The sequence below is a fragment of the Shewanella subflava genome, assembly GCF_025971955.1.
GTDB lineage: Bacteria > Pseudomonadota > Gammaproteobacteria > Enterobacterales > Shewanellaceae > Shewanella > Shewanella subflava.
Genome location: NZ_JAPDMX010000026.1, coordinates 57,672 through 114,325 on the forward strand (window position 1 = coordinate 57,672; position 56,654 = coordinate 114,325).

The 56,654-nt window shown below is 41.2% G+C and carries 50 protein-coding genes (1 of these 50 only partly in view); 39 read left to right on the forward strand and 11 right to left on the reverse strand.

Annotated features, from left to right (window positions below):
* From OHT75_RS11435 to OHT75_RS11565, 28 genes are all read left to right on the forward strand, one after another.
* On the forward strand, positions 1–298 hold the final stretch of the coding sequence (locus OHT75_RS11435) for a ParB/RepB/Spo0J family partition protein (protein ID WP_264726707.1). It extends 581 nt beyond the left edge of the window; only the last 298 of its 879 coding nucleotides appear in the window; its start codon lies off the left edge, out of view; the stop codon is at positions 296–298.
* Positions 299–523: 225 nt separating this feature from the next.
* Positions 524–907, forward strand: a complete 384-nt coding sequence (locus OHT75_RS11440) for an ATP synthase subunit I (protein WP_264726709.1) — start codon at positions 524–526, stop codon at positions 905–907.
* Positions 908–919: 12 nt separating this feature from the next.
* On the forward strand, positions 920–1,741 hold the full coding sequence (gene atpB, locus OHT75_RS11445; protein WP_264726711.1) for a F0F1 ATP synthase subunit A: 822 nt from the start codon (positions 920–922) through the stop codon (positions 1,739–1,741).
* Positions 1,742–1,778: 37 nt separating this feature from the next.
* Positions 1,779–2,033 (forward strand): F0F1 ATP synthase subunit C, encoded by a 255-nt coding sequence (gene atpE, locus OHT75_RS11450; protein WP_264726713.1) that lies wholly within the window; start codon positions 1,779–1,781, stop codon positions 2,031–2,033.
* 27 nt (positions 2,034–2,060) lie between these two features.
* Positions 2,061–2,531, forward strand: a complete 471-nt coding sequence (gene atpF, locus OHT75_RS11455; protein WP_188843211.1) for a F0F1 ATP synthase subunit B — start codon at positions 2,061–2,063, stop codon at positions 2,529–2,531.
* 15 nt (positions 2,532–2,546) lie between these two features.
* The gene (atpH, locus tag OHT75_RS11460) at positions 2,547–3,080 is read left to right on the forward strand and encodes a F0F1 ATP synthase subunit delta (protein ID WP_264726718.1); all 534 of its coding nucleotides are present in this window, start codon (positions 2,547–2,549) and stop codon (positions 3,078–3,080) included.
* 14 nt (positions 3,081–3,094) lie between these two features.
* A complete protein-coding gene (atpA, locus tag OHT75_RS11465) occupies positions 3,095–4,636 on the forward strand; it encodes a F0F1 ATP synthase subunit alpha (RefSeq protein WP_264726720.1) in 1,542 nt (513 codons plus the stop codon).
* A gap of 51 nt (positions 4,637–4,687) precedes the next feature.
* On the forward strand, positions 4,688–5,548 hold the full coding sequence (gene atpG / locus OHT75_RS11470; protein ID WP_264726722.1) for a F0F1 ATP synthase subunit gamma: 861 nt from the start codon (positions 4,688–4,690) through the stop codon (positions 5,546–5,548).
* A 36-nt stretch (positions 5,549–5,584) separates the two neighbouring features.
* A complete protein-coding gene (gene atpD / locus OHT75_RS11475; protein WP_264726724.1) occupies positions 5,585–6,976 on the forward strand; it encodes a F0F1 ATP synthase subunit beta in 1,392 nt (463 codons plus the stop codon).
* A 36-nt stretch (positions 6,977–7,012) separates the two neighbouring features.
* Positions 7,013–7,441, forward strand: a complete 429-nt coding sequence (locus OHT75_RS11480; RefSeq protein ID WP_264726726.1) for a F0F1 ATP synthase subunit epsilon — start codon at positions 7,013–7,015, stop codon at positions 7,439–7,441.
* Between the two features lie 254 nt (positions 7,442–7,695).
* Entirely contained in the window at positions 7,696–9,060 is a 1,365-nt protein-coding gene (gene glmU / locus OHT75_RS11485) for a bifunctional UDP-N-acetylglucosamine diphosphorylase/glucosamine-1-phosphate N-acetyltransferase GlmU (protein WP_264726728.1), read from the forward strand.
* A 191-nt stretch (positions 9,061–9,251) separates the two neighbouring features.
* Positions 9,252–11,441 (forward strand): TonB-dependent receptor, encoded by a 2,190-nt coding sequence (locus OHT75_RS11490; RefSeq protein ID WP_264726731.1) that lies wholly within the window; start codon positions 9,252–9,254, stop codon positions 11,439–11,441.
* Positions 11,442–11,637: 196 nt separating this feature from the next.
* The gene (locus tag OHT75_RS11495; protein WP_264726733.1) at positions 11,638–12,408 is read left to right on the forward strand and encodes a DeoR/GlpR family DNA-binding transcription regulator; all 771 of its coding nucleotides are present in this window, start codon (positions 11,638–11,640) and stop codon (positions 12,406–12,408) included.
* A gap of 34 nt (positions 12,409–12,442) precedes the next feature.
* The gene (glmS, locus tag OHT75_RS11500; RefSeq protein ID WP_264726734.1) at positions 12,443–14,272 is read left to right on the forward strand and encodes a glutamine--fructose-6-phosphate transaminase (isomerizing); all 1,830 of its coding nucleotides are present in this window, start codon (positions 12,443–12,445) and stop codon (positions 14,270–14,272) included.
* Between the two features lie 135 nt (positions 14,273–14,407).
* Complete coding sequence (locus tag OHT75_RS11505) at positions 14,408–15,226, forward strand: TnsA endonuclease N-terminal domain-containing protein (protein ID WP_264726736.1); 819 nt, start codon at positions 14,408–14,410, stop codon at positions 15,224–15,226.
* Positions 15,216–17,282, forward strand: coding sequence for an ATP synthase subunit B family protein (locus OHT75_RS11510; protein ID WP_264726738.1), 2,067 nt, complete (start codon positions 15,216–15,218; stop codon positions 17,280–17,282). The genes OHT75_RS11505 and OHT75_RS11510 overlap by 11 nt, the downstream gene beginning before the upstream one ends.
* Positions 17,283–17,296: 14 nt before the next feature.
* Positions 17,297–18,886 (forward strand): ATP-binding protein, encoded by a 1,590-nt coding sequence (locus tag OHT75_RS11515; protein ID WP_264726740.1) that lies wholly within the window; start codon positions 17,297–17,299, stop codon positions 18,884–18,886.
* A 12-nt stretch (positions 18,887–18,898) separates the two neighbouring features.
* Positions 18,899–22,027, forward strand: coding sequence for a type I restriction endonuclease subunit R (locus OHT75_RS11520; protein ID WP_264726742.1), 3,129 nt, complete (start codon positions 18,899–18,901; stop codon positions 22,025–22,027).
* A gap of 60 nt (positions 22,028–22,087) precedes the next feature.
* Positions 22,088–23,734 (forward strand): HsdM family class I SAM-dependent methyltransferase, encoded by a 1,647-nt coding sequence (locus OHT75_RS11525; RefSeq protein WP_264726744.1) that lies wholly within the window; start codon positions 22,088–22,090, stop codon positions 23,732–23,734.
* Positions 23,727–24,908 (forward strand): restriction endonuclease subunit S, encoded by a 1,182-nt coding sequence (locus OHT75_RS11530; RefSeq protein WP_264726746.1) that lies wholly within the window; start codon positions 23,727–23,729, stop codon positions 24,906–24,908. Before OHT75_RS11525 ends, OHT75_RS11530 begins: the two co-directional genes overlap by 8 nt.
* 20 nt (positions 24,909–24,928) lie before the next feature.
* A complete protein-coding gene (locus OHT75_RS11535; protein WP_264726748.1) occupies positions 24,929–27,046 on the forward strand; it encodes an AAA family ATPase in 2,118 nt (705 codons plus the stop codon).
* A gap of 10 nt (positions 27,047–27,056) precedes the next feature.
* On the forward strand, positions 27,057–27,227 hold the full coding sequence (locus OHT75_RS11540; protein WP_264726750.1) for a hypothetical protein: 171 nt from the start codon (positions 27,057–27,059) through the stop codon (positions 27,225–27,227).
* Between the two features lie 42 nt (positions 27,228–27,269).
* Positions 27,270–29,987 carry a CHAT domain-containing protein gene (locus OHT75_RS11545; protein ID WP_264726752.1) on the forward strand — a complete coding sequence of 906 codons (2,718 nt, stop codon included), beginning with the start codon at positions 27,270–27,272 and terminating at the stop codon, positions 29,985–29,987.
* Positions 29,988–30,036: 49 nt separating this feature from the next.
* On the forward strand, positions 30,037–30,909 hold the full coding sequence (locus OHT75_RS11550; RefSeq protein ID WP_264726754.1) for a hypothetical protein: 873 nt from the start codon (positions 30,037–30,039) through the stop codon (positions 30,907–30,909).
* Positions 30,906–31,481, forward strand: coding sequence for a hypothetical protein (locus OHT75_RS11555; RefSeq protein ID WP_264726756.1), 576 nt, complete (start codon positions 30,906–30,908; stop codon positions 31,479–31,481). Before OHT75_RS11550 ends, OHT75_RS11555 begins: the two co-directional genes overlap by 4 nt.
* A gap of 192 nt (positions 31,482–31,673) precedes the next feature.
* Positions 31,674–31,892 carry a ParE family toxin-like protein gene (locus OHT75_RS18020; RefSeq protein ID WP_454877254.1) on the forward strand — a complete coding sequence of 73 codons (219 nt, stop codon included), beginning with the start codon at positions 31,674–31,676 and terminating at the stop codon, positions 31,890–31,892.
* An 11-nt stretch (positions 31,893–31,903) separates the two neighbouring features.
* Positions 31,904–32,824 (forward strand): viperin family antiviral radical SAM protein, encoded by a 921-nt coding sequence (locus OHT75_RS11560; protein WP_264726757.1) that lies wholly within the window; start codon positions 31,904–31,906, stop codon positions 32,822–32,824.
* Between the two features lie 9 nt (positions 32,825–32,833).
* On the forward strand, positions 32,834–33,187 hold the full coding sequence (locus tag OHT75_RS11565) for a hypothetical protein (protein WP_264726759.1): 354 nt from the start codon (positions 32,834–32,836) through the stop codon (positions 33,185–33,187).
* 21 nt (positions 33,188–33,208) lie between these two features.
* On the opposite strand, the gene OHT75_RS11570 is transcribed toward OHT75_RS11565, so the two are convergent.
* Positions 33,209–34,582 (reverse strand): DEAD/DEAH box helicase, encoded by a 1,374-nt coding sequence (locus OHT75_RS11570; protein WP_264726761.1) that lies wholly within the window; start codon positions 34,580–34,582, stop codon positions 33,209–33,211.
* Positions 34,576–35,103 carry a hypothetical protein gene (locus OHT75_RS11575; protein ID WP_264726762.1) on the reverse strand — a complete coding sequence of 176 codons (528 nt, stop codon included), beginning with the start codon at positions 35,101–35,103 and terminating at the stop codon, positions 34,576–34,578. Before OHT75_RS11575 ends, OHT75_RS11570 begins: the two co-directional genes overlap by 7 nt.
* A gap of 72 nt (positions 35,104–35,175) precedes the next feature.
* Here OHT75_RS11575 and OHT75_RS11580 point away from each other — a divergent pair, with 72 nt between their 5' ends.
* The 3 genes from OHT75_RS11580 to OHT75_RS11590 are packed head-to-tail and all read left to right on the forward strand — an operon-like array spanning position 35,176 to position 38,624.
* Positions 35,176–35,514 (forward strand): helix-turn-helix domain-containing protein, encoded by a 339-nt coding sequence (locus tag OHT75_RS11580; protein WP_319803633.1) that lies wholly within the window; start codon positions 35,176–35,178, stop codon positions 35,512–35,514.
* A 37-nt stretch (positions 35,515–35,551) separates the two neighbouring features.
* Positions 35,552–37,102, forward strand: a complete 1,551-nt coding sequence (locus OHT75_RS11585) for a TnsD family Tn7-like transposition protein (protein ID WP_264726764.1) — start codon at positions 35,552–35,554, stop codon at positions 37,100–37,102.
* Positions 36,999–38,624: a Tn7-like element transposition protein TnsE gene (locus OHT75_RS11590; RefSeq protein ID WP_264726766.1), complete on the forward strand. Its 1,626-nt coding sequence runs from the start codon at positions 36,999–37,001 to the stop codon at positions 38,622–38,624. The genes OHT75_RS11585 and OHT75_RS11590 overlap by 104 nt, the downstream gene beginning before the upstream one ends.
* A gap of 387 nt (positions 38,625–39,011) precedes the next feature.
* On the opposite strand, the gene OHT75_RS11595 is transcribed toward OHT75_RS11590, so the two are convergent.
* Together OHT75_RS11595 and OHT75_RS11600 are read right to left on the reverse strand one after the other, a co-directional pair.
* Positions 39,012–40,631, reverse strand: coding sequence for a PepSY-associated TM helix domain-containing protein (locus OHT75_RS11595; protein WP_264726768.1), 1,620 nt, complete (start codon positions 40,629–40,631; stop codon positions 39,012–39,014).
* Positions 40,628–40,927 carry a DUF2070 family protein gene (locus OHT75_RS11600; RefSeq protein WP_264726770.1) on the reverse strand — a complete coding sequence of 100 codons (300 nt, stop codon included), beginning with the start codon at positions 40,925–40,927 and terminating at the stop codon, positions 40,628–40,630. Before OHT75_RS11600 ends, OHT75_RS11595 begins: the two co-directional genes overlap by 4 nt.
* A gap of 419 nt (positions 40,928–41,346) precedes the next feature.
* Between OHT75_RS11600 and OHT75_RS11605 the strand changes: the two genes are divergently transcribed.
* Positions 41,347–43,398: a TonB-dependent receptor gene (locus OHT75_RS11605; RefSeq protein ID WP_264726772.1), complete on the forward strand. Its 2,052-nt coding sequence runs from the start codon at positions 41,347–41,349 to the stop codon at positions 43,396–43,398.
* Positions 43,399–43,521: 123 nt separating this feature from the next.
* Here the strand turns inward: OHT75_RS11605 and OHT75_RS11610 are convergent, their stop codons facing one another.
* Entirely contained in the window at positions 43,522–44,655 is a 1,134-nt protein-coding gene (locus OHT75_RS11610; protein ID WP_264726774.1) for a hypothetical protein, read from the reverse strand.
* A gap of 259 nt (positions 44,656–44,914) precedes the next feature.
* Entirely contained in the window at positions 44,915–46,108 is a 1,194-nt protein-coding gene (locus OHT75_RS11615; RefSeq protein WP_264726776.1) for a class I SAM-dependent rRNA methyltransferase, read from the reverse strand.
* Positions 46,109–46,445: 337 nt separating this feature from the next.
* On the opposite strand from OHT75_RS11615, the gene OHT75_RS11620 reads away from it, so the two are divergent.
* From OHT75_RS11620 to arsJ, 6 genes are all read left to right on the forward strand, one after another.
* A complete protein-coding gene (locus OHT75_RS11620) occupies positions 46,446–47,141 on the forward strand; it encodes an aspartate/glutamate racemase family protein (protein ID WP_264726778.1) in 696 nt (231 codons plus the stop codon).
* Between the two features lie 73 nt (positions 47,142–47,214).
* Entirely contained in the window at positions 47,215–48,009 is a 795-nt protein-coding gene (locus OHT75_RS11625; RefSeq protein ID WP_264726780.1) for a metalloregulator ArsR/SmtB family transcription factor, read from the forward strand.
* A 47-nt stretch (positions 48,010–48,056) separates the two neighbouring features.
* Positions 48,057–49,094, forward strand: a complete 1,038-nt coding sequence (gene arsB, locus OHT75_RS11630) for an ACR3 family arsenite efflux transporter (RefSeq protein WP_264726781.1) — start codon at positions 48,057–48,059, stop codon at positions 49,092–49,094.
* A 13-nt stretch (positions 49,095–49,107) separates the two neighbouring features.
* A complete protein-coding gene (locus OHT75_RS11635; RefSeq protein WP_319803634.1) occupies positions 49,108–49,605 on the forward strand; it encodes a phosphatase domain-containing protein in 498 nt (165 codons plus the stop codon).
* Positions 49,606–49,618: 13 nt separating this feature from the next.
* Complete coding sequence (locus tag OHT75_RS11640) at positions 49,619–50,641, forward strand: ArsJ-associated glyceraldehyde-3-phosphate dehydrogenase (RefSeq protein WP_264726782.1); 1,023 nt, start codon at positions 49,619–49,621, stop codon at positions 50,639–50,641.
* 16 nt (positions 50,642–50,657) lie between these two features.
* Positions 50,658–51,881: an organoarsenical effux MFS transporter ArsJ gene (arsJ, locus tag OHT75_RS11645; RefSeq protein ID WP_264726785.1), complete on the forward strand. Its 1,224-nt coding sequence runs from the start codon at positions 50,658–50,660 to the stop codon at positions 51,879–51,881.
* A gap of 181 nt (positions 51,882–52,062) precedes the next feature.
* On the opposite strand, the gene OHT75_RS11650 is transcribed toward arsJ, so the two are convergent.
* From OHT75_RS11650 to OHT75_RS11670, 5 genes are all read right to left on the reverse strand, one after another.
* On the reverse strand, positions 52,063–52,314 hold the full coding sequence (locus OHT75_RS11650; RefSeq protein WP_264726787.1) for a hypothetical protein: 252 nt from the start codon (positions 52,312–52,314) through the stop codon (positions 52,063–52,065).
* 305 nt (positions 52,315–52,619) lie between these two features.
* Positions 52,620–52,802: a DUF6435 family protein gene (locus OHT75_RS11655; protein ID WP_264726789.1), complete on the reverse strand. Its 183-nt coding sequence runs from the start codon at positions 52,800–52,802 to the stop codon at positions 52,620–52,622.
* 340 nt (positions 52,803–53,142) lie between these two features.
* Positions 53,143–53,358, reverse strand: a complete 216-nt coding sequence (locus OHT75_RS11660; RefSeq protein ID WP_264726791.1) for a DUF2061 domain-containing protein — start codon at positions 53,356–53,358, stop codon at positions 53,143–53,145.
* A 267-nt stretch (positions 53,359–53,625) separates the two neighbouring features.
* Entirely contained in the window at positions 53,626–54,528 is a 903-nt protein-coding gene (locus tag OHT75_RS11665) for a 1,4-dihydroxy-2-naphthoyl-CoA synthase (protein ID WP_264726793.1), read from the reverse strand.
* A gap of 84 nt (positions 54,529–54,612) precedes the next feature.
* The gene (locus OHT75_RS11670; protein ID WP_264726795.1) at positions 54,613–54,963 is read right to left on the reverse strand and encodes a hypothetical protein; all 351 of its coding nucleotides are present in this window, start codon (positions 54,961–54,963) and stop codon (positions 54,613–54,615) included.
* Positions 54,964–55,040: 77 nt separating this feature from the next.
* Here OHT75_RS11670 and ccoG point away from each other — a divergent pair, with 77 nt between their 5' ends.
* The gene (gene ccoG, locus OHT75_RS11675) at positions 55,041–56,468 is read left to right on the forward strand and encodes a cytochrome c oxidase accessory protein CcoG (RefSeq protein ID WP_264726797.1); all 1,428 of its coding nucleotides are present in this window, start codon (positions 55,041–55,043) and stop codon (positions 56,466–56,468) included.
* The last annotated feature ends 186 nt before the right edge of the window (positions 56,469–56,654 follow it).

A 56,654-nucleotide genomic window follows, 5' to 3' on the forward strand; every position in this document is an offset into this window, starting at 1 on the left:
ACATGCGCGTGCACTGCTTGCTATTGAGGGCGACGAGCAAACCAATCTGGCCAGATTAGTGGCTTCAAAAGAAATGACTGTTCGTGAAACAGAACGACTAGTCAATAAAGCGTTAAATCCGCTTAAAACCCCTGAAACTTCACCTAAAGATCACGATGTAAGCCGCTTGGAGCAACAGTTAATTGAGAAATTAGGCGCTAAAGTTGCTATCAATCATGGCGCTAAAGGCAAAGGAAAAATTGTAATTAATTACCAAAACCTCGCTGAATTAGATGGTATTCTCAATAAAATTCACTAAATTTTAACAAAATTTCATTTCATCAGTAAGTTTGTGACACAGCTATATTTTTTGTTTTCGCAGTTCTAGATGCAAATCACCTTTAAAATAGCTGTTTTACACTCATCAAAGTTGCAAACAAAGCGCGAAAAGGTATACTTTGCAGGCTTTTTGTAAGTTAAGGCTGGGTTAATAAAGTTAATCTAGACTTATGCCCGCAAAAAGCACGAATGCGGAGAGAGAAAATTGAGTAATGTTTTAGCGCGTCGTGGCCGAAAATCAGCTTATAAATTAGTGATCATTCAGGCGGCGATAGTTGGGGTAACTTCAATTTTACTTTTCGCTCTGTGGGGCTTTCAGTATGGGCTTTCTGCTTTTGCAGGAGGTGTTATTGCTGTATTGCCTAATTTTGTATTCGCAACCCTAGCCTTTTCCCATGCGGGGGCAAGTGCGTCAGGAAAAGTCGTTCAAGCGTTTTTTCTGGGGGAAGCGGTAAAGTTGCTGCTTACCATTGTATTGTTTGCTATTGCTTTTGGTCTGTTGGATGTGGTGTTTGCACCACTATTTGCAACCTACGCGTTAGGATTATTAGTACCTTGGGCAGTCCCTTTATACTTCAAGCAAAATTAAGTGAGATTAATCATGGCGACAACTGGTGAAGCACTAACTGCTTCCGGGTACATCCAGCATCACCTGACTAATGCGAAAATGTGTTCTGCCGATGGCGGAGTTGCTTTTAACTATGCATGTCAAGATGCCGGGTTTTGGACTTGGCACATTGACTCACTTTTGTTTTCAGTAGGCCTTGGGGTCTTGTTTTTGTGGTTATTCCGCAAAGCAGGAAAAAAAGCAACCACGGGTGTGCCAGGCAAATTTCAATGTTTTGTTGAAATGTGTGTGGAAGGTGTCGATAAAATTGCAAAAGACTCATTTAATGGTCGTAATGCCGTTATCGCACCATTAGGTTTAACTATTTTCGTCTGGATTTTCCTGATGAACTTAATGGATCTAGTCCCTATTGACTTTATACCTGAAGCCGCAAACAGATTATTAGGTGTTCCTTACCTTAAAATTGTTCCAACAACTGATCTAAACGTCACTTTAGGCTTGTCCTTAAGCGTGTTTGTGTTAATTGTTTTTTACAGTATCAAGGTTAAGGGTATTGGCGGTTTCACTAAGGAACTGACATTACAACCTTTCAATCATTGGTTATTGATTCCAGTTAATTTAGTCTTGGAAACAGTGACTTTGATTGCGAAGCCTATTTCATTGGCGCTTCGTCTGTTTGGTAACCTGTATGCAGGTGAGTTGATTTTTATTCTGATTGCACTTATGCCTTGGTGGGCTCAGTTCGCACTTTCAGTGCCTTGGGCGATATTCCATATTTTGGTCATTGTGCTACAGGCCTTTATTTTCATGATGCTGACGATTGTTTATCTAAGCATGGCTCATGAAGAACATTAATTTAGACATTGATAATTAGATATTTATCGGAGATAAAATGGAAACTGTAATTAGTTTTACGGCAATCGCTGTTGCTATCATGATTGGCCTAGCTGCATTAGGTACTGCTATCGGCTTCGCAATCTTAGGTGGTAAGTTCTTAGAAGCTTCTGCACGTCAACCTGAGCTAGCGCCAGCGTTACAAACTAAGATGTTCATCGTAGCGGGTCTACTAGATGCGATCTCTATGATTGCAGTTGGTGTTGCATTATTCTTCGTATTCGCGAACCCATTCTTAGCTCAACTTGGCTAATCTAGCACCCTGTAAGGAGTTGACGTTATGAGTATTAACGCTACCCTGCTAGGCCAAGCAATATCTTTTGCGCTCTTTGTGTGGTTCTGCATGAAGTTTGTATGGCCGCCGTTGATGAATGCAATCGAAGAGCGCCAAAAGAAGATTGCTGATGGTCTGGCTGATGCCGGCCGTGCTGCAAAAGATCTAGAGTTAGCTCAAGCGAAAGCTACTGAGCAACTTAAAGACGCTAAAGCAACTGCTAACGAAATTATTGAGCAAGCTAACAAGCGCAAAGCTCAAATCGTTGAAGAAGCAAAAGCTGAAGCCGATGCTGAGCGGGCTAAAATTGTCGCTCAGGGTAAAGCAGAAATTGAGAACGAACGTAATCGCGTAAAAGATGACTTGCGTAAGCAAGTTGCTGCTCTAGCCATTATTGGCGCTGAGAAGATTCTTGAACGTTCGATTGACCCAGCCGCCCACAGTGACATAGTTAATAAACTTGTTGCTGAAATTTGATAAGGGAGTTGAGTAATGGCTGAATTAAGCACCATCGCTCGCCCTTACGCAAAGGCAGCTTTTGATTTTGCAGTTGAACATAAAGCAGTAGAAAGTTGGACAGAAATGTTAACTTTCGCCTCATTGGTGACTGAAAACGAATCAATGAAACCATTGCTTGATGGCACTCTAGCAAGTGCAGAACTAGCTTCACTATTTATCAAAGTATGTGGTGAGCAAGTCAATGAGCAAGGTCAAAACCTGATAAAGGTAATGGCTGAAAACGGTCGTTTAGGGATACTGCCTACAGTGTCTCTACTTTTTGCTGAATACCGCAATGAGTGGGCCAAAGAAGTAGAAGCTGATGTGGTTTCTGCTACTGAGCTAAGCGCAGAGCAACAACAGCAAATTAGTGTTTCTTTAGAGAAACGTCTCGCACGCAAAGTTAAGCTGAATTGCAGCATTGATCCATCGCTAATCGGCGGTGTGATAATTAAATCAGGCGACCTAGTCATTGATGGCTCGGTAAGCGGTAAGTTATCGCGTTTGTCTGACAAGCTGCAGTCGTAATTGGGAGTTTGAGCATGCAACTGAATTCCACTGAAATCAGCGATCTGATTAAGCAGCGGATCGAGCAGTTCGACGTCGTTAGTGAAGCTCGCAACGAAGGTACTATCGTTGCAGTAAGTGACGGCATCATTCGCATTAACGGCCTAGCCGATGTAATGCAAGGTGAAATGATCGAACTGCCTGGTGGCCGTTTTGCAATCGCGTTGAACTTAGAACGTGATTCTGTCGGTGCCGTAGTAATGGGCCCTTATGCTAATTTAGCTGAAGGCGCAAAAGTAAGAACTACTGGTCGTATTCTTGAAGTACCAGTGGGTCGTGGTCTACTTGGCCGCGTTGTTAACACTCTAGGTGAGCCAATTGACGGAAAAGGACCAATCGACAACGATGGTTTCTCTCCTGTTGAAGTTATTGCTCCAGGTGTTATTGAACGTCAGTCAGTAGATCAACCAATCCAAACGGGTTATAAAGCCGTTGATGCCATGATCCCAATCGGTCGTGGACAACGTGAATTGATCATTGGTGACCGTCAAACTGGTAAAACAGCGATGGCTATCGATGCAATCATCAACCAGAAAGATTCTGGCATTAAGTGTGTATACGTAGCGGTAGGCCAAAAAGCTTCTACCATTGCTAACGTGGTTCGCAAGCTAGAAGAACATGGTGCATTAGCTAACACTGTTGTTGTGGTTGCATCAGCTTCTGAAGCTGCAGCATTACAATACTTAGCACCTTATTCAGGTTGTTCAATGGGTGAATACTTCCGTGACCGCGGTGAAGATTCTTTAATCGTATATGATGATTTGTCTAAGCAAGCTGTTGCTTACCGTCAAATTTCATTGCTATTGAAGCGTCCACCAGGACGTGAAGCATACCCAGGTGACGTATTCTATCTACACTCTCGTTTATTAGAGCGTGCTTCACGCGTAAACGAGCACTATGTAGAAAAGTTCACTAAAGGTGCAGTAACAGGTAAAACAGGTTCTTTAACCGCATTACCTATTATTGAAACCCAAGCTGGTGACGTATCAGCGTTCGTACCGACCAACGTAATTTCTATTACCGATGGTCAGATCTTCCTTGAGACTGACTTGTTTAACTCTGGCTTACGTCCAGCTGTTAACCCAGGTATTTCTGTTTCTCGTGTTGGTGGTGCAGCGCAGACTAAGATCATCAAGAAACTGTCTGGTGGTATTCGTACCGCACTTGCACAGTATCGAGAGCTTGCAGCGTTCTCACAGTTTGCATCTGATTTAGATGATGCAACTCGTGCTCAACTTGAGCATGGTGAGCGAGTAACCGAACTAATGAAGCAAAAGCAATATGCTCCTATGAGCGTTGCTGCCCAAGCTGTGTCAATTTTCTCAGCTGAAAAAGGCTACCTAAAAGGTGTTGCTTTAAATGAAGTCGGTCGCTTCGAAGCCGCTCTGCTTTCATACATGAACAGTCAACATGCTGACCTAATGAACAACATCAACGCTACTGGCGATTATAACGCTGCTATCGAAGAAGAGTTAAAGGCAGGCATGGACAAGTTCATTGAAACCCAAACCTGGTAACAATGAACGGGGTGCCCGTGGGCACCTCAGGTCCCAGATTGGAGAGTAGAGATGGCCGGCGCTAAAGATATTAAAACCCAGATCGCGAGTATTAAAAATACTCAGAAGATCACTTCTGCTATGGGAATGGTTGCGACAAGCAAAATGCGCAAAGCGCAGGAACGCATGAAAGCAAGCCGTCCATATGCTGAAAATATGCGTAAGGTGATCGGTCACGTCGCGCAAGGTAAGCTCGAGTTTAAACACCCTATTTTAGAGGTGCGAGATGCCAAGCGGGTTGGTTACATTGTTGTGTCAACCGACCGTGGCCTTTGTGGTGGTTTGAACGTCAACCTGTTCAAAAAGGTTGTGTCAGATCTGAAAAGCTGGAAAAAACAAGGCGCAGAAATTGAGTTTTGCCCAATTGGTGCCCGTAGTGTTCAGTTTTTCAAAAGCTTTGGTGGTGAAATATCTGCCCACGCATCAGGTTTAGGCGATGCGCCTAAATTAGCCGATTTAATCGGTACCGTTCGCGTGATGTTAAAAGCTTACAACGAAGGCAAATTGGATCGTCTGTTTATTGTATTCAACAAATTTGTGAATACCATGACTCAGACTCCTGTGATCGAGCAACTGCTACCTTTGCCTAAATCGGAAGAAGATGTTGCTAAGTATCCTTGGGATTACATTTACGAGCCTGATCCAAAAGAAATTTTGGAATTATTGTTAACTCGTTATATAGAATCACAAGTATATCAAGCCGTTGTTGAAAATATTGCCTCTGAACAAGCTGCCCGTATGGTAGCAATGAAGGCGGCAACCGACAACGCAGGCGAACTAATCAACGATTTGCAATTAGTCTACAACAAAGCCCGTCAGGCTGCGATTACGCAAGAACTGTCGGAAATTGTGTCAGGCGCTGCAGCGGTTTAGGTTTTAGGTAACGAAATCAAGTTTAGAGGATTAATCATGAGCACAGGTACTGTTGTCCAAGTAATTGGCGCGGTTGTGGACGTAGAGTTTCCACAAGATTCTGTACCCAAGGTATATGACGCTCTGAAGATCACAGGTGAAGGCGCCTGTAATGGTTTGGTGCTGGAAGTTCAGCAGCAACTAGGTGGTGGTGTAGTTCGTACCATCGCTATGGGTTCTTCTGATGGTCTGCGTCGTGGTCTAGAGGTAGCAAACTCAGGTTCACCAATTTCTGTTCCGGTAGGGGTTGCAACCCTTGGCCGTATTATGAACGTATTGGGTGAGCCAATTGATGAAGCGGGCGAAATTGGTGAAGAAGAGCGTTATGAAATTCACCGTGCAGCTCCTTCATATGAAGATCAATCAAACACGACTGAGCTTTTAGAGACAGGTATCAAGGTTATCGACCTTGTTTGTCCTTTCGCTAAAGGTGGTAAAGTAGGTCTGTTTGGTGGTGCTGGTGTTGGTAAAACAGTTAACATGATGGAACTGATTAACAACATCGCTAAAGCTCACTCTGGTCTTTCTGTATTCGCTGGTGTTGGTGAGCGTACTCGTGAGGGTAACGACTTCTACTACGAAATGAAAGATTCTGGTGTACTCGACAAAGTAGCCATGGTTTATGGTCAAATGAACGAGCCTCCAGGAAACCGTTTACGTGTAGCATTGTCTGGTTTGACAATGGCTGAGAAATTCCGTGACGAAGGTCGTGACGTACTGTTATTCGTAGATAACATTTACCGTTATACCTTAGCCGGTACTGAAGTATCAGCACTACTTGGTCGTATGCCATCTGCAGTAGGTTACCAGCCTACACTAGCTGAAGAAATGGGTGTTCTACAAGAACGTATTACTTCAACTAAGTCTGGTTCTATTACCTCTGTTCAAGCGGTATATGTACCTGCGGATGACTTAACGGATCCGTCACCAGCAACAACCTTCGCTCACTTAGATGCGACTGTTGTACTGTCTCGTAACATTGCTTCGCTAGGTATTTACCCAGCGGTTGACCCATTGGATTCGACTTCTCGTCAGTTAGATCCACAAGTTGTTGGTCAAGAGCATTATGATGTTGCTAGCGGCGTGAAAACGGTTTTACAAAGCTATAAAGAGCTGAAAGACATTATTGCTATTTTGGGTATGGATGAATTATCTGACGAAGATAAAACAACTGTATACCGCGCACGTAAGATTGAGCGTTTCTTATCTCAACCTTTCTTCGTAGCAGAAGTGTTCACTGGTTCTCCAGGTAAGTACGTTTCTCTTAAAGACACAATCCGTGGCTTCAAGGGCATCTTGGATGGTGAGTTCGATCACATCCCTGAGCAAGCGTTCTACATGGTTGGTTCAATCGACGAAGCTGTCGAGAAAGCTAACAAGAAGAAATAACTAGGCCGTAACGCTTAGTTCTTTAAGGAGAGCTCAATGGCAGCCATGACAGTCAAACTTGATATTGTTAGTGCAGAGGATAGCTTATACCACGGCGAAGTAACTTTTTTTGAAGTTATGGGTGCTGAAGGTGAATTAGGTATTATGCCTAATCATGCCCCTTTGTTAACAAAGATCAAACCTGGCATGGCGCGCATGATCAAGCAAGATGGCAGTGAAGAAGTATTGTATCTTTCAGGTGGTATCCTGGAAGTGCAGCCGGCTTCAATTTCTGTTCTTGCTGATGTTGCATTGCGTGCCGATGATATTGATGAGCAAGCTGCTTTAGAAGCTAAACGCCATGCAGAAGAGAAAATTGCTAATGCAGGTGTAGACTTCGACTATGAAGCGGCAACCATTGAATTGGCTAAATCTATAGCACAGTTGAAAGTGGTTGAAACCATCAAGAAAAACATCACCAGATAAGTTGATTATTTGCTGAATAAAAAGGCGACTCATTGATGAGTCGCCTTTTTTATTGCGACTGACCCATATAATACTCATCACGATAAGTAAGTGATAAAAAATAGCATAGGAACAACGCTGTTATCGAGTGTTTTAACAAGCTAGGGTGCTCAGTTATTTATTAAGATTGGTATAAATCAGCAATTTTCCTTTTGTTGTGTTAATCAGCTAAAATAGCTGCAATTTTATTATTTAGTATTTTGAAGGAATCAATCATGTCGTTAAATGTTGTGATCTTAGCTGCAGGCAAAGGAACGCGAATGCGCTCAGATCTTCCTAAAGTGTTACATCCTATCGCCCATAAAAGTATGGTGCAGCATGTTATTGATACGGCAAATTCTTTAGGCTCACAGGCTATTCAATTGGTCTATGGTTACGGTGCCGATAAACTGCAAGCTGCATTAGGTGAGCAACCTTTAAATTGGGTATTACAGGCAGAGCAGCTTGGTACAGGCCACGCTGTCGCACAAGCAAATCCCAATATTAACGACGATGATACCGTGTTGATTCTTTATGGTGATGTGCCACTTATTCAGCAAAGTACCCTAGAAGCGTTGTTAAAAGCACGCCCTGAAAATGGTTTAGCTATTCTTACCGTTACTTTGCCTAACCCGACAGGTTATGGCCGCATCGTACGGGAAGCTGGAAAAGTTGTCGGTATTGTTGAACAAAAAGATGCCAATCCAGAACAGCTTAATATTAAAGAAGTGAATACAGGCATTATGGCTGTGCCAGGCAAGCAGTTAAAAGCTTGGCTAAACCGCTTATCAAACAATAATGCTCAGGGCGAATATTATCTTACCGACATTATCGCCATGGCAAATGCCGATGGTGTTGCAATTACCACTGCGCAACCTCAGTCAGCTATTGAGGTGGAAGGTGCCAACAACCGCGTGCAACTTGCCCAACTTGAGCGTGCTTATCAGGCTCGCGCAGCTGAACAGCTCATGCTAGCAGGTGCCAACTTACGTGACCCAGCCAGAATTGATATTCGTGGTGACGTTAGCGTCGGTATGGATGTGATGATCGATGTAAACGTAATTATTCAGGGTAAAGTGACTTTAGGTAATAATGTCACTATTGGTGCTGGTGCCATTTTAATTGATTGTGACATTGCTGATAACGCTGAAATTAAACCTTACTCTATTATCGAAGGTGCTAAGTTAGGTAAATCAGCGAGTGCGGGACCATTTGCGCGTTTACGTACAGGTGCTGAGTTGAAAGAAGATGCCCATATCGGTAATTTTGTGGAAATGAAAAAGGCCGTATTAGGCGTTGGTTCAAAAGCCGGTCATCTAGCCTATTTAGGCGATGCGCAAATAGGTGCGGGCGTAAACATTGGTGCTGGTACCATCACGTGTAATTATGATGGTGCTAACAAGTTTTTGACCGTTATCGAAGACGGTGTATTTGTTGGCAGTGATACACAGCTTATTGCTCCGGTCACTATTGGTAAAAATGCGACCTTAGGTGCAGGGTCAACCATAGCTAAAGATGTTGGCGAAGGTGAGTTAGTTATCACCCGTGTCAAACAGCGTCATATCACTGGCTGGCAACGTCCTGTTAAACAGCCAAAGTAATGTAAATACGCCCTAGTTTTAGGTCTGCGATATACTCGACACTAAGCGATAAATATCACTATTTATCGCTTTTTTTATGCATTTAAAACATCATAAAATAGAGTAAATATACTGTAAATTAAGTTTAATGGTAATCATTCTCATTTAAGATGTCCTCACTAAATCGGTATAACATCTTAATAGAGGTATGAATGTTAACTAAACTATCGGCTGTCGCTATTGCTGTAACAACAGGATTATTATCGTATTCAGTGCACTTTACAGTGCAAGCTGAACAGTCTACGTCATTACAAGTCACACCAGATCACGCCGCAGCTAAAAACATTGAGCGAATAGAAGTCACCGGCAGGCAGTTTAATCACTATAAAGTCGGCACCGCCACAGGTGCGATGCGCGGTAATATAGACTTAATGGATACCCCTCAATCTGTTGCCATTATTCCCGACTTTGTCACCGACGAACAACTGGCTAAAAATTTATCCGAAGTATTAGTTAATGACTCAAGTGTGACAGCCGGTAGTGAAAAGTGGAATCGTCAGGTGTTTAGTTTGCGTGGTTTTGAGCTTGATTCGGGGGCCGGTTATCTCATCAATGGCCACCAGCAGTGGTCGCACTATGTGCAGCCAATAGAAACATTACAGCAAGTTGAAGTCTTAAAAGGCCCTTCAAGTATGCTGTATGGGCAATCTGGTCCTGGTGGTTTGATTAATATGGTCACCAAAAAACCAACATATGATACTGAGATTGAGCTGGGTTTTGATACCGACGAACATGGGTCTACACGCTTTCAAGCCGATGCGGGTGGCAGTATTAATGATGCACAAACCTTGCGTTACCGTGCCGTATTAGTGAAACAGGATTCACAATACTGGCGTAATTATGCTAACACCATGGGCGTAGATGAAACCCATCAAGAACGTGATCGCTGGTTAGGCTTCATCAACTTAGAATATGACATTACAGATGATTTATTGCTGTCGTTAAAATACGATCACACCCAAGATAAAACCGGTATTGATCGTGGCGGCTGGTTAAATAGTGCTGGCGAGTTAATCGGTGGCCGAGATTTAATATGGGATATGCCATGGGCATTTACAGACAACACTATCACCAATAAAGGTGGCGATTTAACCTACCATATTAACGATAATATCCAGCTTAAAACCGGTTATAACCACCAGCAATTTAATCGTCAGCGTCTAGACACTTCACCTAACTTGTGTGGCAAAGACAGTAACAAACAAAATGTGTGTTATGACGACCCATTAACCCAAGGTTACTTTATTAGCCCGTTTGACCGTTATGACGATTGGCAGCATGAAACGGCTTATATGGACTTTACTAGCCAATTCAGCACTGCAGGTATTGAGCATCAGTTGTTACTAGGTGGCAATTTATTAAAATACTACTATGGTCAGCTAAAAGATTCTGGCCCTAAAAATCAGCATGTCATGCCCGGTGTGCCAGTGGTTAACCCTGGTTTAGATTATCATCGAGACACCACAAAGTATGAATCTGATTACAAGCATTACGGCTTTTATCTACAAGATCTGATTAGCTTTAATGATTCATGGCAGGCGTTAGTGGGTACTCGCTATGATGAGCAGAAAAAAGACGGCGAGGGTAACAACAGCTACGCGATTTCACCCAAGTTTGGGCTGATTTACTCCCCAATACAAAACGCTAGTATTTACGTTAATTATTCGCAAAGTTTTAGCCCACAAGGGATGGTTAATAACGAAGATGACATTAATAATAAAATGGATCTTGAACCTGAGTACGGCACTCAATATGAGTTAGGTACAAAGTGGGAGTTATTCGATGGCAGTTTACTGTTAACTGGCGCCATATTTGATATCACGGTATCGAACGTTACAGTACAGCAAACATTAGTTACCCCAGTTAACGGTAAAACTTATATCACCACCCAGGAAGGCGAACAGCGCCATAAAGGGGCTGAAATTGGTGCACAAGGTCAAGTCGCCGACAAGTGGTTTGTTACAGGGTCAATGATGTATTTAAATGCAGAATATTCGCGCCCTGCATCAGATAGTTTAAATGGTAAAACCCCGATAGATGCCCCAGAGTTTTCAGCAAACCTTTGGACACGTTATGAAATGACCGAAAACTTTGCTCTTAACTTTGGTGCAACCTATGTGGGCGAGCGTTATGCCGACAGTCAAAATACCATCACCAAAGATGATTATATTACGGCTGATGTTGGAGCTGCTTACACTATGCCTATTATGGGCAGCGATGTGAGTTTACGTATGAACATCAGAAACCTATTCGATAAAGATTACCTTGGCGGCGGTGGTATAACCGATGTTACCGTGGGTCAGGGGCGCAATATTAATTTGGCGCTAGAAGCTCAGTTTTAATCCTTTGAATCGATAATTTACCTCGGTGAGTATCCTTTTGGGTGATGTGTCATAAAGAAAATTGCAGATTATTATCTAAAAAAGCAGCGTTTATCGCTGCTTTTTTGTTATTTATCTTTCAATAGCACTAGAAAATGTTTCATTTGCTGCTAAAATATCTTTCGTTTCGTAACTTAAGTGAAAGATAAGCGTCAATATGAATAAACGTAATACTCAACAACGTCGTCACAGCATTATTAATCTGCTAAACCAGCAAGGTGAAGTCAGTGTTGATGAGTTATCGTTACGTTTTGAAACGTCAGAAGTGACAATTCGAAAGGATCTAGCCACTTTAGAAAAAACCGGTTTATTGCTACGCCGCTATGGTGGTGCGATAGCCGTCCCCGACGAAGTCACCCAGCAATTTAGTGCTAAAATCGCACCCAATAAGTTAGCCATAGCCAAAACTGCTGCCGCACTGATTAAAGATCATAATCGCATCATCATAGACAGTGGTAGCACAACGACCGGTATCGTGCAGCAGCTTAATGGTCTACGCGGCTTAGTGGTGATGACAAATTCATTACAATTGGCTAATGCCATCCATGAGTTAGAAAACGAACCAACATTATTGATGACCGGAGGCACATGGGATCCACATTCAGAGTCTTTCCAAGGTCAGGTTGCCGAGCAAGTATTGCGTTCATATAACTTTGATCAGCTCTTTATTGGTGCCGATGGATTAGATTTAGAGCGTGGCACCACTACATTCAATGAGTTAACCGGACTGAGCAAAGTGATGGCCGAAATGTCGCGCGAAGTTATCGTCCTGCTTGAATCATCAAAAATCGGTCGTCGAATCCCAAATTTAGAACTGCCTTGGCGCGAGATTAATGTATTGGTCACCGATGACCATATCTCAGCCGAGGCATTACAAACTATTACAGACCAAGGCGTAAAAGTGTTACTTGCGCCTTACGTTGCATAAATTCAATTTAAAACCATTTAATAGGTAAATAATCATGTGTGGAATCGTTGGCGCAGTAGCGCAAAGAGATGTAGCAGAAATTTTAGTTGAGGGGTTACGCCGCTTAGAATATCGCGGTTATGACAGCGCTGGAGTTGCGGTTATCCAAAATGGCGAGCTAAGTCGCACCCGTCGTTTAGGTAAAGTGCAAGAGCTATCATCAGCACTTGATGAAGCGCCACTGGCTGGTGGCACAGGTATTGCGCATACCCGTTGGGCAACCCACGGTGAGCCAAGCGAGCGCAATGCTCATCCACATGTGTCTGAGGGTGATATTGCCGTGGTCCATAACGGCATTATCGAAAACCACAACAAGCTGCGTGAAAAACTCAAAGGCTTGGGCTATGTGTTTGCATCAGACACTGACACCGAAGTCATTTGTCATTTAGTACATCACGAACTTAAAACCGCTGATAATTTATTAACCGCAGTGCAAGCCACAGTAAAACAACTTGAAGGCGCTTATGGCACTGTAGTTATCGACCGCCGCGATAGCGAGCGTATGGTGGTGGCCCGCAGTGGTAGTCCATTGGTGATTGGTTTTGGTTTAGGCGAAAACTTTGTTGCCTCAGATCAACTGGCCTTATTACCCGTTACCCGTTCATTCGCCTTTTTAGAAGAAGGTGATGTCGCAGAAGTCACCCGTCGCGAAGTCAATATTTATGATGTTAACTGCAACCCAGTTAAGCGTGAAGTGAAAGAATCAGAAGTCACCCATGATGCGGGTGACAAAGGTGAATACCGTCACTACATGCTTAAAGAAATTTACGAGCAGCCAACTGCAATAGCACACACCTTAGAAGGCCGTATTGCTGGAGGTAAAGTATTAGATTCCGCCTTTGGTGAAAACGCTGCAGAGTTTTTAAAAGACATCAAGCACGTACAAATTATTGCCTGTGGTACCAGTTACCATGCGGGTATGGCGGCGCGCTACTGGTTAGAAGACTGGGCTGGCGTATCGTGTAACGTTGAAATTGCTTCAGAGTTCCGTTACCGCAAATCGCACTTATTCCCTAATAGCTTATTGGTGACGATTTCACAATCGGGTGAAACCGCAGACACCCTAGCGGCGCTGCGTTTAGCCAAAGACATGGGCTATAAAGCCACCTTAACTATTTGTAACTCAGCGGGCTCATCGTTGGTGCGTGAATCTGACATGGCGTACATGATGAAAGCGGGCGCTGAAATTGGCGTGGCATCAACTAAAGCCTTTACTGTGCAATTGGCTGGTTTATTAATGTTAACCACTGCAATTGGTCGTCACAACGGCATGAGCGAAGAAATGCAAGCCGCTATTACCCAGAGCTTACAATCTATGCCAGCTAAAGTTGAACAAGCTTTGGGTTTAGATGATGCTATTGCTGAACTGGCTGAAGACTTTGCCGACAAGCACCATGCATTATTCCTAGGCCGTGGCGATCAATACCCAATCGCAATGGAAGGCGCGCTAAAACTGAAAGAAATTTCATACATTCATGCAGAAGCCTATGCTTCAGGTGAGCTAAAACATGGCCCATTAGCACTGATTGATGCCGACATGCCGGTAATCGTTGTCGCACCCAACAACGAGTTACTCGAAAAGCTTAAATCAAACGTCGAAGAAGTCCGTGCCCGTGGCGGATTAATGTATGTGTTTGCTGACAAAGATGCTGAGTTTGAATCAGATGACACTATGAAAGTGATCCCAGTGCCACATTGTGATGAGTTTATGGCACCACTGATTTACACCATTCCACTGCAGTTATTGTCATATCATGTGGCATTAATTAAAGGTACCGATGTTGACCAACCACGTAACTTGGCAAAATCGGTTACTGTTGAGTAAGTAACATGATTGCTGGTGGTTGATTTGTGAGATTATATAATAGTTTGATAATTTATATAATAGTTTGATATTTTATAAAATAGTTTGATATTTTTTTGCCTCCTGCTAATATCCATTTAGACAGGAGGCTTATTTATGCGTGATTCAGAAAGACCGCTAGATCCAAGTGATGAAAAACGACTAAAAACTAGAGGTATTGGTTCTGGTCGTTCGTATGAGCCTTTTATCAAAGTTCACGAAATAAGCAGTAAAGGTGAGAGTTTTCGTATTTTAGGAAGAAACTCAACTCGCCCACACCATTTGCTTTCTCGTCTTGAACTCTCCGCTTTTCTTGTTTTTGACCGATACCAACCAACTACTGATATTAAAGAGCAGTACCCTTTACCTATCGTTGATAGCTTAAGTATTTGTGAGCGATTGGGTATAAAGCATCCTCAGATAGCAGGAAAACTTAAGGTTGTAACTACCGACCTAGTTGTTGAACTTAAAAATAAGTCTGGTATAGCGATAGCGGTAAAATATGCTGATGAGTTAGATGACCTAAGAGTGGTTGAAAAGCTTCAAATAGAAAAGGTCTTTTGGGAACAGCAAGGTTACAAATGGGAGATATTCACTGAACAAGAAATCACACCATCAATTAAAGAAAATCTTGAATGGCTACATGCAGCAAATCAAAATTTAGACGATCTTTATTCAGAATTATCCACATTAGATATTCAACTTATATTCCAACGATTAAAAGGTATTAACAAGCGTTTATCAACAACATGTGCGGCGTTAGATGATGAATACTTGTGTGAACCAGGATTTCATATAGGTCTTTTTCGTAAAGCTGTAGCTGCAAACTTAATTGATGCCCCACTAAATACAGTTTTTAGGCAATGGTCTTGCTCAGATCTTTCTCTAACTAAAAACTTTAGCTTGATAATTGGCGGACTTTTAGATGTATCTTAATCGAGTTTACCAAGACCCACATTCTGAAGTGTTAACTCAGCTTCGTGTTGTGTTCGAGCATGTCGATTTCTTGATGCTCATTGATATTAACGATATTAATGCTTGGCCATACAGTATTACCTTATCTGAGTTTGATTCATTAGGATTTAATCTAATAGATGATCCGGTTATTTTACTAACACCAGAGCCAAATTCTAAATCTCAAGAAACAAGAGATAGAGCCTATAATGCTATTTCACCATTGCTTGATAATTATTCTGAGTTATTCGATAAAAAATTACGCAATAAACACATCAAATCACTTCTTGATACTGTAGCTGAATCTAGACTTTATATTACTCGTCAATTAAGGCGTTATTGGCAACGAGGCATGACACCAGATGCTTTATCACCTGATTATATAAATTGTGGTGCACCTGGCGAAGCACGAAGAAACCTAAAAAATAAGGTAGGTAAAAAGCGAACCATTGCATCTGGTGATGGGTTGATTATCACTGAAGAAATAGCTGGTTTTTTTCGGTTAGCGATAGAAGGTTTTTACCTTCTCAGAGATGATGTTGATTTAACTAAAGCCAGAACAAAAGCAATAGGTTATATCAAGTCAAAATACCCTAAAATACATAAAAGTGATTTACCTACAGATATGCAATTTAGGTATTTCTTTGAGAAAAATTACAGTAAGAAAGATGTTATCAAGGCGAGAACCCCAAGTATTATATACGATAAAGATATCGCTCCTCTAAAGAGTACTGCTGCAACCAATAACTTTGGCCCTGGCGCCCGATATGAAATTGACGCCACTATCTCAGATGTTTACTTAATTTCGGAACTAGATCCAGATCGTATCATCGGTCGGCCAATTATTTATAAAGTTAAAGACGTATTTAGCCGTATGACAGTTGGGTTGTATGTTGGTCTAGAAAATCCATCCTGGGCAACAGCATCAATAGCATTAGCTAATGCTTTTTGTGACAAGGTTGAATACTGCCGACGTTATGGAATTGATATTTCTTATGCTGATTGGCCAAGTATAGGTACGCCAGCAACAATAACAGCCGATAGAGGCGAGTTACTTTTCAGGCATGGTGATATCCTAGTTAATCGATTTGGAATCACACTTTCTAACACTCGCGCTTATCACGGTAATGATAAAGGTATTGTAGAGCAGTCATTTCACACAACGCATACCGATATTTTACCCTATGTTGATGGGAAGGTTGAGCCTGTCAATGGCAAAAAGAAAGCGGGTAAGCGTAATGAGCTATCTGCAAATTTAACATTATCCGATTTTACAAAAATGGTTATCGTTTCTGAGATAAACCGTAATACAACTATGCCTCTTAAGCGTTATGATTTTGAATCTGATATGCCAACTGATCTTCCGCCAATTCCCGTTCGATTATGGCAATGGGGAATAGCTAACCGAACAGGTATTTTACGGAAAATCGATGAAAAGTTAACGGCTATTAATCTCTATCCTCATGATAAAGCGACTGTTTCAACGTTAGGGATTAGCTTTAAAGGGTTGCATTACACCTGCTCAGAAGCGGTAAGTTTAGGCTGGTTTCATAAAAATAAGGCAAACCCGAGACCCTCTAGCATTGAAATCGCTTATAACCCATTAAATACCAATATTATTTATGTAAGACCTGATAATCAGTTCGATAGTGTATGGATATGCTCATTGCAATCTCGCAGTCGTCGTTATCAAGATATGAGTTTCACCGAAGCGGTCAGCATTCAACATGAATCAAAAGAGACAATCGCTTCAGCTAAGCAAGATGCAGATTATAAAGCACCAGATGTGCAGGCGGAGCTTGAAAAAATTGTTAAACATGCAACTGAAAGGCAAAAAAACACAGTGTTATCCAACAAGTCTCGCAGGCTCGAGGGGATTAAAGATAATCGTAATAACGAGAAACAATTAGAACGTCAGAAAAAACGTGATTTGGAAATAAAACAGCCTAAAGATGGCCATAAAGCGACTGTTACACCAATTCATTCAGGAGAGGTACTAGGCAAGGGATATGACTATCCTGATTTGGACGACTTCTAAGGGGCGTATGTAATATGGATATGTTTAAAACTGCGACTTATATCGATGCTGAGATTGCCGAATATGAAGGTCACCCTTTAATTAATGCTTTACCGCGAATTAACTCACCTCAACAAACTGCAGAGTTAATCCGCCGTACACCAGTGGTTCGCCAAGAAGAGGTCATGTTACCCGCTTATATTAGACGGCATGCAATGCTTCGTATTATGGATGGTTTTTTGTACCCGACTAAAGCGCACTTACAGCTTGAACAAACCATTTCATCAATGATTAGGCAAGGATATTTAAGTCGAAATATTGCAAATAAAAGCTACCAGGAAACGCTCAATAGTACTGCTGAATTTACACAGCATGTCAGTCGCAATGCTGGCAATGAGGCTCTTGTTAGCTCCGTTATTGGCTGCTCTGGAGCCGGAAAGTCTACTGCGGTAGAGGCCGTTTTAGCGGGCTATAAAGACCAAGTTATTATGCACCCAATCTATCAGCATGTGCAGTTAGTATGGTTAAAGGTTGAATGTCCTCATGATGCTTCTGTAAAAAGTCTTTGTATTAACTTTTTTAGAGCGTTAGATCTCGCATTAGACAACAATAACCAATATGAAAAACAGTATGTAAAACCCAGATCAAACGCCGAAATGTTACTTGGAGACTTTGCCCGAATAGCAGCATTACATTCTATCGGTTTATTAGTGATTGATGAAATTCAGCATCTTGAACGCTCAAATTCTGGTGTATCAGAAAGAATACTTCGATTTTTTGTACAGCTTACTAATACCATTAAACTGCCTATTTTGTTTGTCGGTACACCAAAAGCTTACGAATTGTTTTCTCCAAGTATGCGCTCAGCCAGACGTGCATCACAATTTGGCAGTATAAACTGGAATCGATTTAATACAGCAGATAAAACAGGTAAAGGCTCTGACTGGGAAAGGTTTTTTGAAAGACTTTGGTCATTACAATGGTTCAAGTCACCGCAGCCACTTACAGATGAAATCAGAAATCTATTTTGGGACTACTCTCAAGGTATTGCTCATGTCGCTGTAACGCTGTTCTATCTGAGTCAGACAAGAGCGGTGACTATTGGTAAGGAGATTATCACTAAAGAATTGGTTGATAGTGTTTTTAATGATGAACTTCATATGATCCGGCCAATGATCCGCGCCTTACAAAGTGGAGTTGAAAAAGAAATAGAAAAGTATAGCGATTTAGAAATTCCAAAGGCTGCTCTAATCCAACATGACACTGTATTTGAGGTTCATGAGGAGAGTTCAAACGCTAAAATCACTAAAAGTGAAACCCTTACAACATTGAAACAATTAACAAATATGTTAATACAAATGGGCATTGGCGAGGATATTGCTCCCGCAGTAGCTGAACAGGCTGTTTCAGAGTTACCTAATGGCAACTTATTTGACCTTGTAGCACACATTAAAAATTTAGAAGAAAAAGCACTTCCTAAGCCAGAAAAGAAAAAGGCTAAAGTTGTTAAATTAACACCCGCTTATGTTGAAAATGACTTAAGACTCATGGTTCACAGTAACGGTGGAACTTACAAGACAATGAAAAATGAAGGGGTTATACTGCGACTCTCAGATTACATATAGACATGGAATGTTATGGCCTTTAATACTAATAAATTTAATGAAGATAGCCGAGTAAAAATCCCTGCAATTCTTCATTTAATGCGTCTAGGTTATAAGTACCTGTCACTTAAAGGGCAAAGCTGGGATCTCGACACCAATATCTTCCCTGACGTATTCAAAACCGCTATCGGCAAAATTAACCCTGGTATTGAAGATGCTGAAGCCGGTCGTTTGCTGGAAGATGTCAAACTACTGCTGGATAACGAAGACTTAGGCAAAGCCTTTTTTGAGCGCCTATCTGAGCGTTCAAATACCAAGCTGATCGACTTTGAAAACTTCAATAACAACAGCTTCCATGTTGTTACCGAGCTAACTTGCCAAAACGGCGATGAAGAATTCAGGCCAGACATCACGCTGCTTATCAATGGCATGCCGTTAGTGTTTATCGAGGTGAAGAAGCCAAATAATCGCGAAGGTATCTTGGCCGAGCGCGACCGCATCAACAAACGCTTTCAAAACCCTAAGTTCAAGCGTTTTGCCAATATTACCCAGTTTATGATTTTCTCCAATAACATGGAGTACGACGACGGCGACCCAGAACCCGTGCAAGGCGCTTTCTACGCCAGTAGTTCTTACCACAAGCCGGTATTTAACTATTTCCGCGAAGAAGAAATCTTAAACTTAACCGCCTTGCTGAAGCCAGTATCGGATGATGACGAGCTAAAAGTCTTAAAAGACAACAATCTGGAAGTGATCCGCAGTAACCCAGAGTTCCAGACCAACAAGCAACCAGAGCGCCCAACCAACCGCATTTGTACCTCTTTACTCAGCCGTGAGCGCTTAGCCTTTATTTTGCGTTACGCCTTGGCGTATGTGTCCGAGTCAGACGGACTACAAAAACACATCATGCGTTACCCGCAGTTGTTTGCTACCAAAGCTATTGAGCAAAAGCTCAGCGAAGGTGTTAAAAAAGGTATTATTTGGCACACCCAAGGCAGTGGAAAAACCGCCCTAACGTTTTACAACGTACGCTTTTTAACCGACTACTTCCAAAAGCAGCAAGTCATCCCTAAGTTTTACTTTATTGTTGACCGCCTAGACCTACTGCAACAAGCGCAACGCGAATTTACCGCCCGTGGTTTAACCGTGCACACCATCAACTCACGGGATGCCTTTACCCGTGACATTAAAGCCACGCAGGTGATCCATAACCATTCTGGCAAGCCAGAAATTACCGTGGTAAACATTCAAAAATTTCAAGACGACCCAGATGTAGTCAGCACCAAAGACTACAACGTCACGATACAACGCGTGTACTTTTTAGACGAAGTACACCGCAGCTATAATCCCAAGGGCAGTTTTTTGGCCAACTTGAGTCAGTCAGACAGCAACGCCATAAAAATAGGCTTAACCGGTACGCCGCTATTGGGGGATGACTACAACTCACGCGCCTTGTTTGGTGATTACATTCACAAGTACTACTACAACGCGTCCATTGCCGACGGCTACACCTTGCGGCTCATTCGTGAGGAGATCAGCACACAATACAAAATTGAACTGCAAAAAGCCCTCGAAGAAGCCGAAGTGAAAATGGGCGATGTGGATCGCAAGCTGATTTACGCCCACCCAAGCTTTGTTGAGCCCATGCTGACTTACATCGTAAACGACTTTGAAAAAAGCCGTAGCGCATTAAACGATACCAGTATTGGCGGCATGGTTATTTGCGACAGCTCAGACCAAGCCAAGCAGATGTTTGAAATTTTCAATGGCGTTTATGCGGATACACCTATTCTGCCGCAAACATCCAATTCAAATAGCCGAGTACACGAAGTCACTGAACCTGCGCCAACCGCCTATGCCGAATCTGTTAAACAAGCACAAAAGGTAAAAAACGCCGCGCTAATCCTGCACGACATCGGCACCAAAGAAGAACGCAAAAACTGGGTAGATGACTTCAAAGCAGGCAAAATCGACTTTTTGTTTGTGTATAACATGCTACTCACTGGTTTTGACGCCAAACGCCTAAAAAAGCTTTACCTTGGTCGGGTGATCCGCAAGCACAATTTGCTGCAAGCGCTCACACGAGTGAATCGTACTTACAAAGATTTCCGCTACGGTTATGTGGTCGATTTTGCCGACATTCGTAAAGAGTTCGATGCCACCAACAAAGCCTATTTTGACGAATTACAGTCAGAACTGGGCGACGAAATGGAGCACTATTCACACCTGTTTAAATCTCAGGAAGAAATCAAGCAAGAAATCGAGCATATCAAAGACGTACTGTTCCGTTTTGATACCGACAACATGGAAGAGTTCTGCAACCAGATCAGCCAAATACAAGACCGCGATACCATACTAGCACTCAAAAAAGCCTTAGGTGATGCCCGCAGTCTGTATAATCTCATCCGCTTGCAAGGTGATTATGAGAGTCTGGGAGAGTTAGATTTTGCCAAACTTAATGTCCTGTACCGTGAAACCAGTAACCATTTGGACTTACTGAATCTTAAAAACGATTTAGAAAGCGGCCAAGACACCACTAATCTACTTAACCGCGCCTTGGAAGACGTGATCTTTAAGTTTGTAAAAATCGGCGAAGAAGAGTTGGTTCTGGCCGACAAGCTAAAAAACACCCTGCGCCAAACCCGCGAAGCACTGGCCAGCAATTTTGACCAGCAAGACCCACAGTTCATAAGCTTAAAAGAAGAGCTAGAGCGGCTGTTTAAGAAGAAAAACTTAAGCGAAGTTACCCAAGATGAAATGAATGCTAACATCGATGCCCTGAATAAAATTCACGACCGAGTAAAAGAACTAAACCGCGAAAACAACCAATTAAGGCAAAAATACCTAGGTGATGCCAAATACACCCGTATTCACAAACGCTTGCAAGAGCGCCAGCAAAGTCAAAGCGACATCAGCGAGTCAGAGCGTAAAATTTTCGAAGCATTGGCAGGCGTAAAGCAAGATGCCGACGAACAAGTGCTCAACAACAGCCAAGTGCTCGATAACGAAAGTTACTTCGAACGGCAAATGATGCCACTGGTAATAGCGCGCTTTATGAAAGAACAAAACATCAAACTCAACGCCGACGCCTCACGTTACATTAATCACCTCGTCGTCGCGGAATATTTAAAAGAATTTAATACCGGCAGCCAAGCTTGGTAACGCTGCTTAGTTGCCACTAATAAATAGCGCCGGTTAAACCCATTAGGAAATAAAAACAACATGGTTGAATTAGAGTTTCAGCAAAAAACCAAAACCCTCATTGATAGCTTAAAAAGCATCTGTGCCAACTACGGTTTAGGTAACGACGGTAACGAATTTAAAATCATTACCCAAATCTTCTTGTACAAGTTTTTAAATGACAAGTTTGCCTTTGAAGCGAAAAAGCTCGACGACAACATCGCCAACGCCGACAAATGGGAAGAAGCACTGGTTGCTATGAGCGAAGATGACCTCGACATGCTGCAACTGCAAATGGGCGGCGATACCGCACGGCTAAAACCCCAGCACTTTATCAGCTACCTGTTTAGCCAACAAAACGCGCCCGACTTTGCCAAACTGTTTGACGATACCTTAATCGACATTGCCATCACCAATAACGATGTATTCGCGGTTAAAACCGATGGTGGCGCAAAAGTGGTGCTGTTCGACCGCATCAGCCAATACATTGCTGACGATTCAAAACGCGATGCATTCTGCCGTGCCATTATCAATAAACTGGTGGAGTTCAGCTTTGAGCGAATTTTTACGCAAAAATTCGACTTCTACGCCACCATCTTTGAATACCTGATTAAAGACTACAACAGCAACTCCGGCGGTAAATACGCCGAGTATTTTACCCCCCATGCGGTGGCGCGCATTATGGCCGAAATCCTCGTACCACAAGCTGAGCGTGGTAAGGTGCGCAATGTGAGTTGTTATGATCCATCTGCGGGTTCGGGCACGTTGTTAATGAACGTGGCGCACGCCATTGGAGAAAACCGCTGTAGTATTTACACCCAGGATATTTCACAAAAATCATCCAACTTACTGCGGTTAAACCTGATCTTAAATAACTTGGTGCACTCAATCCCGAATGTAATCCAAGGTAATACCGTGCTTCATCCATATCATGTAGAGAGCACTAAAGACGGCAAAGAGCTAAAACGCTTTGACTATATCGTCTCCAACCCACCGTTTAAGCTCGATTTCAGCGACTTTAGAGATGAGCTAGACAGTAAAGAAAACAAAGAACGCTTTTTTGCCGGTATTCCAAAGATTAAAGCCAAAGCCAAGGACAAGATGGAGATTTACCAATTGTTCTTGCAGCACATCATTGCCTCACTTAAGCCAGGTGGAAAGGCTGCTGTAGTATTACCCACAGGTTTTATCACCGCACAATCGGGCATTGATAAGGGCATTCGGGAGCATTTGGTGAAAAACAAAATGCTGGCGGGTGTGGTTTCCATGCCTTCCAACATCTTCGCCACCACCGGCACTAACGTATCCATCCTGTTTATCGACGCCAGCAACGATGGCGATGTGGTACTGGTGGATGCCTCAAACTTGGGCGAAAAGGTCAAAGACGGTAAAACCCAAAAAACCGTGCTAACGGCAGGCGAAGAACAACAAATTATTGATGTGTTTAATGCCAAAGAAACCATCGAAGATCTATCGGTAGCGGTGAGTTATGACGAGATCGAAGCTAAAAACTACAGCTTGAGTGCGGGCCAGTACTTTGATGTCAAAATAGAATATATGGATATTACCCCAGAACAGTTTTCTGAAAAGATGCAGGACTTTACTAGTAAACTAGATAACCTATTTAGTCAGTCGCGTGAGTTGGAAGCTGAGATTAAAAAGCAGTTGGCGGGGTTGAAGTATGAGTAACTGGGAGGCAAAGACCTTAGGTCAGTTTCTTGCACTTCAGCGAGGCTATGACCTCACCGCAGACCAAAGAACCGATGGCAACATTCCCGTAATGGGGGCTGGAGGTAAAAACGGCACTCATGGTACTTCAAAAGCAAGTGGCCCTGGCGTCGTTATCGGTCGAAGTGGTAGTTCTTTTGGACAAGTATATTTGTCAGAGCTGGACTTTTGGCCGCATAACACTTCCATGTACGTTACTGATTACAAAGGAAACGATAAGTACTTTACCTATTATCTGCTGAAAAACCTTGATTTCAATCGACTCAACTCTGGTAGTGCACAGCCATCACTAAACAGAAATTATATTTATCCTGTGAAGGTTAAAGTCCCTAAGTCGGATGAGCAAAAGAAGATCTCTAACGTTTTACGATCACTTGATAAAAAAATCGAACTCAATAACCGCATCAACGCTGAGCTGGAAGCCATGGCCAAAACCCTGTACGACTTCTGGTTTGTACAGTTCGACTTCCCCGATGACTCACCACAAGGTCAGGGCAAACCCTACAAAACCTCCGGCGGCAAAATGGTCTACAACCCAATCCTAAAGCGGGAAATACCGGAGGGGTGGGAGGTTGCGCCTTTATCTTCAATTACTAGAGTAAGCAACGAGTCTATTAATCCCGCAGACTACCCCGAAAAACTATTTAAGCATTTCAGTATCCCCGTATTTGATGCAACAAATACTTTCGGTGTTGAGCGGGGAAATACTATTGGAAGTAACAAATTCACTGTTGAAGATACCGACTTGCTCGTATCAAAACTAAACCCTTGGTTTAACAGGGTTGTGTATGCAATGGCAGAGCCTGAACAGATTTGCTCAACTGAATTTGTTGTTTGGCGTTGTCCGAATGCCTCTATCAAAAACTTTATGTATATGATCGCAACATCCCCGCAATTTATTGCGCATTGCACTCAATCGGCGACAGGTACATCAAATAGCCATAAGCGTGTAAATCCAAACGTGATGATGCGATTTGATCAACCATTTAACTTGAAAGTCGCTGAAAAACTCGGACAACATTTAGAACCAATATTAAAGCAACTGATTGTAAATCAGCGAGAAAATACAAAGCTAGCTTCGCTCCGCGACTGGCTACTCCCTATGCTAATGAACGGTCAAGTCACTGTGAAATAATTTAATTTAAGGATGGCGATATGGACATTGAAATTAAAAACTGTAACAACATCACGATGGCCAAAGTGGCTATCGTGCCGAGTAAGTTGAATATTAAGTTTGCCCCGAATGGAACCGGTAAAAGCACGATTTCTAAGGCCATCCAATATGCTGTAACAGGTGATGAAAAAGCGCTTTCTGAACTTTTACCGTTTAAATTTCGCAACGAAAATTTGAATAACACTAAACCTGAAGTGCTTGGCATTGAAAATATCAAAAGTGTTCTCTGTTTTAACGAAGAGTACGTGAATAAGTTTACTTTTAAGCCTGAAGAGCTAGTTAGCAATAGTTTTGATATTTTTATACGTACAGATGCTTATCAAGAAAAAGAGCGAGATATAGAAACATTTACTAGTTTAGTTAAGCAACAATTTGCGAACAACTCAGAACTGGAAGCGCTTATATCAAATTTAAATGAACTGTCACGGGCATTTAAAGTTACAGCTAGTGGTGGTTTGGCCAAAACATCGACCGGTGCGAAGGCGCTCTCTAGTTCAAATAAAATTGACCATATTCCTGAAGGGTTACAGCCTTATCAACCCTTTATTCAAAGTTCAAATTGTGTAAACTGGATTGATTGGCAAGCGAAAGGGCACAAGGAATTTTCTGATTTATCAGATTCTTGTCCGTTTTGTACAAGTGATTCGACAAGTAAGAAAGAGCAAATAGCAAATGTAAGTAAAGAATACGATAGAAATTTAATTAAAAATCTTGTGAGTGTTATTGATGTTATCAACAAACTTGGTGAATATTTTTCAGGTGTCTCAAAGGACAAGCTAGATGTCATCAAATCGTTAAAAAATGGCCTCGAAAAAGAGCACGAAACCTTCATAGTAACGGTGAAATCACAGATCGACGATTTGGTGGCAAAACTAGAAAAGCTCAAAGGTTTAACGGGGTTTGATTTTTATGAAGGTGAAAATGTCGGGCAAAAATTGCTAGACTACAAAATAGATCTTCAGTTTTTTGATACCTTAAATTCGATTAAAACCAACGAAACAATAGCCGTTATTAACCAGTCAATTGATGATCTGATAAAACAGGCTGGCCCGTTACAAGGCAAAATTAATCAACAGCGAACAGAGATACAACGACTTATTAAAAAGCATCAAACGAATATTAATGCTTTTCTTACTTTTGCAGGGTATCGCTATCAAGTTGCAATTGTTGGTGAAGGTGAACAGGCGCAGTTAAAATTACGACATATCGATAATTCAACTCATCTTAGCGGTGGAAGTCAGCATTTAAGTTTTGGTGAACGCAATGCCTTCTCAATAGTGCTTTTCATGTATGAATGCCTGGCTAAAAAGCCTGATTTAGTAATACTTGATGACCCGATATCGTCTTTTGATAAAAATAAAAAATATGCAATTTTAGAGATGTTGTTTCGCCGAGATGCTAGCGATTGTTTAAAAAGCAAGACAGTCTTGATGCTTACCCATGATGTTGAGCCTATCATTGATACTCTAAGGTCGGTACGTGGGCAGTTTAGCAACCAAGTTTTTGCGTCGTATTTACGCTTGCGAAGCGGAGAAATTACCGAGCAATCCATTTCTAGTGATGATATTAAAACCTTTATCCAGATCTGTGAAAATTTATTTTCATCTACGCAAGACCCAATTATCAAGCTGATATATCTACGCCGAAGATATGAAGTTTTAGGCGATCTTGAGAGTGGATACCAAATTCTATCAAATTTGTTTAAAAAACGATCTATTCCAGAAGATTTTCGAATCCCTAGAAATGAAGAAGGACTAAATACGCCGTTATCAACTATTGATTTAAGTGCTGGTATTAATGATATACAACGCTTTATTTCTGAGCTTCCAGTTGACTATCCATCCTTAGTTGCTCTGTTCAGTAATAACGAGAAAATAAATGAGCTGTACCTGCAAAGTAATAATGGCTATGAGAAATTGCAACTGATCAGAATCTTGTTAGATATTGACATGGTTGAGAATTCAGTGATTAGAAAATTCATCAACGAAACTTACCATATTGAAAATGAGTTTATATTTCAGCTTGACCCAACACGCTTCGACCTTATTCCCGAGTACGTGGTGTATGAATGTGACAAAATTTTAGAAGAATTCAGCTAGGGGAGCTCGAATGGCTAAAGACCTAACCGCATCATCACATGACCGCCAGAATATCCTTAATAACCGCTACGCCCTGCAACAAGCCGAGCAGCACTTAGGTTTGGGCGGTGTGACCTTTGAAGGTGAGACAGTATTCACCAAGGCTCAGGTGGTTACCTGTACGTGGTCGCAGACGCAATGATAGAGCGTTACCTTATATCACCGGGAGAAGGTAAACTTTTAAATGGATGTTAAAGAACAAATGGATTTTGCCTATTATGCTAGGTTACAAGAAGATGTTATCAGTCAAAAAGTAAAACCTATTTATCACCAACATATTCGAGAGGGGATAAGGCTAACTGATGCGGTTGATGACAAGGAATCATTAAAAAAAGCATTACGGAGTTTTGAAAAAGCCTTAGCGTTGGCGTCTAAAAATGACTATACCAAAGCTTCTGCTTGCCATGAGTTAGGAGTGTTTTATTTTACTCATTTTGCGCACTTACCTGGTGCGCCTCATTCAAACTTGAATAAAGCGGTTTCATTCTTTTCTCGCGCAATTGAAAGCAAGCCGCGACAACAATTTCCTGATAAACATGCATCAAGTTTATCCCAGTTAGGTGCAACATATAGAAGAGCTGCCAATGAGCATTTATTTTCTTTAAGCAAGCAGGATTGCCTAATAAAGTCACAACAGTTACATGAGTCTGCTATTAGGATATTAGAGGGGAATATTCCAATATTTATTCGGTTAAATCAGCTCTCTATCGCCTATTTTAATTTAGCTGCAACTCTACTCGATGCCGGAAAAGTTGCTGAAGCTTGTGATGCTCAAGCTAAGGCTTTCCATTGCTTCATGGGGGCTATTGAGTGGGCTCAAGCAAATGTACCTCATCTAGGTTTACAGGGCTCAATGTCCTTGAAGCCAGATCAAATATTACCTGTTACTTTTACCCGCTTGAGTCATTTTTCTAACAATGAGGAACACAAACAACTTTGTCATTTTATTGGAGAAATTGCACCAAAGTTTGGCCTTGATCCTTTAGATTTTATGAGGGTGAATCCATTCGCTGATGTATCAAACCCTATTGTTGAAATTAAACAACTTGTAAATGAAGCTGAGAGAAACAGCAATGCTGCAAATATTGATAAACTATCAAATAAACTGCATTCATTGATGATGAGTCGGCAGTCTACTGAGACGGACCAAGAGTCCGATAGAGTTGGCGTATTGATCCAGCAGGCAAGTTCAGGCTTAGCCCGTATATTAGCAAAAAATGAAGACTTTTTACGTGCATTTATCACGCTTGAAAATACCAGTGGAATGCGATTTTGCGAAAGCGCCAGTTCGTGCTGGCTCCACCCTAAAAATCCTGTCGCGCAAGTGTTGTTGGATGCTTTGAGAAAACTGGGTAGTACGTACTATGGCTTGAATGAACTTGCGCTTATGGTTGGTGTCGTGGACAAGGATAAATTACATCAATCTCTTGCTGAGAGTGCTAATTTACTAAAATCACAAGGCACCCAAAAACTGACTAATATTAATGAGCATGTATTCGATGATAATCGATATGCAAGCATTGTCGATATGGCGAGCCGAGCCAGAGACCCAATCAGCTATTTACACGAACAAGCAAGCTTGTGTTTAAATGATTTCTTAACCTTAGGTGATTATACAGACAAGTTAGACCCTGATTATTTCAAAGCAAGGCAGCGAACTTATCAAATTACCTTTGATGATTTAACCGAGGCTTTAAATGCTCATCCTGAGCAAGTAATCGTTAAGATAGATATTGAAGATCACTATGATGATGCTCTGATTATCGTTGTTTATCTGCAAAATAACGAAATAATTGCTAATGGTTATTCTTTCAACTTACCCAAAAATCTAATTAATAATGTTGCTGCATTTGTTGCCAATAACAAAGAAATTAGTACAAATTGGGATTTAGACTTTATTGATTGGAAAAAGATACTTCCGAATCACTTAAGTAAAATTTCGCTGCTACCTTCATTTTTTGCTTCACATATACCTTGGATAGCAACAGGTAAAGCAGGAGAAAAGCTATATCAATTAGTTAGCGAGATAAATTGGCTACCTTCACTGATGTATTTATATCAACAAGTAAAATACTCAGATGCGAAAAGCCTGCGTACTAGCCTGTGTGGTGGTGATACTTTATTTGAACAACTCGCGGCTCAAGCTCATTCAGAAAATATTGTTACTCAATCTATGGATGAAGTTGTTAATCAGCTAACCCAGTCTAGTGTTTTTAGTTTCTATGGGCATTGCGAACATAAACATCCAGACAGACCTTCGTTATTATTTAAAGATTATGTTATTCGAGATGTTGAGATGCGTCTAGGTGTAAGAGGGGCTGAGCGTATAGAGTTGTGGGCGTGCCAAAGCGGTTCAAACATTCCTCTACACTTTTTACCTAGCCAGGTTAATGAAGCCTTCGGTATGGACATGAGGATGCTAGAGTATGGTGCTAAAACTGCAATAGGCTCTTTATGGGCGGTTCCCGAGTTAGTGACGGCCCATATAAAGGCAGAATACGATAAGCTTGTTTCAAGCGGCTTAGGGGCATCTGAAGCACTGCTTAGTGCTCAACGTTGGTGGGTTGAAAGTGGTGCCGATGACGAGTTAAATAAAATCACAACTATTGGTGAAAAAGAGTACCTAAAAACGCTTGGTTGCCATTATGAAAAAAAACAAGCATTGAAAGCGCTTATGGGACCAGTGCTTGCTAGTAGTGCTAATAAGTCCAATTTTGATATAAGCGTTTTGGAGGACTCATTTAAGCATCCTTCAGCCTGGTCAGGCATGCGTTTTTGTGGTTTAAGCGAGCAGCAAAATGTTTTTATCCCTAGAGTAGAGCTGTCTGCGGCTAAAAAGCAGGAAATGAGAGATTTAATTTTAAAAATGAATTTACAAGCAGGCTTTGCAAAGCATGCGTGATAGCGACTTACCCATTACCGATTGGTCCCATGTAGGACGTCAAAAATATGTGGATAAAAATCGACAAGTTATAGAGTTAGTTATTGAGCATGCGCTAGAAAACTTTGATGAGAAAGCCATCTCTTTGGCATTTCAGAGTCAAGCTAGCGCGGTCTCCAAGATTATAAACTTATTTCTGTTAAGCCATTTTAGTGGTGAACGATTGAATAGCGGTATCGCCAAAGATATAAACCTGTTCAGTCAGTTGGCATTCTGGATCCGATTCAAATCTGCTGGGAGTATCCATGTTGGATATGCGCCTTATAAGCAGGCTTTGGTTGAAAGCGTGCACGAACAGTCGGGATCTAAACAGGTCGATATCGATTTCCATGTGCAAAAGTTGGCAAGAAATCTGAGTGAACTCAATCAACACGTTGCCCCTGATTTGATTGGTTATTGGCTACAAGCTAATAAAAAACTTTTAAATGAATTAGCTGTATCTGATGATTTATCGTGGGACATCGAAATAGAAAACGAGGTGTCAGCCCCTCAAATAACCCGCTATAAGGTAGATGCCTCCTTTCGGTACTTGTATCAGTTCCTCAATATTAAAGAACACATAAATTCTGTGGAACTCTATGAAAATAAATACTTTGTCAAAGGCCTTAATCGTCCCCAGTATGTCGCAGAACAGTCAGAGACCCATCAAACTAAGCATCAAGTCAGGCAGAAAATTAAGCAAATAATCAATCGATTTCATTCAATCCACACTCAGACAGGTGATAATGATTTTCTAACTCGAGCATTGTTTAAGGCCATTGCCAAAAAAGCAGTGCTTGATGTGTATGAGATAAATAAGAATGAGCGAAACTATTCAGATTATGCTCACAAGCTGAAGCAACTAAAAAATAAGCCATCAACAATATTGGAGCAAGTATCATGACATTGGATAAGTTATCACTCGATGAAATGGTCCAAGGTGTAGAAAGTGCTGATGAAAACTGGGTTAAGTTGTTACAACATCCAGATGCTGAAAGGGTTTGGGCTGATGCAGTTAAGCGGCGGGAGAGTTTGAATGCGTTTTGCAGTCTAGCGGCAAGATGGCCTGCGGTAGTTCATCAATATAAAAAATTAAAATCTTTTACTAAAAAAAGTACCAACGCCCCACAAGTTAGTCTTTTTAGTCCTAGCTACCAACCATTTAGTGCTGCTTTGAGTGGCATACCTGATGAAGAGCAAGCCTTTTCCATAGAGGTCATATGGGGAGAGCACCAAATAGTATCGCTAGAGAAAGATATTCTGATTCAGTTCAATGGGGGCAGAGATATTAATGTTTATTACTCTTTTTCTGATGGCGATGGTGTCATTGGTATTGATGACTCATGGGACTTTAAGCTTGAAGAAGGTGCTGTATTACTTACTTTTGTTGAAGGTGAGCGTTTAAGCAATGATTTTGAGTCGATGTTAGACAATGCAGAATCAGTTGGGAGTGTTGTACTGCTACCGTCAAAATAAAAAGCGAAAAAAAATTAATTAACCTGCGTATAGAAGCACCCATAACAAAAAAGGTGCTTCAAAATGTCAACAAAACAATATGTTTTTCCCTTCACAGAACAGTCTGCTCAAGCGAATACAATTTCATCGCTAGTGTGTCGTATAAACGCTAGAGTGTGGCAAAGTTTATCTTCGAATCAACAGGTTCAAACTATGAGCCTGATTAATGAGATTGCATCAGGTAAACCTTATCCGCTTTTAGGTGGTCGAAAGGTCAAATGTAACAACTCTCTTGTTCGTTTTCGTATAGGCCGAAATCATCGACTTATATTGAGCCGTACTTCAACGAATTTCATTTTTCAGCTATTTAACCGACAAAATTATGAGCGAAACTTTAATAAAAAGTTCAGTTCATTAACTGTTGAAGGTTAAGGGGCTGAGTCATGACATTTATCAATGAAGAAAATAAAAATATTAAAGAATTGGTCATCAACTGGCATATCACAGAAGTGTGCAATTATGACTGCAAGTACTGCTTTGCAAAGTGGGGCCGCCCCAAAGAATTGCATCGTTCTCTTGAGGAAATTGAAAAGCTGCTTGATAACTTAGCTTCATATTTTATCAAAGGCCACTCACCGTTAAAGAGTGGACTCGGTTACGACACTGTACGCCTTAATTTAGCTGGCGGAGAGCCAATGATGCTTGGCAGTACGTTTTTTATTGTACTGATGCTGGCGAAACAAAAAGGCTTTAAAACCTCAATCATTACTAATGGGCATTACCTAATCAATAGCCGCTTAGATTTCCCTAAAAATGTGCTGGATATGGTTGGTATCAGCTTTGATAGTCAGGACTTAAGCACTCGAAAGGCGATTGGCCGAATTGATCGTAAAGGCAATTCGCTGAGCGCTGATGATTTAAAAATTGCGTTAGGGGGTCTAATAGGAACTCAAAAAGGCATCAAAACCAAGATCAATACTGTTGTTAATGGCTTAAATTATGAGGAGGACTTTTCATCACTGATTGGCGAGTTAAAACCTTATAAATGGAAAGTCTTACAAGTGATGCCCTATGGTGATGATGAATTACTGATTTCAGATGACAAATTTAACCAGTTTGTTGAGCGCCACAGTGGTCTGGGGCTCCCAATATTTGCTGAATCGAATTCAACGATGACCGAGTCATATTTAATGATCGACCCTTTGGGACGCTTCTATCAGAACTCAAAAAATGCCAGCGGTTATCAATACAGTGACAGCATTAATCAGTGTGGTGTAGAAAGTGCGCTTGCACAGATAGCCTTTAATCCTAAAACATTTTTATCGAGATATCGTCCAATTGATATCGATGTTATTGAGTCTTAGGAGGCAAACATGAAAAGTGAAACTTGTTTTGGAAAGGCCTCCGGTAAGGCATTAACACAATATTATTCTGAGGAAGAGGCACAAGATGCTGCGGAATACTCAAAAGAATATTATGGTAACGATTTGAGTCCGTATCATTGTGATAAATGTGATTTATGGCATTTGTCGCCTAAAAGTCGACAAACTCCCAGCCAAAAATGCACTCGTTGCACAGGAGGCTATGGTGTTGAAAAAGCATCATATCGCTCCAAATGCGAGGCACGCTTGAGAGCAGATATTATCTATGATGAACAAGGTATTAGCTTACGAGTTTATAAATGCAAGTATGGTTCTGGGTGGCATTTGACCAAGAGTCATTTCTAATCAATTCGCGATACGTGTCGATTAAGCATAGATCAGATAGCTCGATAGAATTTGTGATTTAAACGACGACAATACCAGCTCATCAACTTGGTTTTTACTCCCAAGTTGATGAGCGTTGGTGTTGAGCGAATCAAAATTAAGCCCTGTACTCGTTTTGCTATTGTCAGACGAAGAAGTTTTGTTTGGTAACTCCTTAGATGTTGAATTATCGATGCTATCGAGTAAATGAGCAGATTTTTGATAGGTGTAGGTTCCCGGTACGGCTTCGTCTAACCGTTTCGCATACTCAACTAATTGGGGCTCTGCTAGCATGAACATATAAGCAAAATTACTCTGTGCTTGTGTTACACGAAGTACCCGGCCTAGAATTTGCCGAAAGTACAGCTCAGTAGTGACATCAGTAAGATTGCAGCAAACTTGTAGCCTTGGTATATCTGTTCCTTCACTTATCATTGCGATGCTAATAATCCATTCTGACTGGCTATTTTTAAAGTATTCAATTAATTCAGGCGAGTCATCTAGTCTGCAAGACACTAAGGTCGATTCTTTACCGAATTGGCCAGATAAAATAGATTGGATTTGCAACGCATGAAGGTATGAAGATGCAACAATTAAGCCGCCGGCATTAGGTGAAGTCCTCCTAAGACTATCGAGTTGCTCAACACTTTGAGACAACAAATGTTTGATTACCTCTGGGTGTTTAATGATGGACTGATAGCTAACATCGCCTTCTTCCAGAAGGTTTTGTAGATTGTCATATGTTTGAAGTTGATGATTTTTCTTTACCACAACATGTTGAAGATCTATCGCAGTTATTTGTGGCATACGGCATACCTTATCCTTAATCGCATCAACAATGTCGTATGAGAAATCACACAAAATATTACCGTCTGGGTCAGTATATTTTGCAAAAGGGATTGGCAGAGTATCGGTACGCCAGGGCGTTCCGGTAAGTGATAATGTGTAAGTGGCTAGATTTTGGATTGTTACCAGTAGCTGCATTCCCCAGACATTTGAAGGAGAATCACCATCGCCGGCACAATGATGTATTTCATCAAAAATCACTAAAACCCTACTGTTACTTAAATTACTAATTAATTCAGTAGTATTGCTTAAGGAATGATAAGTTTTTGACATCCCTAAAGCGCCTAAGTGACCATTAAATTTTCTGCTTAAAACATGCTCAAAAGTTTGTTCAATGCTTTGACAAACTATACGAGATGGTGAAAAGCAAACGACATAATCCACTTTATTATTGTCGATAAGTGATTTAGCAATATGAGCCGCAGCTATCGTTTTTCCTGCACCTGGGCAAGCCAGCATAAGATACCCTGCCTGTTTGCTAAAGGTGTCTGTCGCGTGTTTGATACAGCGATTTTGCCAGTCCCTTAACATGTCATGTTGTCCTCTATCTCAGTAGCCTTAATTATTTTGTTAATAGCGCTGAGGCGACCATATAGGTCTGATGCATGATCTCTGGTTTTGTTAAGCAGTGACAATATGGTTTTGTTTTGTTGAGGAAATTGTTCTAGATAATCTTGATAAGCTTGGATTTCACCTAATACCATTTTCAATTCAGTACTTGTCTTGGTTTCTTCTGTCATTAATTTATTAGTGGATACACCTTTTTCATCATGAGGTTTAGTTGTTATTTTGTACTCGTTACTTTGTAAAATTGTCCGAAGTTCGGGGGTAACTTGATAAATCCTTGCATTGCTTTTACCTGTTGCAACGATTAAATCTTTTGTTGTAAGGGCATGAATATTTCTCGCAACCAAGCGCTCTGCTTGTATCTTAGATAAGCTAAATAGATTTTCTGCTAATTCAATAAGTTGTTTTCTGCCTATTGAGCTTCCATCAACCCGCATCAATAGTTTTCTGAATTTTTGGTTCAAAGAAATAGTTTCGTTAGTCATGTTCCGATCTTAAAAATAAAAACTTAGGATTGCTAAGTATACAGAAATAAGTAAAACTTAGACAATCTAAGCATGAGAGATTTTGAAGATGAATATAAATTGCATAACAATCCAATACCTGAGCGGCTTAAACAGGCTCGAAAGAAAGTGGGTATTTCGCAGAAAGAGCTGGGCGTAAGAATCGGTATGGATGAAAGTTCTGCCAGTGGTCGAATGAACCACTACGAAAAAGGTAGGCACGTACCCGATATTCAAACGCTCAGGAAAATGGCCAATGAATTGAAAGTACCATTAAATTATTTTTTTTGTGAAGATGACCAAAGTGCAGAGCTGGCTATTCTTATCGCTTCGTTAAGTGATGAAGATAAGAAATCATTAATAGCATCGCTTACTCATAGTGCAGGTGAATAGCTAATATTTCTACCGATCTCATTTAATGGGATCAGTTATGATTATGCAATTTCCAGTGGCGCATGATGATGAATTACTCGTCAGTATTCTTGCTCGCTTTGTATCAAGACAAGGTCTAAGAAATGATAAAGCGGCACTAGAATTACTTTTTGGCTCTCGAAACATTGTCCCTTCACCTCTATTGCAAGGGCATCTTCAAGCTTTACTGTCTCAGGTTGGCCATATCTGGTCTATAAGTCAAAATGAGTTGATTCAACGTCATTCTATACTTCCACTTTTTCAGTCTTTTGTTGAGCCATCGCGAGTAAATGATGTTCAAAATAGAATGATAAACAGTGATAAATCGCATGTGATGACAAGTGTTGGGATTAATGCTTCAAGCATTAAGTGGCCCCGCTATTATCGGTATTGCCCTGAATGTTTAGCTGAAGATCAAGTAAATCTCGCTTATTCGTATTGGCGAAGGTTACATCAACTTCCTGGGGTAATGGTATGTCCTAAGCACCTTTGTTACCTGCAAAATAGCTCGTTTAAATTACTTCCCGATAGAAGGCATGCTTTTAAAGATGCTTCATATCTTGCGCCTCAAGCACAATTAACCTTGTTGAATGTTGAGCCAAATAGCAAATTGTTGGCTTTGGCTATTTCGATACAGCAGTTATTAATAACTAAAACACCATACGTCACACCATTGCAATGGACCACCTTTTATCAACGGTGTATAGCTGATCATGGTTTAGTTATTGGGAGTAGACCTGATCATCTTAATATTCGATTTCAAATTGAACATTTTTGGGGAACGGCTTTTTTAGAGCAACAAGGCTTAAGCGTCAGCCTAGAAAACAACTGGTTGTTAGCATTTTTTCGCAAACAAAGAAGACATTATAGTTTTCTTCACCATATCGTGTGCCATATGGCACTGTTTCCTTATCTCTCTATTTTAGATTCTATTCAAAATGCAGCATTAATCACTGATAAAATTAGAGAAAAAATGATTTATACTAATATCAAAGCAGTTGAACGATACGAAGAATATCGTGCTATCTGGTTAGTAATTTGCCCACCAACGTCAATTTTAAAAGATGTTAGAGCGACAACTGAAGGCTCAAGGGTTTACTCATGGCTTTATCGCTATGACAATGCTTGGTTACAAAAACATTTGCCAAATCGTTTCCGTAATGATGTCGGGAGGCAAATAAATTGGTGCAAGCGCGACATGGATATTGTTAGAAAACTCATCAAAATCCGCAATAAAAGTTATGACAATTTGAGCCTTCCACGAATGACTCAAACTTGGTTTATTGCCCACACTAATGTGCCTTGGGGGATTGTTAGTCACTTAGATAAATTACCTTTATGTCGAAGCTTTTTCGTAAAATACACTGAATCAATAGAGGAGTACCAAATTCGTAGAGTTCTGGCTATTATGGTGAACTGTATAAATTCACCTGAACCTTTCCCTAAACCCTATGAAATTGAACGCATTGCCGGACTTAGCAAAAAGCGTAGCCGAAAACCTGTTAAACACATTCTCAGAATGGATTTCGAAGAATTTCCCTGCTTTAAATTATCTTCCAGAAAATGTTGAACTAAAAAGAGTAAATGGCGTTTTTCGGTCAAAAAATCTTTTTAAAAATAAACAAATTTATATAGGTGTTGAGTGGCAAGATGGAAAGCTCTCGTCATTACCTATTGAAGTGGCCAACTTTGTTGCTCCTGGCAGAACTTTTTCGGGAAAAGAAATTTCGTATGAGTCTCAATGCGAACGGATTACGGTGACAATCTTAGGAAGTGAAGTCGTCGACAAATCATTAGCCCATTACCGATACTGTTATCAGACTGACAATGGATTGATTTCAATATCGGGATTTGAATTAGCGAGAACGCTTTTTTTTCATAACCGACATTTAGTGCATGCAGCGTACAGCCCTAATGGCTTGGAAGAGCTCGCTTTTGTTGGCCTAACATCTTCCCCCATAAAAATCCGCTTTCCAGAGTCAACTAGTTACCCTGTTAGTTATTTGAATACAAGAAGAGCTAGAGCTCATCTTGCTTGGCTTTTGTTAGATCATGAGGCTCGACGTAGTTTTTTTTCGATTTATCAATCCTTTCAACAGAATACTGGTTCGATCGCTTTCAACTTTACCCCACCAGATTTAGAAGGGTGGAAGCTTGAATTGTCGATTATAAGGAGTTACCAGACAAATGAATTGGAAGTTCAAAGGATTGAGTCCATTGTCGATGCTCAAATTTCTGAGAGTTTTTCTGGAGTAGAGATCCTTCATCCTAAAAGAAAGTTCCAAGCTGAATCGGCAGATAAAGAAAAAGGAAAGCTTGGTAGAACGCCGGACGTTGATATCGATCCAGATTTGGATATGGGTAATATTCCAGCATTTGGCAAACGGCTTCATACTCAAAAGGCTAGCCGTTTTTCATTTAATGTTTCTGGTATTCAGGGGGCGGTTCTTTCTGATGGGAAGGAGTCACCCAAATCTACGATGTCTGCAGGAAATGAAAAAGCGGTTCATGAGCAAGCAGGGGTTGGTTCACCTGAGTGGGGGGGAGATTCTCAGGAGTTTGACCCTGTTATAAACCAAGATGATGCTTTTGAGGGGGCTGATGTTCTGCCCCAAAAGTTCATAATATTTGAGCAAGTTGTGAATGAGCTGGGGCGCGATAAAAGGATAATACTTGAGTCTGTTAAGTGTGGAGTGTTTCCTAATCCGACAAATAAGAGCAGAGTGATATTTCAAACCAAAGATCAGCAAACGCTTAGGTTTTTCGTTGCTATTATTGAAATGCGTCAAACAAAAATTGTTGTGTTAGAGGCGGATACTGCAAGCCTAGCAAAGTCTAAAGGGGGTAGTACGTTAATGCTTGGACTTAAAGATGATGCTAATACTAATTTTAAAGAAATTATTCAGCATTTTTCTGATAGTAGTGCTCAGTGGCGGCATCAGTACATTCGGGAGCGAACTAACTGCTTTGTGTCTTGTCATCACCCAAGGCTGAAAGAAAAAGGCAGGGTTTTAAGCGAAGATGAATACAAGAGCAAGTGGGTAAATCGTTTGAGGGAAAAGCTGAACGAAACCCTTGAACAGAAAAGGTAGGGAGTTTTAGTTTGTGTTTGTAAAATCGGTCGAAGAAAAATATCAAACTATTTTATAATTTTGCTAAAACGTATTTGTAAAAAAAGATCAAACATTAGCAAATATTTGACCTTACATTGCGCCTTTTTTTATCAAACTATTATATAAACGCACATGATTTGTGCGATTATAAAATAGTTTGATACTTTGGCTATTGGATGAGAGTCAAGTTTAAGGACGCGACATACTTTACCCCAAGGTGTGTCATGCTTTAAATTAACCGCCCTTTTTTGTCTTATTCTTTGGATACAACAAGTAAGACTTGTCGATGAGAATGTCAAAAGTCGTTACTATAAACCAGACTTGTCTCGTCTGGTTTATAGGCTAGCGTCAGCAATATGATAAATTTTAGTCTTTAAAGTCTGGTGCCAATACTATTTGCTTAGGCAGTGAATCCTTTACCTCTAAAGCCCAAATGCTGTTTCTTTCACCGTTGAATGCTCTATATTTTGCTTTTTTTGCCGCAATAAAAAATATCATAGCGAAAAATAAAGCCATTACATCAACAATAATGGTGTTGTTATCAAAGGAGTGGGTTGCGTTATTTGTCATTACTGAAAATATTAGTGTTGTCAGTGGGATAGATAAACAAGCTATTGTCAGTGCATGAAGCAAGGTAATTGCTGCACCAGCACCTCCACGATAAAAGCTGTATCCAATAGCGGCAAAAAACAATCCATAATAACAAATTAGGTAAAACTGATTGATAGGTACTGCAAATAAATACAGCCATTTACTTGCTGATAGCGTTGTAGCTACACCAAGCATGGATCCCAAGCATACACCAATTGTTAACGATGCCATGAATCTAACCGAGCGACGCTGTTGTGGTTGTTTTTCTCTTCGTTTTTCAAGCCATAATAGATTACCGCTATAAAACAAGAATGCCCCAAGTAAACCTAAAATGAAGTACATCCAACGACCATAGTTACCCGCATAATTACCAAAATGTAATGAAAAAAAGCTATTGACCAGTGGTCCAAATACACCTTCTTCAACTTTGTTTAAGCTGGAGTAATCAATATTAAAGGTGTAAGGGTGCATAAAAATAATATCGGTAACAGCACCACGTTTCATTGCGCCTTCTGATGCAAGTTGGATAGCCAGTGAAGGAGTGGTAGTCGATAATTGGCTAAACTCCAAAGAGCGCACTTGGTAATTGGGCGCAACAACCTTTATATGATCTAGGTAGTCTTGAATTACAGGTAAGCTATTTACGTTATAGCTTATTGTAGATTTGGGTTGTGATTCAAATAAAGGCTGATCCCCGTATACTAAGGTTAGCCCACCATAAAATGGATCGTGAAAGGCAAAAACACAGGCTGTCCAAGCAATAATGATATGAAAAGGTAAGCTGAATACACCTACAAGGTTATGACTATCAAGCCAAAAACGTTTATTTCCTTTGTGGGTTCTGAGCGCTAATAAATGTTTTACCAGTGTTGGAAGTAAAATAATGACTCCAGACACAAGCGCAATAAAATAAAGTGCACAAGCCACTCCAATAATGAGTACTCCTATATCTTCATGCCCTAAAGTACCGGGTATCCCACCTGTTCTGTGCAGTTTGTCAATTAAGGCGCCTAATGCATTTTTATCACTTGTTTGAGTAACGAGGTTGCCCTTGTCATCCCTTTGGGCAAAGGTAAGGCTATCGTCTAATCTTAAACCTCTGCCACCCCCTTTTTCATACCATGATAGTGATGAGTATTGGTCATCAATGTTAACTATAAATCCATCTGTGGCTTTAGGATATTGCATTACCGCTTGATCGATTAATGTGTCCATTTCTACCAGGGGGGTATTATTGGCATACACTGAACTTGGACTTGCCCATTGGGTGATTTGGGGCTTAAACATGGTTAGGGCACCAGCATAAAATGCAATAAATAGCACTAATCCTGCGGTAATACCTGTCCATGTATGGAGCGATTGATAGGTTCGCAGTACATCGGAGCGAATTTTCATTGTATCCACCATAAACCACTAAAAATTAAATAAATTAATGTATTAATAAGAGCCATGCTGATAAAAGCAGACTTTGTCGATTTGAATAAATAAATAAAAGCAAGGATAGGCAACCAAATTGCGCTTATTAGCCACATATTGAGTTGTACTTTCATTGGTGCGCTGATTCCACCAGGGCCAAACCAGGCAAAGATAGCGACAATGCCATAGCTCAATGTTAACCCCATCACTATCGCGACCAGCGTTTTTGACCACCAATGTGGTTGAATTTTATCATTCGGGTTTAATTGGGTCATGACAGCCTCTTTCTTTTAAGAATAAGGGTCATAAAAGGCAAGCAAATCATGCATATCACTAACGAAAAAAACCATGTAAAAATCGCTGCAGCAGCGCTGAGATGCTGTAACCAGCCATAAAGTGCTAACAGTAAAATCCCTATACCAAGCATTGTGTATTTCATTGATAAATGATGCGCCATAACCCGCTGCTGTTGACTTGTCATGTAACATAGCGCGGCACCGATAATGGTTAGCGCGATGACGGATATTTGAGTTAATACCATCTAATAATCTCCCTTTATTATGTTAATTTATATATGATAATGTAAATGCGAATTGTTCGCAATTGCATTAAGTGTTTGTTTAATGTAAGTTGTGCGTGTTTTTACTTATGACATGAGTTTTATTGTGAAGGGGCGATTCCCAAGGAGAACAGGGTGTTTAATAAGAGTTATTTAGCGCTGATACTATCAAGTACATTGTCATCGGTTACTTATGCAGCAGTCGACAGTGAGCCAAAGCAATCAATTGAAATCATTAAGGTATATGGTGAAAAAATTGAGCGAAGTTTAAAAGATACTACCTCATCTGTTTCGGTCATTGATAAAGACACTTTAGAAAGTGGTCAATATCAGTCACTTTCCAGTGCCGTTAGTGATGTGCCTAACGTTGTCGTATTAACAGGATCAGTGCCTGATATTCGTGGTGTAAGTGGTAATGGTGCGGCAACGGGGTTCAATTCATTTAGTGGTGGTGCTAAGGCGCGGGTTTCTACATTAATTGATGGCGTTGCAGAGCCATTTGTTGCTGATTTAACGGGTGATACTGGTTTGTGGGATATATCACAAGTCGAGGTATTTAGAGGGCCGCAATCAACCATCAACGGTCGCAACAGTATTGGTGGAACCGTTTTTATTAAGACTGAAGATCCTACTTTTGATTGGCAAGGTGCAGCAAGGGTGGGTTACCGAAATCAAGACAGTTATCTTGATACCGCAGTGATGTTATCGGGTCCCATTTTAGAAGATCAATTAGCGTTTAGGATCAGTGGTCAGCAAGTTAATGGTCAAACCTATAATAATGGTTTGGTATATGACACTTCACCTAAAACATTTGATCAAAATGATTTAGATACTCAACGCTGGCGAGGTAAGCTCCTATGGAATCCCTTAGCGTTTAAAAATCTCAGTGTTGGCTATAATTTTAGTTATAACAAAGAGCAAGGAGATTCTGGTCGTAATTATTTTGTTGGTGACGATCCTTGGGCTTATATCCCCTTATTTCAACGCGACATTGATACCCAATCGAATACCCATTCTTTAACGTTCGACTATGCCATTAATGATAGCCAATCCTTTGATTTGATAGTGTCATATATGGACTATGATTGGGGTTTTGTGTCCTATGAACCTCAACCGATAGATACTCAAGTTGTTGCGATGAATGATAAAAGCTACACGGTTGATGGTAAGTACAGTTTTGGTTTGAATAACCGCAATTTCAATGGCTTTATCGGCTTGGCATATTTTAAGAGAGAACAAGTTTTTGATGCCACTGGGGGGTATGTATATGGGGGCGATGACGAGAGCTCATCAAATGCAATTTATGGTGAAATAACCTATGCACTGGCTGACAATGTTTGGTTAACAGCGGGTGGACGCGTTATGCGTGATGAACAAACTCGAAATTTTGACATGGCTTTAGGGGCGCGTTTAATTGATGAGCAACTGAATAATGACAAAACCATTAGTTTGCCAAAGTTAGTGCTGCAATATGGATTAAATGACAACACCACCTTAGGCGTAAGTGCAAGACAAGGTTACAACGCAGGAGGTGGAGCGTTGTCTTTGGCGCAAGCAGTGAGCGAATATTATTATTATGATCAAGAAACCGTTAATACATACGAACTCACTTCGCGCAGTAACTTTGATAGCGGTAATATTAATTTAAACACCAACATCTTCTATAACGACTACGATGGTTATCAAGCGTCAAATAGCTTACGTAAAATCACCAATATTGACAACGCGATAACTTACGGTGTTGAAGTCGAATTTACTTCAATGTTAGGTGATGATTTTCAATTTATGTCAGGCTTAGGCTGGTTAGAAAGTGAAATAAAAAATGCCGATCCCAACTTTGGTGACATCATAGGTAATGAGCTTAATTCAGCACCTAATTTAACCGCCAATTTAGGGCTTAAGTATTGGCTTAACGATGCGTTTACATTTGCGGTTTCAAGCCATTATGTAGGCGAGTACTTCGATAGTATTGCCAATACTGCAGAACAAGTTGCGGGGGATTACATTACAAGTCGTTTTAATGTTGATTATCAAAATGACGCATGGCGAGTAAGTGCGTTTATTAACAATATATTTGATGAAAAAGGCTTAACGGTTAACGATCCACCAAGTCGAGCTTATCCTGAGGGATATGCTGCTGTAATTGACCCAAGAAACTTTGGAGTATCGGTTAAATACAGTTTTTAAGTTGGTTTTTAAGCAATAATGCTATCGGTTTAGAGCACCTAACATATTCAGGTTCGGTGCTTTATACCTAACTGTCACCATCTAAAATACAATAATACTAACCTTTGGCAGGCGTTTTTGTTATTACCAGTCTATAGCGCAAAGATCTTGTTGATTATTGGCTGAGAGCTGCTTTGCTTGATCAATCATGTATTCTAATGCCGCTAACTCACCATAATCTATATTTAACGATAACCAGTCTCCGGTTCTTTTTCGGCTTCGAAGCACCATGTTCATAGCAATGTTTGCTTCTTCATTAAAAGTATCAAACGCTTTTTGTGCAGAGCTATTATTAGCTATCCCTTCAGAATCACCATATTTTTCCAACATGCTCTTTTGTATTGATAAACCCATTTGATGAGTCAATAGCCCACCTTTCGATTCAATTAATCTTTCACTGGTTTGTAAACATATATTCAATAATGCCGCATTGTCCGTATCTGTTTTTCTACATAGCTTAATCAGCGGTGCAAAATTTGTTTGATATCTTGTCGCGGCAATACCAAGCAATGCTATTTTTAACGATAAATCATCATTCGCTCCAGCGGCTTTAAGAGCTAAATCGATGGTAGAGAAAAAGTCTCCGGAATATTCGTTATAACCTTGTGATTGGATAAATTGCATCAACGACAGTTGAGCTCTTTCTATGTTGTCAGCTTTGAGTTGATAGAGTGCCATTTGCAACCATAAAGCACCGTTTTCTGTGTCAGTATCTAATGATCTTTGCATCATTTGATCATCACAGACGTTTGCCGTGGAATTGTTGCAATGTAGCATAAGGTTGAACGCGATTAACTTATTGCTCGGATATGTTTTTGATAACATGTCAAAATTTTCTATATCGGTTTCAATTGATTTGTTTTTGTTGATAAAAGCTGAGGCAATTCGTGATTGTTGAGTTTGCTGTTGCTTAATATTGTCGAAGAAAATGTCTTGGTTAGCTGAATACCAATTAAAGCTATCTTCGATTATGGGGTTGGTAAACATTTCGGCTATGTCATTGCAACGTACCATTTTTTGAGGGGAGATAGTTGATAAAATGCTATCGGTTTGATTTATGGTTTGCGTTTGTTGAGCTGTTTGTGAATGAGATAGTTGCTGCTTATTATTGGCTTTAGTGAGTGGCACAGTTTCAGTTGGCGTTGTGTTTTTATTACAGAAAAAAAGGAATGCCGATATAAGAATTGCTGTTCCAACAAGCATAAGCTTTTGTTTCATTCAAAAGTCCGTTTTAATGTCATTATTCTATGTTGATGAATTAATGGTTTATTTTCAATGAGTATTTAATGGGGCAGAATAAACTTGATAAAAATTTAAGTTCTAACTCGCTTTTATCCCCCAATAATATAGATAAGTACTAAAATGCTTCGACAGTTACACTAAGCCAAAACCAACAAAAAAGGAAACACTTAGGTTCCCTTTTTGCAGCTTATAGCTTAACTATCAATATATGACTTAAACCTGAATGAGTCGGTGTTTACCACACTCTGGCAACTAACCCTTTCAAATAATATCCTTCAGGGAATGCGCTGCTGATGGGATGATCGCTTGCTTGGTGCATACGTTCAACAAACTGCACTTCACGCTTGGCATCTAATGCGGCGTCGGCAACCACTTTTTGGAATAGGTCTGACTGCATTAAACCCGAACATGAGAAAGTTAATAAAATCCCACCAGGTTTGAGTAACTGCATGGCAATCATGTTGATGTCTTTGTAACCACGACACGCACCATCTAATTGGGCTTTATTATCGGCAAATTTAGGTGGGTCTAACACGATAACATCAAAGGTTTTACCCTCGTCGCGATACTGTCTTAATAGCTTAAACACATCGGCTTCATTGTAGTTAACGTGATCGTCGTTTAGGCCATTAATCGCCATATTGTCGCGGGCGGTTTGTAGGGCTAATGATGAGACATCGACGTTTTCGATGCTGGCAGCGCCCGCTTTTGCGGCGTACAAACCAAAGGTGCCTGTGTAGCAAAAACAGTTGAGTACCGATTTTCCTTTAACAAAACGGGCTGCCATAGCGCGGTTATCACGTTGGTCTAAGTAAAATCCAGTTTTATGACCTTTTACCACATCAACCGCGATTTTTATGCCGTTTTCTTCAATAATGACCGGCATGGGTGGTAATTCGCCGTGCAGTAAACCCGTGACTGGCAATAAGCCTTCTTTTTTGCGTGAATCAACATCAGAGCGTTCATAGATGGCGCAATCAGGAAATTGAATAGCTAATTGCTCAACAATGGTGTCTCGCCACTTTTCCGCACCAGCGCTAAGCAGTTGGCACACTAATACATTGGCGTAACGATCAATCGTAATACCCGGTAAACCATCAGATTCAGCGGCGATTAAACGATAACCCGTTAGGCCTTGCTCACGGATTAAATCTTCACGCCCTGCTTGGGCTCGTTGAATACGGCGGGCAAAAAAGTCTGCGTCGATAGCTTCTTCTTTGTCGAAGGTCCATACGCGAACCTGAATTTGTGACTCGGGTGACCATGCTCCGCGTGCTAACCAGCGGCCGTCGTGACCCACAACATCAACCGTGTCGCCCGCTTGTGGCTTGCCGCCATTGACGTTATGAATACCGTTTGAAAACACCCAAGGGTGGCGACGCTCTAATGAGCGCTCGCGTCCAGGTTTAAGTTTTATTCTGATAGCCATGGTGTTGCCTAATGTAATTGTAAAAGTGATAAATGGGGTTCAGTTCATTACGCATTAACAATGCTGGTGGCGTTGCTCAAAAACGAATGCTGTATGGATGCGGATCATAGCGTGTTTTGAGCTTAAAAACCTGCCAAATAGCAAAATGATCCCCCTTAACTGATGTTTGTTTTCGGTAAAGGCCGAAGTACAACTATACAGTGACCATATTTTATTCGTATATTGACTCCGCCTTATTGTGGTATTCACAACAAGGGAACATGGCAACACTATGCAGTCTATTAGGTGCATAAACCGCAAGCATATTTTATTGAACATCAAATAAGGTCGCTGCTACATGAAAACAATTGGCCTGATCGGTGGAATGAGTTGGGAATCGACCGTGAGTTATTACCAAGCAATAAACCAAGGTGTGAAGCTGGCATTAGGCGGTTTGCACTCAGCTAAGGTGTGCCTTTACAGTGTTGATTTTGATGAGATAGAAAAGCTGCAACGTGAAAATCGTTGGCATGATAGCGCAATTCTGTTGGCAAAAGCGGCGCAGGCTGTTGAGGCCGCAGGTGCTGACTTTGTGCTTATTTGTACTAATACCATGCATAAAGTGGCTGATGAGGTTCAAGCGGCCGTGAATATTCCATTAGTGCACATTGCCGATGCGACAGCGGAGCAATTGGTTAAGGATGGCATAAAACGCGTAGGGTTATTAGGCACTAAATTTACCATGCAGGAGGATTTTTACAAAAATCGCCTCACAGAGCGATTTGGTATTGAAGTACTGGTGCCTAGCAGCACTGAGCAAGATAGGGTTCATGATGTTATTTATAACGAATTGTGCCTTGGGACGATTAATAGCCAATCTCGAGAACAGTATCTTTCTGTCATCAATCATCTCTATCAACAAGGCGCCGAGGCGGTGATTTTGGGGTGTACTGAAATTGCGTTATTGGTTAAACCACAACACACGGATGTCCCCTTGTACGACACTACTCAAATTCATGCAGCTTGTGCGGTCTCGTTAGCAATTCAGTCATAAAACACTTTACATACAATATTTCATATATACACTATTTCACATGTTTTTGGTTTGGCTTAAATGAAATATGAATATGACAAAATCTCGGGTGTTGTTTCTATGCACTGGTAATTCAGCAAGATCACAGATGGCTGAAGTGTTGTTAAAGCATCGCGCAGGTGATCGCTTTGAGGTTTTTAGTGCTGGTACTCATCCGGAAGTTGTTGATAGTCGCACGGTTGATGCGTTAAATCGCTTTGGTATTGATACCAAAGAGTTAGTCTCTAATCATGTTGATGATTATCAGGGCCAAGTATTCGATTACGTGATCACCCTTTGCGACAAAGCCAGCCACGAGTGTAGAAGCTACCCCGGTGCGGCTAAGCAATATGCCTGGGACTTCCCCGATCCTAAATCACGTTTAGGCCATAACCCTTTCTCAGCCACCTTAAGTGAAATCAATAATCGTTTGTCGATGTTTTTACTGGTTGAAAACGCCGCTGGTACTGTGCTGAATGATGAAGCCACCTCAGATTTTTATCTCGACCCGACAGTCTTTTTTAAATGCTTAACCGATGATATTCGCCTAAAAACTTTAATGTTGACCCATTACCACGGCGAGTTGTGCGTATGCGAGTTAATGCAAGCATTGGCAGAAGACAGCCAACCTAAGGTTTCGCGCAATTTAGCCGTGTTAAAAAAGGCCAACATCATTACCGACAGAAAACAGGGGCAATGGGTATTTTATCGTATTCATCCCGATTTACCTTTGTGGGCAAAGTCGGTATTAGCCCAAACCACCGAGAACAATATTCCCCTGATTGATATCCCGTTAACTCGGCTAGCCGATATGCAAGGTCGACCGAATAAAGCGAGTTTTTGTCAGTAATCCCGCATCGGGCTGAACGGTGTAGATAACAATAGAAGGTTTATAGTATGGGTATTTTTGAACGTTATCTGTCGGTATGGGTAAGCTTGTGCATTATGATTGGCGTGGTGTTAGGTTTATTGCAACCCCAAGCGTTTCAGGCGATAGCGAGTCTTGAAGTAGCCCATGTGAATATCGTAGTGGCGGTATTTATTTGGGTGATGATTTACCCCATGATGTTGCAAATCGACTTTTCAGCCGTTAAAGATATAGGTAAAAACGCTCAGGGTTTATTGCTGACTATAGTGATTAACTGGTTGATTAAACCTTTTACGATGGCTGCACTGGGCTGGCTGTTTTTTAATGTTTTATTTGCAGAATGGGTCGATCCTGCTTCGGCGCAAGAATACATTGCGGGCATGATTCTACTTGGGGTTGCACCTTGTACCGCGATGGTATTTGTGTGGTCACAACTGACAAAAGGCGATCCTAATTACACCTTAGTGCAGGTATCGGTAAATGATGTGATTATGATTTTTGCATTTGCACCAATCTCAGCTTTTTTACTGGGGGTTAGCGACATTCAAGTGCCTTGGCAAACCTTACTTATCTCTGTGCTTTTGTATGTGTTGTTGCCATTAATCGCTGGTGTGCTCACAAGGCAGTGGCTCAATAAGCGACGTGGCGAGCAGGGGATTAATCAATTTTTAGCTAAGTTAAAGCCCTGGTCAGTGATTGGTTTATTAGCCACAGTAGTGCTTCTGTTTGGTTTTCAGGCCAATACTATCTTGTCAGAACCGCAGATTATTGTGCTTATTGCCATTCCATTACTACTGCAAACCTATGGCATTTTCTATCTGACGTTTATAGCCGCTAAACGTTTAAAGTTACCGCACAATATTGCAGCTCCAGCTTGTTTAATTGGTACGTCTAACTTTTTCGAACTCGCGGTCGCGGTGGCTATTTCATTGTTTGGCTTACATTCTGGCGCAGCACTGGCAACGGTTGTTGGGGTGCTGGTGGAAGTGCCGGTAATGCTGTCTTTAGTGGCATTTTTAAATAACCGTGCCCATCGCCAAACTGCGAAAAACGCATTCAAATACTAATGGAAATAACACTATGACGATGCAATCACATCCTTTTGACACATTAACTTTAGATAATGGCGCTAGGCTGATTTTTACGCCTTGCCCCGGAACTAAAACCGCTAATTTGACCGACTCGATCGCCAGTTTAAAGCAGGCGGGTACAGACATGTTACTCACGCTAATGTTTGATGCCGAAATGGCTGAGAATAATGCCAGTGATTTGGCAAAGGTGTGTGCCGAACAAAATGTACAGTGGTTACAGTTACCTATTGCTGATGATGCTGCGCCCGATAGTGTGTTTGAAACCCAGTGGCAATTACATAAAGCGGCTATCTTGGCTGTGCTGGAACAACAGGGTTGTGTAGCAGTGCATTGTCGTGGTGGTTCGGGCAGAACGGGGTTGGTGATTGGTTTGATACTGCTTGCCTATGGTTGGCCTGCCCCAAAGGTTATACAACAGGTACAGCAAATTAGACCTAAGGCGCTGAAACATCCTGTGCAATATGATTATTTCAATTCAAAACGATAAACGAGGGTGAAACATGACGATTAAAATCGGTATTAATGGCTTTGGCCGTATGGGACGTTTATCAATGCGCGCCGCATTTGATTGGGATGACATTGAAATTGTGCACATCAATGATCCCGCGGGCGATGCGGCAACTTTAGCGCACTTAATGACTTTTGATTCAGTGCATGGCCGTTGGCACCATGAAGCAAGCCACACCGAAGTGAATGGACATCAAGCCATGCTGATTAATGGCAAAACAATTCCATGCACACAAAATGTGGCGACTCAAGATACTGATTGGTCAAAGTGTGATGTGGTTATTGAGGCGTCAGGCAAGATTAAAACCAAAGCTTTGTTGCAAGCTTATTTAGATCAAGGCGTAAAGCGGGTGGTGGTTACCGCACCCGTTAAAGAAGAGGGTGTGCTTAATATTGTGATGGGCGTGAATGAAGCGTTATACAACAAAGATATCCACCCTATCGTGACCGCAGCTTCTTGTACTACCAACTGTTTAGCGCCTGTGGTCAAAGTTATCCATGAAAAAATCGGTATTAAGCATGGCTCAATGACCACCATTCATGACATTACTAATACCCAAACCATTATCGATGCGCCGCATCAGGATTTGCGCCGCGCCCGTGCCTGTGGCACTAGCTTAATCCCCACTACCACAGGTTCAGCCACCGCGATTACCCATATTTTTCCTGAGTTAAAAGGCAAGCTAAATGGCCACGCGATTCGTGTGCCATTAACCAATGCATCGTTAACTGACTGTGTATTTGAAGTTGAGCGTAAAACCGATGCGGCAGAGGTTAATCAATTCTTGAAACAGGCGGCTGAAAATGAGCTTAAAGACATATTAGGCTATGAAACTCGCCCGCTAGTGTCGATTGATTATAAAACCGATCCGCGCTCAAGCATTATTGATGCCTTATCCACCATGGTGGTCAATGACACTCAGGTGAAATTGTATGTGTGGTATGACAATGAGTGGGGCTATGCCAATCGCACCGCAGAGTTAGCCCGTATGGTTGGCTTGGCTGATAAAAACTAAATAAGGTTATGAGTAAATGGGGCTTTTATCGTTAAGCAATTTATCACCACAAATTAAGCAGTACTTGGTGATTACAGGCAATTATTGGGCATTTACCTTAACCGATGGTGCGCTGCGAATGCTGGTGGTGTTGTATTTTCATCACCTAGGGTATAGCCCGATTAATATTGCTATGTTGTTTTTGTTTTATGAAATCTTTGGGGTGGTGACTAATTTAGCCGGCGGTTGGCTTGGGGCGCGTTTGGGGCTTAATAAAACCATGAACATTGGTTTGGGGCTGCAAATCATTGCTTTAAGCATGCTAACCGTACCCGCTGATATGCTCAGTGTGGCTTATGTTATGGCAGCGCAAGCTTTGTCTGGTATCGCTAAAGATTTGAATAAAATGAGTGCTAAAAGTGCCATTAAGCTATTGGTGCCAGCGGGTGCTGAGGGCACGCTATATCAGTGGGTAGCAGCGCTAACAGGGTCTAAGAATGCCCTAAAAGGTGTCGGTTTCTTTTTGGGCGGTGCATTACTCACTTTGCTTGAATTTAGAGGTGCGATCATCTTAATGGCATCACTGCTGGTGGTGGTGTGGTTATTCAGTTTGGTTGCGTTAAAACACGATCTTGGAAAAGCGAAAAATAAACCTAAATTTAAAGAAGTGTTTTCTAAAAGCCGCGCGATTAATATTTTGTCGGCCGCACGACTGTTTTTGTTTGGTGCCCGTGATGTGTGGTTTGTAGTGGCGTTGCCCGTTTTTTTGGCGGTTACCTTTAACTGGGATCATTGGTGGGTGGGCGGCTTTATGGCGTGCTGGGTGATTGGCTACGGGATTGTGCAATCATTTGCGCCTTATATAACAGGTAAAAAACAGGGGCGAGTCCCGACGGGTCGCACGGCTTTTGTGTGGGCGATCTACTTATCCATAGTTCCTGTCGCAATTGCATTAGCGTTGCATTTTGATGTTTATGTACAAGTATCTGTGGTGGTCGGTTTATTGATTTTTGGGGTTGTATTTGCGATTAATTCATCACTGCACAGTTACTTAATTGTCAGTTATGCCGATGCTGATGGGGTTTCACTTGATGTGGGCTTTTACTATATGGCCAATGCGATGGGGCGATTAATTGGCACTGTGTTATCGGGCTGGGTTTATCAGTTTTATGGGCTAGAAGCTTGCTTGTGGATCTCAGCGTTGTTTGTTGCCCTTGCGGCCATGTTATCAATTAAGTTACCAATGTCATTGATGAAGTGAAGCAGTAAAAAGCCAACAGCTTAGTCTTGTTTGATTTAATGGCGTTCGACTACCCAGGTTGTGACACTCCATTTATACTTTTTGTACCCCAAACCTTACCGCTTTATCGATGTGATATTCAGCAGGTATAAGCCATTGCGTAACGCTATATTGCTGAGTTTCTTTTACAAAAATGGCAGTCTTATTTCATCGTCACTTTACCGCCAATCATTTTATAAGCGGGAGCGCCACGTATTAAGGTTTCTCTAGCAAAGGTGGTTTCACACTGGGGACACACGCAAGGCGTGGTGGTTAAGTCATCTGCAATTCGTTCCTTAAAGCATTTCACTAATGCGCCTTTGCCGCCCTTGCGATATTTGAACAACTGGCTCTTGCATTTCGCGCAAAAAATATCGACGGTGCGGGTTGGGCCTTTGGGATTGGGTTTTGCCAAAATATGCTCATATTGTGTTGAGATGCTTGAGCAAATGGTAAAGCAAAAGGCCTACAGAGTAATCCTATTTAACCTTCGTGCGGGTTGTTCAATCCATATCAAACAGCGCTTTGCTTTTGTTTCATGCAAGAGTATTTGCCGCAGACAACTGTTGTTGGACAAGTAGACCTTGTGAACCGTGTAAGGTTCGCGTTTGAGTGTAAGCGCTGCTTCTATCCAGGTTTTTTCTATTACCTTCCAATTGGTTATTTTGTCCCAGTGACAACTTAACTGCCGATTGCGATAATTAATCTGAGCGCAGCAGATCAATTAGCTTGCTGCCTTTGTTCGATGGCAATGATCTCATCGTTAATTTTCTCAGCTTCAGCCGTAAGCATCGAATAAGAGCGAATATCCCCCTTACGCTGGGCATGCATGGCTTGCTCAAGCTTAGCTTCATATTGCTTGGTTAATTTTTTGATGGGATTTTTATTAAAAAATGAAAACATATAAATCACTTTAGTTGGCTATCAGATACTGTTGATACGCAGATGAAAGGCTTTTGGTTGCGATTAATTTTATTACTAGGCATGAGTGGTGCAGTGGCGAGATTTAGCGAGTATTAAAGCCAGTTGGAAAAACGATTGTTTATCTCGCTGTATCATTGACCGGCTTTCAAAGGTGTAATATCCATTGTGTTTGCATTTACCCCAGCTGTTAGTGTGCTTGGCTCAATCAGGGTGTTTTTTTCAGTTTATTCAAGGCGGAGCTATTGCGCCATTAGCCTGCTAACTTGGATTAGAGCAAAAAATAACGAGCCTGATGCTGTCTTTCCTTTTTAGCGCTAGCTTAAATTGTCACAGTGTTTGAGCTAGTGAGTAATTGAGCAGCTTTTGCCGCTTCAATTTTAGACCAAACCTTATCATGAAAATAAAACACTACAGTATTCACCGCTGGCTCTATTAACGCTACAGCACCACCAATGACTATGCTGCCAGTGAGCAAATAGGTAATGGTGAATGCGACACTGAAATGTAAAATCGCAAAACTGATGGTTTTTTTCATAATCGCCTCAACATAAACAAATCGGATAATTGTTCTAACCATTAGATGATAACAGTTCTTATTTGCATTTAAAGCGATATTTATCAATTAGGTTAAAAGACTGACTCGATTAGCTTTGTACATGCAAAAAAATAGACCTATAAAGGTCCATTTTCAGCCATTCTGCGCGCTAATTCACATATATTAGCGGGCTAATCGGCGTTCATTTGTGATTGCCTGCCAGAAATATAGTCTTAAGCATAATTTCTCAACAAAGCTAAACATACCCTAGTAATGCCAAGGAAACTTTGTGAAATCCTGATCGCGTTTTTCTAAAAAGGCATCGCGTCCTTCTTGGGCTTCGTCAGTACCATAAGCTAAACGTGTCGCTTCTCCAGCAAACAGTTGTTGGCCAACTAATCCATCGTCAGGCAAATTGAATCCGTATTTAAGCATGCGCATTGCCGTAGGTGATTTACTGTTAATCTCCTTTGCCCAGACTAACGCTTCTGTTTCGAGTTCCGCATGGGGAATAGAGCGGTTCACCATGCCCATTTGAACAGCCTCATCTGCAGAGTAGTTAAAGCCTAAAAAGAAAATTTCTCGGGCACGTTTTTGACCCACCATTTTTGCTAAGTAAGCACTGCCGTAGCCTGAGTCAAAGCTACCTACATCAGGATCGGTTTGCTTAAATATGGCATGTTCTTTAGACGCTAGGGTCAGATCGCACACCACATGTAAGCTGTGGCCGCCGCCAACAGCCCAACCAGGTACAACGGCAATCACCACTTTAGGCATAAAACGGATAAGACGTTGTACTTCTAATATATGCAGACGCCCCATTCTGGCAATATCAGGTTTACCGTCTTCTGCGCCTTCATACTTATAGCCATCTTTACCACGAATGCGTTGGTCACCGCCGGCACAAAAAGAGTATTGCCCCTTAGCTGATGGACCATTACCTGTAATCAATACGCAGCCCACATCTGACCATTGTCTAGCATGGTCTAACGCCAGATAGAGTTCATCTACTGTCTTAGGTCGAAATGAGTTCAAGCAATCAGGACGATTAATCGCAATCCTTACCGTTCCCTGATCTTTTGCGCGGTGATAAGTGATATCTTCAAAATTGAAACCACTCACTGTGTCCCAAAGCGATGGGTCAAATATATCAGAAACCTGTTCAGTCATTGTTTATTAGCCTTTTTCAATCAATTATCCAAAGACTAGGCTGTATTAATAGGCAGGTCAATCTAGCGAGGATAAATCTGTTAACTAAATCTTATCGCAAATAAATTGCAAATTTTCGCGACTAAACACAGGATGACTCGCTTTAGAGTTTGAGCAATATTCATCTTTAAAGTCAGCGATAGATTCATTGTCAGTAAAGACACCATCGAGTTCACGAATTTCTATGGTCGATAAGCGCTCATAGATTTTTTCTTTTAGTGCAGGAATTTTAGTATCAATTCTCTGAATTTTTGTCCCTGTCATCGAAGATAATTTTTTTTCAGCAGCCGTAAAAATACCTTGAAAATATTCAATAGGCTCGTCGAGCTTATTTGTTTCTGTTGCAAAGTAATAAATTATGCCAGCGATGATGGCTAAACCTATCCAACCTCTCATTTTTCTGTCCGAGTTAATGTTAGAAAGGTATATACTATTCCAGTTTCTTTGTAATGTTAATGTAGTAAGGCTGTAAAATGACAATAGAATCGAAGCCCAAAGATTATTCGAAACAAAATCGAATAAAGATTCATCAACCTGACGCCAGTAAAGCGGACCGTTTCAACCCCAGTAATAGCATCTATGTGCGTGCTGTCGACGGGCTGTGGACTCGTGTTCGTCGTCGTATGGGATGGGTTTCCATGTTGTTCTTTTTAATACTGCCTTGGATCCCATGGGGTGACCGTCAAGCAGTTTGGTTCAATCTTGCAGAGCAAAAGTTTCATGTATTCGGTTTAACCATCTGGCCGCAAGACCTTACCTTATTAGCAGCGTTATTTATGATAGCAGCCTTCGGCTTGTTTTTTGTGACGACATATCTAGGGCGAGTATGGTGCGGCTATACTTGTCCGCAAACGGTATGGACATTTATATTCATTTGGTTTGAAGAGAAGTTTGAAGGCGCGCGCAATAAGCGAATTAAGCTAGATCAAATGCCATGGAGTTTTGACAAACTATGGCGTAAAACAGCCAAGCATACCGCCTGGGTGTTAGTGGCCTTACTTACTGCCATGACATTCGTGTCTTATTTCGTACCTTCTCGTGAAGTGTACATTGATGTATTTACGCTTAATGCTGACGGTAGTATCTATTTTTGGGTGATTTTCTTTACCCTAGCAACCTATGGTAATGCTGGTTGGATGCGCGAAATCATGTGCATTCATATGTGCCCCTATGCACGATTTCAGGCTGCCATGTTCGATAAGAATACTTATATAGTTGGTTATGATACCAAACGGGGTGAAACCCGCGGTCCTCGTTCGCGTAAAGCGGACCCCAAAGAAATGGGCTTGGGTGACTGTATTGATTGCGACTTATGTGTACAAGTGTGTCCAACAGGAATAGATATTCGCAATGGTCTGCAATATGAATGCATCAATTGCGGGGCTTGTATTGATGCATGCGATACCACAATGGAACGTATGGGATATGACAAGGGCTTAATCAGTTATACCACCGAAAACAAATTAGATAATGTTCAAGAAAAGGTCTTAAGGCCTAAACTTGTGGGCTACGGGGTAGTATTAACGGTAATGGTACTCTTGTTCATTTATGCAAGCGCCACCATAGCACCTGTCAGGATGGATGTGATTAGAGATCGTAATGCGTTATATCGTGAAAATAGTCGTGGTGAGATAGAAAATACCTTCACGATTAAAATACTCAACAAAACCGAATATCAACACGATTACAAGTTAAGTGTCGATGGGCTTGATGATGCTAAGTGGATAGGACCAGACAACGTCAGTATTGCTGCCGGTGAAGTATTAACCCTGCCAATTAGTGTTGCAGTTGACCCAGTTGGCTTAAAACGTAGCGTAACTAATATTAATATCGTAGTTGAAACTGAAATTAATGGCGAAAAAGTGATTACCACCCAGGAAACACGCTTCTTTGGTGAATAATAAACAATGATAAATATGCAATAATCAGCATAAAAAGGGACAAATAGTCCCTTTTTTGCGCGTTATGGCCAATATTTACGCCATCGCCTTCATTTTTGCAAAAAACTTCAAAAAAGGGGTTGCGCAAAAATCTTAGCTCCCTATAATGCGCATCCACTGACACGGCACAGCGCGAAAGCAAAGCGC

Coding starts and splice junctions, on each gene's coding strand:
- atpB (WP_264726711.1), top strand. CDS start 920: ATGGCGACAACTGGTGAAGCACTAACTGCTTCCGGGTACATCCAGCAT.
- atpE (WP_264726713.1), top strand. CDS start 1,779: ATGGAAACTGTAATTAGTTTTACGGCAATCGCTGTTGCTATCATGATT.
- atpF (WP_188843211.1), top strand. CDS start 2,061: ATGAGTATTAACGCTACCCTGCTAGGCCAAGCAATATCTTTTGCGCTC.
- atpH (WP_264726718.1), top strand. CDS start 2,547: ATGGCTGAATTAAGCACCATCGCTCGCCCTTACGCAAAGGCAGCTTTT.
- atpA (WP_264726720.1), top strand. CDS start 3,095: ATGCAACTGAATTCCACTGAAATCAGCGATCTGATTAAGCAGCGGATC.
- atpG (WP_264726722.1), top strand. CDS start 4,688: ATGGCCGGCGCTAAAGATATTAAAACCCAGATCGCGAGTATTAAAAAT.
- atpD (WP_264726724.1), top strand. CDS start 5,585: ATGAGCACAGGTACTGTTGTCCAAGTAATTGGCGCGGTTGTGGACGTA.
- OHT75_RS11480 (WP_264726726.1), top strand. CDS start 7,013: ATGGCAGCCATGACAGTCAAACTTGATATTGTTAGTGCAGAGGATAGC.
- glmU (WP_264726728.1), top strand. CDS start 7,696: ATGTCGTTAAATGTTGTGATCTTAGCTGCAGGCAAAGGAACGCGAATG.
- OHT75_RS11490 (WP_264726731.1), top strand. CDS start 9,252: ATGTTAACTAAACTATCGGCTGTCGCTATTGCTGTAACAACAGGATTA.
- OHT75_RS11495 (WP_264726733.1), top strand. CDS start 11,638: ATGAATAAACGTAATACTCAACAACGTCGTCACAGCATTATTAATCTG.
- glmS (WP_264726734.1), top strand. CDS start 12,443: ATGTGTGGAATCGTTGGCGCAGTAGCGCAAAGAGATGTAGCAGAAATT.
- OHT75_RS11505 (WP_264726736.1), top strand. CDS start 14,408: ATGCGTGATTCAGAAAGACCGCTAGATCCAAGTGATGAAAAACGACTA.
- OHT75_RS11510 (WP_264726738.1), top strand. CDS start 15,216: ATGTATCTTAATCGAGTTTACCAAGACCCACATTCTGAAGTGTTAACT.
- OHT75_RS11515 (WP_264726740.1), top strand. CDS start 17,297: ATGGATATGTTTAAAACTGCGACTTATATCGATGCTGAGATTGCCGAA.
- OHT75_RS11520 (WP_264726742.1), top strand. CDS start 18,899: ATGGCCTTTAATACTAATAAATTTAATGAAGATAGCCGAGTAAAAATC.
- OHT75_RS11525 (WP_264726744.1), top strand. CDS start 22,088: ATGGTTGAATTAGAGTTTCAGCAAAAAACCAAAACCCTCATTGATAGC.
- OHT75_RS11530 (WP_264726746.1), top strand. CDS start 23,727: ATGAGTAACTGGGAGGCAAAGACCTTAGGTCAGTTTCTTGCACTTCAG.
- OHT75_RS11535 (WP_264726748.1), top strand. CDS start 24,929: ATGGACATTGAAATTAAAAACTGTAACAACATCACGATGGCCAAAGTG.
- OHT75_RS11540 (WP_264726750.1), top strand. CDS start 27,057: ATGGCTAAAGACCTAACCGCATCATCACATGACCGCCAGAATATCCTT.
- OHT75_RS11545 (WP_264726752.1), top strand. CDS start 27,270: ATGGATGTTAAAGAACAAATGGATTTTGCCTATTATGCTAGGTTACAA.
- OHT75_RS11555 (WP_264726756.1), top strand. CDS start 30,906: ATGACATTGGATAAGTTATCACTCGATGAAATGGTCCAAGGTGTAGAA.
- OHT75_RS18020 (WP_454877254.1), top strand. CDS start 31,674: ATGAGCCTGATTAATGAGATTGCATCAGGTAAACCTTATCCGCTTTTA.
- OHT75_RS11560 (WP_264726757.1), top strand. CDS start 31,904: ATGACATTTATCAATGAAGAAAATAAAAATATTAAAGAATTGGTCATC.
- OHT75_RS11565 (WP_264726759.1), top strand. CDS start 32,834: ATGAAAAGTGAAACTTGTTTTGGAAAGGCCTCCGGTAAGGCATTAACA.
- OHT75_RS11570 (WP_264726761.1), bottom strand. CDS start 34,582: ATGTTAAGGGACTGGCAAAATCGCTGTATCAAACACGCGACAGACACC.
- OHT75_RS11575 (WP_264726762.1), bottom strand. CDS start 35,103: ATGACTAACGAAACTATTTCTTTGAACCAAAAATTCAGAAAACTATTG.
- OHT75_RS11580 (WP_319803633.1), top strand. CDS start 35,176: ATGAGAGATTTTGAAGATGAATATAAATTGCATAACAATCCAATACCT.
- OHT75_RS11585 (WP_264726764.1), top strand. CDS start 35,552: ATGATTATGCAATTTCCAGTGGCGCATGATGATGAATTACTCGTCAGT.
- OHT75_RS11595 (WP_264726768.1), bottom strand. CDS start 40,631: ATGAAAATTCGCTCCGATGTACTGCGAACCTATCAATCGCTCCATACA.
- OHT75_RS11600 (WP_264726770.1), bottom strand. CDS start 40,927: ATGACCCAATTAAACCCGAATGATAAAATTCAACCACATTGGTGGTCA.
- OHT75_RS11610 (WP_264726774.1), bottom strand. CDS start 44,655: ATGAAACAAAAGCTTATGCTTGTTGGAACAGCAATTCTTATATCGGCA.
- OHT75_RS11615 (WP_264726776.1), bottom strand. CDS start 46,108: ATGGCTATCAGAATAAAACTTAAACCTGGACGCGAGCGCTCATTAGAG.
- OHT75_RS11620 (WP_264726778.1), top strand. CDS start 46,446: ATGAAAACAATTGGCCTGATCGGTGGAATGAGTTGGGAATCGACCGTG.
- OHT75_RS11625 (WP_264726780.1), top strand. CDS start 47,215: ATGACAAAATCTCGGGTGTTGTTTCTATGCACTGGTAATTCAGCAAGA.
- arsB (WP_264726781.1), top strand. CDS start 48,057: ATGGGTATTTTTGAACGTTATCTGTCGGTATGGGTAAGCTTGTGCATT.
- OHT75_RS11635 (WP_319803634.1), top strand. CDS start 49,108: ATGACGATGCAATCACATCCTTTTGACACATTAACTTTAGATAATGGC.
- OHT75_RS11640 (WP_264726782.1), top strand. CDS start 49,619: ATGACGATTAAAATCGGTATTAATGGCTTTGGCCGTATGGGACGTTTA.
- arsJ (WP_264726785.1), top strand. CDS start 50,658: ATGGGGCTTTTATCGTTAAGCAATTTATCACCACAAATTAAGCAGTAC.
- OHT75_RS11655 (WP_264726789.1), bottom strand. CDS start 52,802: ATGTTTTCATTTTTTAATAAAAATCCCATCAAAAAATTAACCAAGCAA.
- OHT75_RS11660 (WP_264726791.1), bottom strand. CDS start 53,358: ATGAAAAAAACCATCAGTTTTGCGATTTTACATTTCAGTGTCGCATTC.
- OHT75_RS11665 (WP_264726793.1), bottom strand. CDS start 54,528: ATGACTGAACAGGTTTCTGATATATTTGACCCATCGCTTTGGGACACA.
- OHT75_RS11670 (WP_264726795.1), bottom strand. CDS start 54,963: ATGAGAGGTTGGATAGGTTTAGCCATCATCGCTGGCATAATTTATTAC.
- ccoG (WP_264726797.1), top strand. CDS start 55,041: ATGACAATAGAATCGAAGCCCAAAGATTATTCGAAACAAAATCGAATA.